This window comes from Desulfoluna sp. CYM3A, from assembly GCF_056829965.1.
Genome location: NZ_CP186556.1, coordinates 731085 through 788755, shown reverse-complemented (window position 1 = coordinate 788755; position 57671 = coordinate 731085). Strand labels below are relative to the sequence as shown.

General features: G+C 52.2%; 57 protein-coding genes, 4 tRNA genes and 8 pseudogenes (1 of these 69 only partly in view). 28 read left to right on the top strand and 41 right to left on the bottom strand.

The annotated features are described in order from the left end of the window. A protein-coding gene (locus ACOYW1_RS04270) for a rhodanese-like domain-containing protein (protein ID WP_482421781.1) crosses the window boundary here: on the bottom strand, positions 1-247 show its 5' portion. Its footprint begins 89 nt before the window's first position; 247 of the gene's 336 nt are visible here — the first part of the coding sequence; it begins with the start codon at positions 245-247; the stop codon falls past the left edge of the window. 231 nt (positions 248-478) lie between these two features. On the opposite strand from ACOYW1_RS04270, the gene ACOYW1_RS04265 reads away from it, so the two are divergent. Both ACOYW1_RS04265 and ACOYW1_RS04260 read left to right on the top strand, forming a co-directional pair. Continuing rightward, positions 479-1009: an HD domain-containing protein gene (locus tag ACOYW1_RS04265; RefSeq protein WP_482421780.1), complete on the top strand. Its 531-nt coding sequence runs from the start codon at positions 479-481 to the stop codon at positions 1007-1009. A 19-nt stretch (positions 1010-1028) separates the two neighbouring features. Beyond that, a complete protein-coding gene (locus tag ACOYW1_RS04260; protein ID WP_482421779.1) occupies positions 1029-1247 on the top strand; it encodes a hypothetical protein in 219 nt (72 codons plus the stop codon). Between the two features lie 227 nt (positions 1248-1474). Here the strand turns inward: ACOYW1_RS04260 and ACOYW1_RS04255 are convergent, their stop codons facing one another. From ACOYW1_RS04255 to ACOYW1_RS04240, 4 genes and pseudogenes are all read right to left on the bottom strand, one after another. Further along, positions 1475-1771, bottom strand: coding sequence for a cysteine hydrolase family protein (locus ACOYW1_RS04255; RefSeq protein WP_482423657.1), 297 nt, complete (start codon positions 1769-1771; stop codon positions 1475-1477). After that, positions 1741-1893, bottom strand: a complete 153-nt coding sequence (locus tag ACOYW1_RS04250) for a hypothetical protein (protein ID WP_482423890.1) — start codon at positions 1891-1893, stop codon at positions 1741-1743. The genes ACOYW1_RS04255 and ACOYW1_RS04250 overlap by 31 nt, the downstream gene beginning before the upstream one ends. 23 nt (positions 1894-1916) lie before the next feature. Then, positions 1917-2048: pseudogene (locus ACOYW1_RS04245) on the bottom strand (isochorismatase family protein); the annotation flags it as partial. A 243-nt stretch (positions 2049-2291) separates the two neighbouring features. Further along, positions 2292-3992 carry an acyl-CoA dehydrogenase family protein gene (locus tag ACOYW1_RS04240; RefSeq protein WP_482421778.1) on the bottom strand — a complete coding sequence of 567 codons (1701 nt, stop codon included), beginning with the start codon at positions 3990-3992 and terminating at the stop codon, positions 2292-2294. Between the two features lie 423 nt (positions 3993-4415). On the opposite strand from ACOYW1_RS04240, the gene ACOYW1_RS04235 reads away from it, so the two are divergent. Then, on the top strand, positions 4416-5474 hold the full coding sequence (locus tag ACOYW1_RS04235; RefSeq protein ID WP_482421777.1) for a TetR family transcriptional regulator: 1059 nt from the start codon (positions 4416-4418) through the stop codon (positions 5472-5474). A gap of 1096 nt (positions 5475-6570) precedes the next feature. Here the strand turns inward: ACOYW1_RS04235 and ACOYW1_RS04230 are convergent. The 21 genes and pseudogenes from ACOYW1_RS04230 to coaBC form a co-directional block, all read right to left on the bottom strand. Next, positions 6571-6645 (bottom strand) — tRNA-Cys (locus ACOYW1_RS04230). Between the two features lie 8 nt (positions 6646-6653). Then, positions 6654-6728, bottom strand: a tRNA-Gly gene (locus ACOYW1_RS04225). A 199-nt stretch (positions 6729-6927) separates the two neighbouring features. After that, a complete protein-coding gene (locus tag ACOYW1_RS04220; protein ID WP_482421776.1) occupies positions 6928-7539 on the bottom strand; it encodes a flavodoxin family protein in 612 nt (203 codons plus the stop codon). 1046 nt (positions 7540-8585) lie between these two features. Further along, positions 8586-8660: transfer RNA gene (locus ACOYW1_RS04215), tRNA-Cys, on the bottom strand. Between the two features lie 7 nt (positions 8661-8667). After that, a tRNA-Gly gene (locus tag ACOYW1_RS04210) sits at positions 8668-8742 on the bottom strand. 59 nt (positions 8743-8801) lie between these two features. Further along, positions 8802-9353 carry a CDP-diacylglycerol--glycerol-3-phosphate 3-phosphatidyltransferase gene (pgsA, locus tag ACOYW1_RS04205; RefSeq protein WP_482415309.1) on the bottom strand — a complete coding sequence of 184 codons (552 nt, stop codon included), beginning with the start codon at positions 9351-9353 and terminating at the stop codon, positions 8802-8804. Between the two features lie 160 nt (positions 9354-9513). Beyond that, positions 9514-10161, bottom strand: coding sequence for a fructose-6-phosphate aldolase (gene fsa, locus ACOYW1_RS04200; protein ID WP_482421775.1), 648 nt, complete (start codon positions 10159-10161; stop codon positions 9514-9516). Between the two features lie 43 nt (positions 10162-10204). Then, positions 10205-10462, bottom strand: a complete 258-nt coding sequence (locus ACOYW1_RS04195; RefSeq protein ID WP_180146875.1) for a hypothetical protein — start codon at positions 10460-10462, stop codon at positions 10205-10207. A 3-nt stretch (positions 10463-10465) separates the two neighbouring features. Beyond that, a complete protein-coding gene (gene folK, locus ACOYW1_RS04190; RefSeq protein ID WP_482423656.1) occupies positions 10466-10966 on the bottom strand; it encodes a 2-amino-4-hydroxy-6-hydroxymethyldihydropteridine diphosphokinase in 501 nt (166 codons plus the stop codon). A gap of 96 nt (positions 10967-11062) precedes the next feature. Then, positions 11063-11485, bottom strand: a complete 423-nt coding sequence (locus ACOYW1_RS04185) for a hypothetical protein (RefSeq protein ID WP_482421774.1) — start codon at positions 11483-11485, stop codon at positions 11063-11065. A 38-nt stretch (positions 11486-11523) separates the two neighbouring features. After that, positions 11524-12879 (bottom strand): argininosuccinate lyase, encoded by a 1356-nt coding sequence (gene argH, locus ACOYW1_RS04180; protein WP_482421773.1) that lies wholly within the window; start codon positions 12877-12879, stop codon positions 11524-11526. Further along, positions 12827-13588, bottom strand: a complete 762-nt coding sequence (locus ACOYW1_RS04175) for an adenine nucleotide alpha hydrolase family protein (RefSeq protein WP_482421772.1) — start codon at positions 13586-13588, stop codon at positions 12827-12829. The genes argH and ACOYW1_RS04175 overlap by 53 nt, the downstream gene beginning before the upstream one ends. A gap of 12 nt (positions 13589-13600) precedes the next feature. Beyond that, a complete protein-coding gene (locus ACOYW1_RS04170) occupies positions 13601-14026 on the bottom strand; it encodes an argininosuccinate synthase domain-containing protein (RefSeq protein ID WP_482421771.1) in 426 nt (141 codons plus the stop codon). Between the two features lie 2 nt (positions 14027-14028). Then, entirely contained in the window at positions 14029-14130 is a 102-nt protein-coding gene (locus ACOYW1_RS04165; RefSeq protein ID WP_482421770.1) for an argininosuccinate synthase domain-containing protein, read from the bottom strand. Between the two features lie 602 nt (positions 14131-14732). Then, complete coding sequence (gene argF, locus ACOYW1_RS04160; protein WP_482421769.1) at positions 14733-15419, bottom strand: ornithine carbamoyltransferase; 687 nt, start codon at positions 15417-15419, stop codon at positions 14733-14735. A 49-nt stretch (positions 15420-15468) separates the two neighbouring features. Continuing rightward, positions 15469-15639 (bottom strand): annotated as a pseudogene (locus tag ACOYW1_RS04155) (ornithine carbamoyltransferase); the annotation flags it as partial. Positions 15640-16020: 381 nt separating this feature from the next. Continuing rightward, positions 16021-17211, bottom strand: coding sequence for an acetylornithine transaminase (locus ACOYW1_RS04150; protein ID WP_482421768.1), 1191 nt, complete (start codon positions 17209-17211; stop codon positions 16021-16023). Continuing rightward, positions 17208-18080, bottom strand: coding sequence for an acetylglutamate kinase (gene argB / locus ACOYW1_RS04145; RefSeq protein ID WP_482423655.1), 873 nt, complete (start codon positions 18078-18080; stop codon positions 17208-17210). The genes ACOYW1_RS04150 and argB overlap by 4 nt, the downstream gene beginning before the upstream one ends. A 191-nt stretch (positions 18081-18271) precedes the next feature. After that, positions 18272-19204, bottom strand: a complete 933-nt coding sequence (locus ACOYW1_RS04140; protein ID WP_482421767.1) for a tyrosine recombinase XerC — start codon at positions 19202-19204, stop codon at positions 18272-18274. A 407-nt stretch (positions 19205-19611) separates the two neighbouring features. Then, complete coding sequence (locus tag ACOYW1_RS04135; protein WP_482421766.1) at positions 19612-20538, bottom strand: uracil-DNA glycosylase; 927 nt, start codon at positions 20536-20538, stop codon at positions 19612-19614. Positions 20539-20591: 53 nt separating this feature from the next. Continuing rightward, a complete protein-coding gene (gene coaBC, locus ACOYW1_RS04130) occupies positions 20592-21797 on the bottom strand; it encodes a bifunctional phosphopantothenoylcysteine decarboxylase/phosphopantothenate--cysteine ligase CoaBC (protein WP_482421765.1) in 1206 nt (401 codons plus the stop codon). A 931-nt stretch (positions 21798-22728) separates the two neighbouring features. Here coaBC and ACOYW1_RS04125 point away from each other — a divergent pair. The 25 genes and pseudogenes from ACOYW1_RS04125 (at position 22729) to ACOYW1_RS04005 (ending at position 43905) form a co-directional block, all read left to right on the top strand. Beyond that, positions 22729-22974, top strand: coding sequence for a hypothetical protein (locus ACOYW1_RS04125; protein WP_482421764.1), 246 nt, complete (start codon positions 22729-22731; stop codon positions 22972-22974). Between the two features lie 191 nt (positions 22975-23165). Beyond that, a pseudogene (locus ACOYW1_RS04120) lies at positions 23166-24094 on the top strand (GDP-mannose 4,6-dehydratase). A gap of 191 nt (positions 24095-24285) precedes the next feature. Then, complete coding sequence (locus tag ACOYW1_RS04115; protein ID WP_482421763.1) at positions 24286-25251, top strand: GDP-L-fucose synthase family protein; 966 nt, start codon at positions 24286-24288, stop codon at positions 25249-25251. Continuing rightward, a complete protein-coding gene (locus ACOYW1_RS04110) occupies positions 25248-25472 on the top strand; it encodes an ABC transporter permease (protein WP_482421762.1) in 225 nt (74 codons plus the stop codon). The genes ACOYW1_RS04115 and ACOYW1_RS04110 overlap by 4 nt, the downstream gene beginning before the upstream one ends. 171 nt (positions 25473-25643) lie before the next feature. Next, positions 25644-26075: an ABC transporter permease gene (locus ACOYW1_RS04105; RefSeq protein ID WP_482421761.1), complete on the top strand. Its 432-nt coding sequence runs from the start codon at positions 25644-25646 to the stop codon at positions 26073-26075. A 131-nt stretch (positions 26076-26206) separates the two neighbouring features. Further along, positions 26207-26971, top strand: a complete 765-nt coding sequence (locus ACOYW1_RS04100; RefSeq protein WP_482421760.1) for an ABC transporter ATP-binding protein — start codon at positions 26207-26209, stop codon at positions 26969-26971. Positions 26972-28081: 1110 nt separating this feature from the next. Then, the gene (locus tag ACOYW1_RS04095; protein ID WP_482421759.1) at positions 28082-29197 is read left to right on the top strand and encodes a hypothetical protein; all 1116 of its coding nucleotides are present in this window, start codon (positions 28082-28084) and stop codon (positions 29195-29197) included. Between the two features lie 930 nt (positions 29198-30127). Beyond that, positions 30128-30783: pseudogene (locus tag ACOYW1_RS04090) on the top strand (asparagine synthetase B family protein). 149 nt (positions 30784-30932) lie between these two features. After that, positions 30933-31540: pseudogene (locus ACOYW1_RS04085) on the top strand (asparagine synthase-related protein). A 147-nt stretch (positions 31541-31687) separates the two neighbouring features. After that, positions 31688-32149, top strand: a complete 462-nt coding sequence (locus ACOYW1_RS04080; protein ID WP_482423654.1) for an asparagine synthase-related protein — start codon at positions 31688-31690, stop codon at positions 32147-32149. Between the two features lie 146 nt (positions 32150-32295). After that, positions 32296-32889 (top strand): glycosyltransferase, encoded by a 594-nt coding sequence (locus ACOYW1_RS04075; RefSeq protein WP_482421758.1) that lies wholly within the window; start codon positions 32296-32298, stop codon positions 32887-32889. Between the two features lie 306 nt (positions 32890-33195). Then, positions 33196-33783, top strand: a complete 588-nt coding sequence (locus tag ACOYW1_RS04070; protein WP_482421757.1) for a class I SAM-dependent methyltransferase — start codon at positions 33196-33198, stop codon at positions 33781-33783. 356 nt (positions 33784-34139) lie between these two features. Then, the gene (locus ACOYW1_RS04065) at positions 34140-34544 is read left to right on the top strand and encodes a glycosyltransferase family 2 protein (RefSeq protein ID WP_482421756.1); all 405 of its coding nucleotides are present in this window, start codon (positions 34140-34142) and stop codon (positions 34542-34544) included. Between the two features lie 345 nt (positions 34545-34889). Further along, positions 34890-35546 carry a class I SAM-dependent methyltransferase gene (locus ACOYW1_RS04060; RefSeq protein ID WP_482421755.1) on the top strand — a complete coding sequence of 219 codons (657 nt, stop codon included), beginning with the start codon at positions 34890-34892 and terminating at the stop codon, positions 35544-35546. Positions 35547-35636: 90 nt separating this feature from the next. After that, positions 35637-35978 (top strand): glycosyltransferase, encoded by a 342-nt coding sequence (locus ACOYW1_RS04055; RefSeq protein ID WP_482421754.1) that lies wholly within the window; start codon positions 35637-35639, stop codon positions 35976-35978. 1447 nt (positions 35979-37425) lie between these two features. Then, the gene (locus ACOYW1_RS04050; protein ID WP_482421753.1) at positions 37426-37746 is read left to right on the top strand and encodes a GDP-mannose 4,6-dehydratase; all 321 of its coding nucleotides are present in this window, start codon (positions 37426-37428) and stop codon (positions 37744-37746) included. Next, positions 37746-37850: a hypothetical protein gene (locus ACOYW1_RS04045; protein WP_482421752.1), complete on the top strand. Its 105-nt coding sequence runs from the start codon at positions 37746-37748 to the stop codon at positions 37848-37850. Before ACOYW1_RS04050 ends, ACOYW1_RS04045 begins: the two co-directional genes overlap by 1 nt. A 656-nt stretch (positions 37851-38506) precedes the next feature. Continuing rightward, positions 38507-38767 (top strand): DegT/DnrJ/EryC1/StrS family aminotransferase, encoded by a 261-nt coding sequence (locus tag ACOYW1_RS04040; RefSeq protein ID WP_482421751.1) that lies wholly within the window; start codon positions 38507-38509, stop codon positions 38765-38767. A gap of 146 nt (positions 38768-38913) precedes the next feature. Next, positions 38914-39407, top strand: a pseudogene (locus ACOYW1_RS04035) (DegT/DnrJ/EryC1/StrS family aminotransferase); the annotation flags it as partial. Between the two features lie 191 nt (positions 39408-39598). Further along, positions 39599-39754: a hypothetical protein gene (locus tag ACOYW1_RS04030; protein WP_482423653.1), complete on the top strand. Its 156-nt coding sequence runs from the start codon at positions 39599-39601 to the stop codon at positions 39752-39754. Positions 39755-39815: 61 nt separating this feature from the next. Continuing rightward, positions 39816-40467 (top strand): annotated as a pseudogene (locus ACOYW1_RS04025) (NAD-dependent epimerase/dehydratase family protein). A 573-nt stretch (positions 40468-41040) separates the two neighbouring features. Continuing rightward, positions 41041-41544: a hypothetical protein gene (locus tag ACOYW1_RS04020; protein WP_482421750.1), complete on the top strand. Its 504-nt coding sequence runs from the start codon at positions 41041-41043 to the stop codon at positions 41542-41544. A gap of 24 nt (positions 41545-41568) precedes the next feature. Next, positions 41569-41958, top strand: a complete 390-nt coding sequence (locus tag ACOYW1_RS04015; RefSeq protein ID WP_482421749.1) for a hypothetical protein — start codon at positions 41569-41571, stop codon at positions 41956-41958. Between the two features lie 393 nt (positions 41959-42351). Next, positions 42352-42639, top strand: a complete 288-nt coding sequence (locus ACOYW1_RS04010) for a glycosyltransferase (RefSeq protein WP_482421748.1) — start codon at positions 42352-42354, stop codon at positions 42637-42639. A gap of 594 nt (positions 42640-43233) precedes the next feature. After that, the gene (locus ACOYW1_RS04005; RefSeq protein WP_482421747.1) at positions 43234-43905 is read left to right on the top strand and encodes a glycosyltransferase family 4 protein; all 672 of its coding nucleotides are present in this window, start codon (positions 43234-43236) and stop codon (positions 43903-43905) included. Positions 43906-44040: 135 nt separating this feature from the next. Here ACOYW1_RS04005 and ACOYW1_RS04000 read toward each other — a convergent pair whose 3' ends face one another. The 15 genes and pseudogenes from ACOYW1_RS04000 to ACOYW1_RS03930 all read right to left on the bottom strand — a co-directional run bounded on the left by ACOYW1_RS04000 (position 44041) and on the right by ACOYW1_RS03930 (position 57577). Next, positions 44041-44430, bottom strand: a complete 390-nt coding sequence (locus ACOYW1_RS04000) for a UDP-N-acetylglucosamine 2-epimerase (protein ID WP_482421746.1) — start codon at positions 44428-44430, stop codon at positions 44041-44043. Further along, positions 44420-44752, bottom strand: a pseudogene (locus ACOYW1_RS03995) (UDP-N-acetylglucosamine 2-epimerase); the annotation flags it as partial. The pseudogene ACOYW1_RS03995 and the gene ACOYW1_RS04000, both read right to left, overlap by 11 nt. A 1106-nt stretch (positions 44753-45858) precedes the next feature. Further along, positions 45859-46140 (bottom strand): glycosyltransferase family 2 protein, encoded by a 282-nt coding sequence (locus ACOYW1_RS03990; protein ID WP_482421745.1) that lies wholly within the window; start codon positions 46138-46140, stop codon positions 45859-45861. Between the two features lie 284 nt (positions 46141-46424). Further along, entirely contained in the window at positions 46425-46853 is a 429-nt protein-coding gene (locus tag ACOYW1_RS03985) for an ABC transporter permease subunit (protein ID WP_482421744.1), read from the bottom strand. 395 nt (positions 46854-47248) lie between these two features. Then, positions 47249-47944, bottom strand: a complete 696-nt coding sequence (locus tag ACOYW1_RS03980; protein ID WP_482421743.1) for an ABC transporter ATP-binding protein — start codon at positions 47942-47944, stop codon at positions 47249-47251. 157 nt (positions 47945-48101) lie between these two features. After that, a complete protein-coding gene (locus ACOYW1_RS03975) occupies positions 48102-48275 on the bottom strand; it encodes a hypothetical protein (protein WP_482421742.1) in 174 nt (57 codons plus the stop codon). Between the two features lie 692 nt (positions 48276-48967). Further along, complete coding sequence (locus ACOYW1_RS03970; RefSeq protein ID WP_482421741.1) at positions 48968-49315, bottom strand: type IV pilin protein; 348 nt, start codon at positions 49313-49315, stop codon at positions 48968-48970. Between the two features lie 265 nt (positions 49316-49580). Continuing rightward, positions 49581-51044 carry a sigma-54-dependent transcriptional regulator gene (locus ACOYW1_RS03965; RefSeq protein ID WP_482421740.1) on the bottom strand — a complete coding sequence of 488 codons (1464 nt, stop codon included), beginning with the start codon at positions 51042-51044 and terminating at the stop codon, positions 49581-49583. 261 nt (positions 51045-51305) lie between these two features. Beyond that, positions 51306-51968, bottom strand: coding sequence for a dihydroorotase (locus ACOYW1_RS03960; protein ID WP_482423652.1), 663 nt, complete (start codon positions 51966-51968; stop codon positions 51306-51308). Further along, entirely contained in the window at positions 51895-52611 is a 717-nt protein-coding gene (locus tag ACOYW1_RS03955; protein WP_482421739.1) for an amidohydrolase family protein, read from the bottom strand. Before ACOYW1_RS03955 ends, ACOYW1_RS03960 begins: the two co-directional genes overlap by 74 nt. Next, positions 52595-52735 (bottom strand): hypothetical protein, encoded by a 141-nt coding sequence (locus ACOYW1_RS03950; RefSeq protein WP_482421738.1) that lies wholly within the window; start codon positions 52733-52735, stop codon positions 52595-52597. The genes ACOYW1_RS03955 and ACOYW1_RS03950 overlap by 17 nt, the downstream gene beginning before the upstream one ends. Further along, a complete protein-coding gene (locus ACOYW1_RS03945; RefSeq protein ID WP_482421737.1) occupies positions 52707-53531 on the bottom strand; it encodes an aspartate carbamoyltransferase catalytic subunit in 825 nt (274 codons plus the stop codon). The genes ACOYW1_RS03950 and ACOYW1_RS03945 overlap by 29 nt, the downstream gene beginning before the upstream one ends. 275 nt (positions 53532-53806) lie before the next feature. After that, positions 53807-54448, bottom strand: coding sequence for a signal peptidase I (gene lepB / locus ACOYW1_RS03940; protein WP_482421736.1), 642 nt, complete (start codon positions 54446-54448; stop codon positions 53807-53809). A gap of 464 nt (positions 54449-54912) precedes the next feature. Then, positions 54913-56085 carry a homocysteine biosynthesis protein gene (locus ACOYW1_RS03935; protein WP_482415271.1) on the bottom strand — a complete coding sequence of 391 codons (1173 nt, stop codon included), beginning with the start codon at positions 56083-56085 and terminating at the stop codon, positions 54913-54915. 91 nt (positions 56086-56176) lie between these two features. Further along, positions 56177-57577, bottom strand: a complete 1401-nt coding sequence (locus tag ACOYW1_RS03930) for a M23 family metallopeptidase (protein ID WP_482421735.1) — start codon at positions 57575-57577, stop codon at positions 56177-56179. Positions 57578-57671 lie beyond the last annotated feature (94 nt).

Below are 57671 nucleotides of genomic sequence, written 5' to 3'. Positions count from 1 at the left end.
GCGAGGCCAGCCTGCTCCGGTTGCCGCACCGGCAATACACAAGCAGGGCGGTGCCCTTGTTCAGCTCTCCGGCCCGCTTCCTGACCTGAAACAGCGGAATATGGATGGAACCCTCAAGGTGCCCTCCGTCGTATTCCGCCTTCTGCCGTACATCCAGAAGTGTCCACCCGTCACTGTCTGCCATGATCTTCCTGGCCTGTTGCGGGCCAATGGAGGTCACCGGAAGAAAAAAACGAAACCACGTCATTCAAGAGCTCCTTTCATTCACTCGCCAATACTGGTATGCCTGTCGAAAAGAAATGCAACGGTTCAGTTGCCTCCGGCGGGTCGCTTTTTTGAACAAAAGCTCCGCAAAAAAACGTTCCGAGTACACCGTACCATACGGACACAGCAGGCCATACAAGCCCGTTCATCCAGAATGCTCCCCGTCTGTGTGCCCGCATGTTTATCATGACCATCACAGGACCCACACAGCCCAATGAATCATCTCAACCAATGGTTTGACAACTACACCGCATCCTTTCTCACCGGCTCCGAGAAAAACGACCGAAACATCAACCTCAAACGGGACCACACCCAGAGGGTCCGCGCCGAGAGCCGTTTCCTGGCAGACGCCCTGGGCCTCAACGAGCGGCAAACAGCCCTTGCCGACCTGGCCGCCCTTCTCCATGATGTCGGCCGTTTTGAACAGTTCCGACGCTTTCGCACCTTTGTAGACGACCGCTCCACCGATCATGCCCGACTCGGCCGTGACATATTGGAGGAACAGGAGTGCCTCGCACGGATGGCCCCTTCCGACGCCGACCTCATCAAACGGGTGGTCCTCTATCACAACCGGGCCTTTCTGCCGGAGGATGAATCTGAGGAGTGCCTGTTTCACACCCGCCTCCTGCGGGACGCCGATAAGCTTGATATCTGGTTTGTGGTCACCTCGTATTATAAAGAGATGAAGCACAAGCGAAACACCACCCTTCGAACTCGGACTGCCCAATACCCCCGGCATCTCTGACGAGGTCCATAAAAGCCTTATGAACCGAACCGTGGTGCTTAAAGAGCACCTGCAGAACTTAAATGACTTCAAGCTCCTGCAGGTAGGCTGGGTCTTTGACCTCAATTTTGTCCCTTCCATCCGTCGCCTGGAGGAAAAGGGCTATTTGCAGATGATCAAAGAGAACCTGCCGAAAGACCCGAGAATCGATGAAATCTACGACAACATAGCCCGATACATGGGGGAGAAGGGGGCTTAAGGGCTAAGGGCTAAGGGCTAAGGGCTAAGGGCTAAGGGCTAAGGGCTAAGGGCTAAGGGCTAAGGGCTGGGGCTGGGCTAGGGCTCGGCTCAGGCTACAGGCTAGGGCTAAGGGCTAAGGGCTAAGGGCTAAGTAGCCGATTTTCGCAGTATGTCAAGATGAAACGCAGTATACCAAGGGCAGTTTTACCCACAACGCCACGTGATGCGACACCCTGCTACCGTTGTTCAGCCCCTTTCCAGAAAGGCCTGCGTATCTACGCAATCGACCCCGATATTTGCAATATCAACCATATTGGCCGTGGCAATCTCGGGCGTACGGGCAGAAGCGGCGTCGGTGACCAGGGTCACATCGTAACCCAAAGCCACGGCATCGAAAATGGTGGCCCTGACGCAGTTGGGGTATTGGGTGCCGCACACCACCAGCCTGGTGACAGCGAGCCGCCGGAGCATCAGGTCCAATTCGGTCTGCATGAACCCGCTGTACCGTTTTTTCACCAGCCGATATTCCCCGGCAACGGGCACCCCGGCCCCCGCCACAATGTCGCAGCCCGGGTCCCGGGCACCACGAACCCACCCGCCTCTTCAAAGGCCGTCCTGCGGTTGGCCTCCACATCGCTCCCGTCTGCACGGTACTCCCGCGCCACCGTCGAACGCCAGGCGCCCCTTCACGCCTGAAACGCTCCAGGACCTTGGCGATATTGGGCACCGTATCCAAAGCCCCTTCCACGCACACCGGCGCTCCGGGAAGCACAAAATCGTTCTGCATATCGATGATCAGCAGGGCGGTTTCCTTCAACATAAAAGCTCCTTTGCTTAGTCGCTTTTCAAGCCGCTCACCGGCGGGTACCAGACAAACCAGCAGACATCAAACGCTAACAAAAACAGGAACAATCCACAACATCCCGGCGTCATCGGCACACAGGGACCGAAACCATACAGCGCCCAACCTGATTCTCGCAACGCCAACGAATCATATAAAAAAACGGACCGCCCTCTCTCGAAAGCGGTCCGCCTTTTATGTGTTCATCGACTCAAGCCGGTATCAGTCCTTCATCGTGTACTGATCCTTCATGGCGTACACCTGCTCGGTCCAGATCTTGTTGAACCGCTCAGGATTGGCCGCAGGGCTCTTAACCATCTTCAGGCAGTACTCTTTCTGGGCGTCACTGTTGCTGGGCTTGCCGTGGAGGGTGACTGCGTACTTGGCAAAATCCCGGATCATGAAATCGAAGATCTCTTCGATGAGGTCGTCTTCCACATCAAAGAGGGGCTTGGCTTCGAGGATCAGCTGGCCATAGGCAACCAGGGTAAAGATATCCCCCACGGAGAGAAGGTAGTCGATGTCCCGGGCCTGGTTTTTGTCGGGAGTCGCCTTCATGAGGAACTCCTTGAAGGTCGCCGAAATGTTGTCCTTGAAGACATTGACATTGGGAAGATCCACGCTGTCGTAGGCGATGGCGTAGTCGTGGAACTGCACCTTGCCCAGACCCTTGGTGGGGCCCTGATCGAAGAGGAAGTCGTCGTTGGCCGCGTCGGTCCGCATGGGCACCTCGGGGAACTCCCCGGGGTTGAAGAAGAAGTTCTGCATGAACTTAACGATGAGAGCCATGTTCACGTGAACCGTGCCTTCCAGCTTGGGCAGCATGCGGATCTCGTGAGCGGCGACCTCGAAGAAGGGCTCTTTTTCGAAGCCCTTGGCGGCGATGACATCCCAGAGGAGGTTTATCACCTCTTCGCCCTGACAGGTGACCTTCATCTTCACCATGGGGTTGTAGAGGAGGTAGCGGCGATCGGTCTCGGAGGCACAGCGCATGTAATCCCGGGCACGCTCGGAGAAGAGCTTCATGGCCACGAGGCGGGCGTAGGCGTCGGTGAAGAGGCGCTTGACGTGGGGGAAGTCCGTGACGTACTTGCCGTAGACATAGCGGTTGGCCGCGTGGTCGATGGCCTCGTAAAAGGCGTGGGTGCACATGCCGATGGAGCCCCAGCCCAGGTTGAACTTGCAGATGTTGATGGTGTTGAGCATGTTGTCCCAGGCTTTATCACCCTTCTCCAGGATGTCCCCTTCGGTGATGGGGTAATCGTGGAGGGCATACTCAGACACGTAGTTCTGCTCATTGACCGTGTTTTTCACGAGCTCGTAGTTCTTGTGCTTGGAATCCACACCAAACCAGACGTACTCGCCGGTGTCACTCATCTTGGCAAAGGTGGAAACGATGGAGGCCTCGTTGCCGTTACCGATGTAGTACTTGTCCCCGTTGGCCTTGTACGTTCCGTCCCCGTTGGGAGCGAGCATCATGTCCGAAGAGTAGATATCCGCACCGTGCTCACGCTCGGACAGACCGAAGGCAAACACCCCGCCTTCCTCAAGAAGCTTGGCGGTTTTGTGCTTCATTTCTTCGTTGGAACCGAGGAAGATGGGCCCCAGGCCGAGCATGCTCACCTGGAAGGTGTACCAGTACGTAATGCCGTAAAACGCAGAAATCTCGGCAAACTCAGCGTTTCGAAAGGTATCCCAGCGGGAGTCGTCCGCACCGTATCCCGTGGGGGTCATGAGGGTGGCCAGGACCTTTTCCTGCTTCATGAACTCGACAAACTCGTAGTTCCAGGCCTTGTCATGCCAGTCTTTCTTCAAGGACTTCAGGCCCTTGTTTTCGAGAAACTCAATGGTCTTGGCCATCATGTTCCGGGTTTTTTCGTCTGCGTATTTCCGATCGAATTTCTGGGGATTCAGAAGTAACATTGTCTCTCCTCCTTACATCACAGACCCACGCCTGCAACAACACCATGTTATGGGATCGCCCGACGGCTATCGGAACAGCCCCTTCTCTCCATAATTTCTGAACCATGAATCATATCTCTATAATTAATCCTGCGCTATAAAACAATGTGAGCTTCCGATAACTTTATACACATACAAGTATTACATTAGCCATAAACAACAATAATGGACCCATCAATCAGTTCCTACGGATTGTTTTGACCCTTCATCATCCTGTGCTATAGTCCCCAAAACCGGGACACATGTTTTCCATACCGTCACAATCCATGGGGCACCTTCACACCTGGGACCAGAAGGCGCCTTGCAACGACAGACCACCCTGCAGCGCCCAGAGAAACCATCACGGCAGGGAACCTCAGCACCTGACCCAGGGCGGAGCCTTTCATGAATGATGCCACCCAAACCGGAATGAAACTGCCCCAACTCGCCAAACAGAGCGGACTCAGCATATCCACCCTCTACGAATACCTAAGAAACGGAATCCTTCACCCCCCGGAACGCAAAGGGCCCACCAAGGCCATCTTCAATGAAAGCCACCTTGCGCGCCTCAAGACCATCCGGAGCCTGCGAGAAAAGGAAAAGCTCTCCCTTGCCGACATCAAGGAGAGGCTCCGCAGCGAAGGCGACAACACCGAAGAGGACGGGTCCAGCATCCGAAACCAGATCATCGACACCGCCCTTGTCCTTTTCTCCCGAAAGCACTACGACAAGACCAAAATAAGCGACATCACCGATGCCCTTCACATGGGCAACGGCACATTTTATCGCTACTTCACCTCCAAAGAGGAGCTCTTCCTCCACTGCCTGGAGCGACTCCCCAAGATCATGGTCTCACGGGAGACCTGGAACGACGTCAAACGGGAAACAGACTACATCACCCGGCTCAGAAAACGCGGCAACGCCATGCTGGGATCCTTTCACAGCTACATCGGCATGCTCAACCACACCAAGCTGGTCCTGGGCGGAGAAGACGCCCACCTCGCGGAAAAAGCATCGGAGTGCCTGAAGTCCCTGGCCACCCCCCTGCGCAAGGATCTGGACCAGGCCATCGCCAAGGGCCAGGTGCGCCCCCTGGACACAGACCTCACCGCCTACCTCTTACTTGGAATCAACGAAATCTTCGGCCACCGGCTCCTCATGGACACCAACTACACCATTGAAGAGGGCTTTGAGCTTCATCGAAGATTCCGACACGCCCTGGCCTCGTCATCTCCCCACCCGGAAAACGTTCATCCTCACCCTGCACCAGCAGACCATCACCATCTGCCCCGTCTCCTTCAACGGAACCCCCCGGTTCGTGGGATCCGTGGGCGCAGGAAATCTGGAAGTGGCCTTCGACACCCTCTCCGCCCTCACCTTCACACACGACAAAAAGAGTACAACCGCCCATATCCTCACCGACACAGGAAAAACAGGGGACCTCCTTGTCGAACCCGGCCATGAGCTCTCCGGAGCCACCGACCTGGGGGATTACACGGTCAGAGCGAAAGACATCCTTCGCATGGACAGAGAGAACAACCACGATCAAACAGAAAAATAACTATTCAAGGTCTGTGAAATGAAAAAGGGACGCAAGTGCCCCTTATGTGGAGGAGACGCGTGACCGACGGCGTTGGGGGTGTGAGGCAGGGTGCGCTTGCGCACGCAGTAAGATAGTAATGGACATAAAATCCAGTCCCGTCAGCCTCACACAGCACAGAAAGGCAAAAGGCGTTGGCCTTCGGAACGTATGGTGCGCAAGCGCACCCTACAGGCAGGCGGTCACAAGCGGGGGTCGGGAGTGAGTGGTCAGGCAAAATACAACCGGATGAAGTACCCGTATGGATTGGACCAAGCCATAGATGAGCTGGATTGCCAGAATAACCAAAGTTAGAAAACATCGGTAACCACGAGGCAGAGTTACAAGGTACAAGGATGCTGCCTGAAGGCTTGCTGCGCAAAGCCGCGCCAACTCATACAACCAAAGGCCAAAGCAATCGCCCCGGTGAAGATTGGATAAATCGAAAACTCGATCAACCGGAGGCGGGTTCCGGGCTGCGCCCGGTGCCGCCTGAAGGCTTGCGGGGCAAGCCTTGCATGGCTTCGCCATGCCCAAAAAGCAAAAAAGCGATTGACCCGAAGAATTAAGGATAGTGTGGGTACGGCTAACCGGAGGCGGGTTGCCCCTTCGGGGCTGCCAGAAAACCTAAGAGCAGAAATACTCGGTAACCTGAGGGCGGGTTCCAGGCTGCGCCTGGTGCCGCCTGGCATCTTGCTGCGCAAGCCGCGCCGGACTTCGTCCGGCCCAAAAAGCAAAAAACGATCGACCCAGTGAAGATTGGAAAAATAGAAAACTCGATCAACCGGGTGTGGGTTGGCCATCTTGATAGTTTGACTCTCTGCAACATATTAGAGTTGGATAATTCGATAACCTGAGGGCGGGTTCCGGGCTGCGCCCGGTGCCGCCTGAAGGCTTGCAGAGCAAGCCTTGCATGGCTTCGCCATGCCCAAAAAGCAAAAAAGCGATTGACCCGGGGGGGGCAATCGCTTTTTTGCTTTTTGGAGGCGGCTTCCAGATTCGAACTGGAGAATAACGGCTTTGCAGGCCGTCGCCTTACCACTTGGCCAAGCCGCCGAAATCGGTGGAGCGGGAAACGAGATTTGAACTCGCGACGTCAACCTTGGCAAGGTTGCACTCTACCACTGAGTTATTCCCGCTCAATGCCCGAAGGCGAGGATGTATTTAACCGGACAGAGGGGCGATGTCAACAGATAAAATACACGCCGTGACGCGTCACGGCCACACCGAAAAGAACGTACATTACCGAAATCGGGCGACAGAGCACGATGTGTTGCCCGTTTGACAGCCACATTGGGGCATTTTGAAAAAAAGAGCGTTCTACCCCCCAAGCCTTTGTCAGGCCCCTTGCCCGGCCTTCAATCGGTCAGCAATTTCACGGCCCAGCGCTTCGGCCGATTCAAAGGAAAGGGGCTGGGCTTCAAACTGCTTGATCCCCACGGAGTCCACCGTGGCCTCGGGCCCGTAGATCATGTTGATCCCGGACTTTTTGCACTCATCACCGAACCCGCAGCGCACACAGGGCACGTTGCCCGTAATCTTCACAGCCCCCACGCACTCTATGCCCTCCTCCTGCATATAATTGGTCACGGCCTGGATCCCCATATCGCACACAGGGGGCGCACCCGGTGCATCATGGGGCACCGCTGAGGTCATCACCACAGCCCCGAACTTACCTGCCATGAGGCTCTTCCGGTGCCGGAGGGGATACAGGCGCTCGATAAAGGCCTTGGTCCGTGAATCCAGCGTGCTGTAAGGGGTAAACCCTGCAATGACGATGGCGTCGCACTCCCGGGCTTTTTGGGCCAGAGGCACCCCGTCGTCCTTGACCACGCAGACGTTGGTCTTCACACACCCCAGACACGCTCGACAGGGCTCAACAGTATACTCCGAAAGCTTTATAAACTCCGTATCAAGACCGACGTTTACGGGCGAAAGCCTGGACAGCACGATCGGTGTTGCTGTTTTTGATGGGAGAACCGGAAACACCAAGCACTTTCATGAAAAACCTCCTTGGTTGGGATGACATGCGCCACATGAGAAAAGAAGAAAACGTTCCCATAATGGTTACACGTCATCATATCCCATTGTAAAGAGATATCATCCACACGCCTGTGGCTGCTCGATTTCACTGCAAGCCCAAAACAGAGCAAATGACAACGATATGCCTATAAGGATGATGCCCCCTTGGGACTGGCGGGGTACCGGACTTTGCCCAAGGCAAACAACAACAGTAGAAATAGTAAGAAAAAACTGGATAGAGAACTAGCGGTAATACGGAGGTGGGTTACACCCCGGGACTAAAGAAACCCAAGAACAGAAACCCTTGGTAACCTCGAGATAGATTGTCGGGTTGAGTTGGCAGCCAGAGGCATGCCGAACTCGCCCACGCTATGCATTGGCCCGTGGAAAATGGATAAATCGGAGGCGGGCTGCACACTCGTGGCTGCCGAAAAACCAAGAACAAAAAAACGGCAACCTGAGGGCGGGTTTCGGGCTGCGCCATGCCCAAAAAGCAAAAAGCAAAAAGCGATGATCCAGTGGAATTAGAATAGTGTGGCGAGGCCACCGGAGGCGGGTCGCCCCTCCGGGGCTGCCACCTGAGCCAATGGCCATAGCTTGGCATTGCGCAATACTTTAGAACGGGAGGATTCTATGACCTGGAGGCGGGTTCCGGGCTGCGCCATGCCCAAAAAGCAAAAAAGCGGATTACGCCGAAGAATAGAGGATAGTGCGGGGTCGGCACAACCGGAGGCGGGTTGCCCCTCCGGGGCTGCCGCCTGGCGTCTTGCTGCACAGACCGCGCCGGACTTCGTCCGGCCCCCGAAGGCAAGTCTCCCCAAAGAATCAGAGGGTGCATTCGGCCACTGGGGGCGGGTTCCGGGCTGCGCCCGGGGCCGCCTGAAGGCTTGCAGAGCAAGCCTTGCATGGCTTCGCCATGCCCAAAAAGCAAAAAAGCGATTGACCCGGGGGGTCAATCGCTGTTTTTTGCTTTTTGGAGGCGGCTTCCGGATTCGAACCGGAGAATAACGGCTTTGCAGGCCGTCGCCTTACCACTTGGCCAAGCCGCCGAAATTGTGGAGCGGGAAACGAGATTTGAACTCGCGACGTCAACCTTGGCAAGGTTGCACTCTACCACTGAGTTATTCCCGCTCAGTGCCCGAAGACCTGTGTGTTTTAACCGTTGAGCCGCTTGGTGTCAACGAAAAACTTTACATGGTCAGAAGTTTTCTAAAGCGGAAAAAATAGTCAGCGCCGGACCAGATGGTCAGGATGAGCGCACACCAGAGAAAAACCATTCCGATGCCGTGAAAATTGATTCCAAAATAGCTGAAATGAATCAGGAGCGGGATGATGGCGGCGATCTGAAAGCCTGTTTTGTACTTGCCCAGCTTGGAGGCGGATACATCCTCGCCCCCTTCGGCAATAATGCTTCGAAGCCCCGTAATGGCAAGCTCACGGCCGATGATGACACACACCACCCACCCGGGGATCCACCCCACTGAACTCATCATGATCAGGGAGCACCCCACAAGAAGCTTGTCGGCCAAAGGATCCATCACCTTGCCGAAGGTGGACTCCAGGCCCCACTTGCGTGCAAGGAATCCATCCAGATAATCGGTGATGGACGCGGCGGAAAAGATCAGAGCCGCCAGAATCGTTGCGATTCGGCTTCCGGAAAACAACAGAAGGATGACGATCAACGGCACGGAAGCCATCCGGAGAAGTGTCAGGTTGTTGGGGTGCTTGATTGTGTTTATCATAAAAATACTGCCCGAATCCCAATCTGACAGGTCGCCTGATCAGCGATCACCTGTCGGTTCATTCATCCTGCGGTCTGCGGACTGCAGCCCCGCTTCTCTCATCACTATGGGCCGATGCACCGGAGCTCATGAACCCCGGCCATCGGCACTGCTACATACATCAATTCCCGTGTACCCGCTTCCAGTCCGCCATGAACATCTCGATCCCCCTGTCCGTCATGGGATGGGAGGCCAGCTTGGCAAGGACTGCGTGGGGGATGGTGGCGATATGAGCCCCCACCAGGGCCGCATCCAGTACATGCATGGGGTTGCGGATGCTGGCCACGATAATCTCGACAGGAAATTCATAATTGACAAAAATTTGCCCGATCTGCTCCACCAGGGGCATGCCCTCCTGGGCCAGGTCATCGAGGCGCCCCACAAAGGGACTGACGTAATTGGCCCCGGCCTTGGCAGCCATGAGCGCCTGAAGGGGAGAAAAAACAAGGGTGACGTTGGTATGAATCCCCTCCGCCGACAAGATGCGAACGGCCCTCAAACCGTCCACGGTCATGGGAATCTTCACCACGATGTTGTCGGCAATCACCGCAAGGCTCCGGGCTTCCTGAACCATGCCGTCGGTGTCGAGGCTGATCACTTCAGCGCTCACCGGGCCTGCCACGATGGAGGTAATGTCCTTGAGAAGAGCCACGGGCTCTCCACCTTCGCGGGCCATGAGAGACGGGTTCGTGGTCACCCCGTCTGCCATACCCATACTGACTGCATCTCGAATCTCGTCCACATTCGCCGTATCGATGAAGAACTTCATGCTGCCTCCTTTCGAATCCCAATGGGACGTCAGAAATGGAACATCAGCTGTGCTTTTTCAGATAAGCGTCTCGGCACGTCGTCGAACAGAAATTGAAGGTTTCCCCGTTCACTCTCCCGGGCACCCCTTCGCGCAAAGGAAAATAGACCCCGCACTCCGGATCCTGAACCATCACGTCGTCGGCATGCCCCTGCCGACCTCCGCTCTGGCCGCCTCCTGCCCCCATGTCGTTCAGCATCTTGTTTTTCAGATGCCGGTAACCGAAATAGATAATGGCCAGGATAATCAGAACCTTTAACACGGTCTACTCCTTTGTGTATGGAACCACCTCCTGGGATGCGTCGTCGATCTCAGAGAGGAGTGTTTTCATTTTTTTGTTTGTATCCGGGTGAATAATCTCAGAATCTATATCACAAAGGGGAGTAAGGACAAAAGCCCTTTTATCCATGCGAGGATGGGGGATGGTGAGCTCATCATCGCTGTAGACAAGGTCGTCGTACAACAGAATATCGATATCCATGGGCCTCGGTCCGAACCGGATCCCCGATGCATCACGCCCCAGATCAGCCTCCACCGCCTTGAGCTGCGCAAGGAGGTCCCGCGGGGAAAGCGAGGTCTCAACGCGGGCGGCTCCGTTTAAAAACCACGCCTGGTCCGTGTAGTCCACCGGGGAGGTCTTGTAAAGCGGAGAGACCGCCACAAGGCGGGCGATACCCCGGGACTCGATTTCATGAAGCGCCCTGTCAAAATTGGCTTTGCGGTCGCCCATATTGGACCCGAGGCAAAGAAACACGTCGTGCATCATCACGCCATATCCTGGTTGGAGTTACCAAACGGCAACGCCGCCTTTGCAAAAACGCAAAGGCGGCACAGCCTGATTCAAACGGCCAGAGACCGGTGCTTAGCTTGTGGGGGAAAACGCCCTTCTCAGGTCCACCTTGACACGCTTGGACGGATCACTGACGTAGCCGCCCTCGGCCGTGGCCCTCACCTCAAGGAGGTAGCGCGTACCCGGCGAGACATCCAGGCGAAAACGCCTGTCAGCCGGACCTGCGTCCCCGATTTTTTCAAACCGCACAGGGCAGCCTTCGCACACCTCCTCCCCTTCGTCCAGGGTGGAGAGATAGATGCGATAGCCTGTCACCAGACGCCGCTCAGCCTTGGGCGGATCCGCCCAGGTCACAATAATCGCCTCGCCCTGGACATGGGCTGCCACGCCGGCAGGCGGTGTCAACCCGTCAAACCGGGGAGGCACCGGAGGCGCCTTGCGACCGCAGGCCACACACACCAGAAGCAACGCACACAGCAGACACAGCCTGCGCACCCATCCACCTGTCCACCTGTTTCCTCCCCGCATCATGGCTATGAAATCCTTCCGCCCAGATCGGCAATGGCCTGATCCATGGCTTTGCGCACGCGTGACGGCGCGGTGCCGCCGAAGGAGGTGCGTCTCTCCACCATGGCATCGGTGGTGAGAAAGTCAAAGATATCCGGCTCGATGAGCTCGGAAAAACCCTTCATCTCGTCGGCAGACAGATCGCCCAGCTCAACACCCTTTTCCAGGGCAAAGGCCACGGCCTTACCGGCCACGCTGTGGGCCTCCCGGAAGGGCATGCCCTTGGTGGCAAGGTAGTCGGCCAGGTCGGTGGCGTTCAGGAAACCCGTTTCCGTGGAAAGACGGGTCACATCCGCCATCACCTTGATGTTGGGCAGCATGCGGACGTAGATGTCGATGACCGCCTTGAGGGTGTCCACACCGTCGAAGAGGGGGGGCTTGTCTTCCTGCAGGTCCCTGTTGTAGGCCATGGGAAGCCCCTTCACCTGGGTGATGATGGCCATGAGGCTGCCGATGACCCGCCCGGCCTTGCCGCGCACCAGCTCGGGGATATCCGGGTTCTTCTTCTGAGGCATGATGCTGCTGCCCGTGGTGAAGGCATCGGAGATCTCGATGAAGTGGTACTCGGAAGCGGACCAGAGGATCAGCTCTTCGGAGAACCTTGAAAAGTGCACCATGGCAATGGAGGCCGCCGAGAGGAACTCCATGATGAAGTCGCGGTCGGCAACGGTGTCCATGCTGTTGGCAGAGACCTTGGGAAAATCAAGGAGCTCGGCCACGTAATGGCGATCGATGGGATAGGTGGTCCCTGCAAGAGCCGCCGCCCCAAGGGGCATCACGTTGATGCGGGTCAAGGCGTCTTCGAAGCGCTCCTGGTCCCGGGTGAACATCTCATAGTAGGCCATCATGTGATGGGAGAACAGCACGGGCTGGGCGCGCTGGAGATGGGTGTACCCCGGCATCACCACACCGAACTGCTTCTCAGCAAGCGCCACGATAACGCCCCGAAGGGTCTTGAGGCCGTCGATAACCACCCGGGTCTCATCCCGGAGGTAGAGCCGGGTATCCAGGGCCACCTGGTCGTTGCGGCTTCGTCCGGTGTGGAGTTTCCTGGCCACGTCCCCGATCTTTTCGGTGAGGGCGGACTCGATGTGCATGTGGATATCTTCCAGGGCGTCGTCGTAGACGAAGCTCCCGTTTTCAATATCCGCCTTCACCTCGAGGAGCCCCTTTTCCATGAGCTCTGCCTCATCTTCCTCGATGATACCCTGCTTGGCCATCATCTTGGCGTGGGCGATGCTGCCTTGAATATCATGGGCGTAGAGGCGCTTATCCACGAGGATGGAGGAGGTAAAAGCCTCCACCGCCTTGTCGGTCCCCATGGAAAAACGGCCTGCCCAGAGTTCGCTGGTCGGGTACTACTCTTCCTCCCAGCTTTCTGCCCGCCATTTTCTGGATACGCAGCCTCAGGGCGTTCAGTCGAATGAACCCTTCGGCGTCCTTCTGGGTGTAGACCTCATCCCCTTCGAAGGTGGCGAAGGCCTCGCTGTAAAGGGTGTCGTCGGACTTGCGGCCCAGCACGTAGGTGTTGCCTTTGTAGAGCTTCAGGCGAACCACGCCGTTAACGAACTCCTGGCTCTGATCGATGGTGTTCTGGAGCATGCGCATCTCAGGGGAGAACCAGAAGCCGTTGTAAATCAGCTCGGAGTATTTGGGGATCAGGGAGTCGCGCAGGTGGGCCACCTCACGGTCCAGGGTGATGGATTCCATGGTCAGGTGAGCGTGGCGCAGGATGGTTCCGCCCGGGGTTTCGTACACGCCGCGGGACTTCATGCCCACGAAACGGTTCTCCACCAGGTCGATGCGGCCGATGCCGTGGCGACCACCCAGGGTGTTGAGCTCCTTGAAGAGCACTGCAGGGCTCATCTCCACACCGTTGATGGCAACGGGGTTGCCCTTGCGGAAGGTGATCTCGATCTCTTCCGGGGTGTCCGGGGCGTCCTCAGGGCGCACGCTCATGGTGTACATCTCGTCGGTGGCAAAGGCCCAGGGATCTTCCAGGATGCCGCCTTCGTAGCTGATGTGCAGCATGTTGCGGTCTGTCTATCGCAGCTTGGGGGTCTGGGGCACTTCGATGCCGTGCTTTTTGGCAAACTCCATGAGCACGGTGCGGGAGTTCAGGTCCCAGTCGCGCCAGGGCGCAACGATCTTGATGCCGGGATCGATGGCAAGGTAACTCAGCTCAAAGCGCACCTGGTCGTTGCCCTTGCCGGTGGCACCGTGGCTGACGGCGTCAGCCCCTTCCATGCGGGCGATCTCCATCTGGCGCTTGGCGATAAGGGGCCGCGCAATGGAGGTACCCAGGAGGTACTGGCCTTCGTAAATGGCGTTGGCGCGGAAAGCGGGAAAGATGTAATCACGGACGAACTCTTCACGAAGGTCGTCGATGTAGGCCTTCACCGCACCGGTTTTCAGAGCTTTTTGATCGAGACCGTCCAGCTCCTCTTCCTGGCCGAGGTCGGCCGTCATGGTCACCACTGGCGATGCGACGTTCTTCGGCGTCGCCACTTGAGAATAACAGATGTATCGAGTCCGCCGGAGTAGGCAAGGACCACTTTTTTGATATCAGACACAATAACCCCCTGGGCATTTTTTTGGCTTCGCAAGACATCAGCACACCGCACTGCAGAACACTTAAGCGGTGACTGGATTCACCGCCTCGCCTGAGGCTCAGGAACGAAGGCGGAATTTCATGATCTTTTGCTCTTACGAACGCATCTTAAATTTTTATCAGAGTGAACAACAAACGCCCTTGATACAGAAAACGATACCAGGGCATTCAATATGGATGGTACATCAAGGCAAGACCCCAGAGGGCCATTACGTCAACGTCAACCTCGGCAGTGACAGCTCGTTCCCTGCCATCCCCCACGCTCCTTATTAACACCACGTTATAAAAGGACGCAACAGACAAATAGTGAGGATGGTGAAGCCAGCAGAAACAAACAGTAGCTGGGCCGTGGCGTCGCTCCCTTACACTTGGTCACAAGTGGAACCCAAACAGCCCCAAACACCGTCTCTGGGACACTACGCTCCAGCAGCAAGCGTGGCCCTGCGGGTGAGGCGTGCATATTTTGCAGTGCATACACGCCTGCTTAATGCCCACGGGCGACCCGAGGTACGAGGATGAAAGATTAGCGAGCCTCCCTGTCCGCCGGAGGCGCGCTTTTTCCCCTTACAACGTCTGGTTGATCAACATATCAAGGATGGCTTTATGCATGTGGAGCTTGTTTTCCGCCTCGTCCCAGATAATGGACTGGGGGCCTTCCATGACAGACTCGGAGACCTCTTCCCCGCGGTGGGCGGGAAGGCAGTGCATGAAGGAGGCGTCGGGCTTGGCAAGGGCCATGAGGGCGTCGTCCACAATGTACCCTTCAAAGGCTTTCTCACGGGCCTTCTGCTCGGCTTCCTGGCCCATGCTGGCCCAGACGTCGGTGTAGACAATGTCCGCTGCGGCCACCGCCTCTTTGGGATCGCGTACCACCTTGATTTTCGCACCACGGGCCAGGGCTTCCTTGAGGATGTCCGCATCCGGGTCAAAGCCTTCGGGACAGGCAAGGGAGAGCTCAAACCCGAGGGTGGAGGCCGCCCACATCCAGGAGTGGGCCACGTTGTTGCCGTCTCCCACCCAGGCCACCTTGGCATCGTAGCTGCCCTTGGCCTCGATGACGGTCATGAGGTCCGAAAGGATCTGGCAGGGGTGGTACATATCGGTCAGGGCGTTGACCACGGGCACGTCTGAGTAGCTGGCGTACTCTTCCACCAGGTCCTGGGAGAAGGTACGGATCACCAGACAATCGATATAGCGGGCCAGAACGCGGGCCGTGTCCTTCACGGGCTCGCTGCGCCAATCTGGTCTCATTCATGAAGATGGACACGCCCCCAAGCTGGATGGTGGCTGTTTCAAAGGAGATTCGGGTTCGGGTGGAGGGCTTGTTGAACAGGAGCCCCACGCTTTTCCCTTCCAGAGGGCGATCCATGATCCCCTCTTTTTTTCTCTTCTTAAGCTCCAGCGCGCGGGCGAACAGAGCGTCAAATTCGTCTTTGGTCAGGTCCTTGAGTGTCAGCAGGTCTTTTTTCATCGTTCTCTCCTTGATCGGTTCCTTTGACGCACAAAAAAAATAATGGCTGTTCAGCTTGGCCTCCGGCGGCAAGGTGTGCCACCTTGAAAGCTTATTACCGCTACGCTTTCCCCCTCGCTTGTCGCGCCGTAGCCCATTGACGCTGATCGAATGGGAACTCACTGACATGGGCGTAGGCGAGTACCTCGGGTGAGTGGGGCCTTCACGTATGACGTGTAGTTTTTTTAACTGAGGCCCAAAACCAATCGAAATACAGACAAATTCGATTGATTAAACACCCACCCCTTCAAAACCTGTTTATCAAACTTTTTAAAAGTTTGGCCCCCGGCAGGGCCGCCGGAGGCCTTTTCCAGGCTACAGAAGCTGAACAGTATCAAATAATCAGGCGGCACCCATGTCGGTAAAAATCTCGTCCAGTACGCCCATGAGGGCATCGATCTCAGGCCGCGTGATGATCAGGGGCGGCACAAAGCGCAGGGTCTTGCCCTGCACCGCGTTGATCACCTGACCTTTTGCAAGGGCCTTTTCAACCACAGCAGCACCGTCGCCATCGATCTCCATGCCGAGGAGCAGGCCCTGGCCCCGCACATCCTTGACCAGGGCGTGCTTTGCCTTGAGGGTTTCAAGGCAGGCCTTGAAGTAAGCGCCGGTGTCGGCGGCTTTCTCCACCACCTTCTCCTCGTCAAAGGCCCGTACCACGGCAAGGGCTGCCGCGGTCACCAGAGGGGTCCCGCCAAAGGTGGACCCGTGGGCGCCTTTGGAAAACGAGGCCATCACCTTGTCGGTGGCCAGCATGGCGCCGATGGGAAGCCCGTTGCCCAGGGCCTTGGCCAGGGTCATGATGTCCGGCGTGACGGAGGTGTGCTGGTGAGCAAAGAGCTTGCCCGTTCGGCCCATGCCCGTCTGGATCTCGTCAAAGATCAGCAGGGCGCCGCTGCGATCGCACAGATCCCGCACCGCTTCGAGATAGCCGTCGTCGGGCACGCACACACCGCCCTCTCCCTGGATGGGCTCCACCAGAACGGCACAGACGGTCTCGTCCATGGCCTCTTCAAGGGCCTTGACGTTGTTGTAGTCCACGTACTCAAAGCCGGGCAGGAGCGGAGTGAACCCCTCCTTGACCTTGTCCTGCCCCGTGGCGGACAGGGTCGCCATGGTACGGCCATGGAAGGACCGGGCCATGGTAATGATGCGATGCCGTGATTCGCCCTTGTCATGAAAATATTTCCGCGCCAGCTTAATGGCCGCCTCGTTGGCTTCGGCGCCGCTGTTGCACAGGAAAAGCCGGTCGGCAAAACACCGCTCGGTCAACCATTCAGCCAGCTCCACCATGGGCCGCGTGTAAAAGAGGTTGGAAACATGACACAGGGTCGATGCCTGCTCTGAAAGGGCTTCGGCCACTTTGGGGTGGGCGTGTCCAAGGTTGCAGACAGCGATGCCGGAAAGAAAATCCGTGTAGGTTTTTCCCGCATCGTCAATGAGTGTGGTCCCTTCGCCTTTGACGAAGACCACGGGGCAGCGGGCATACGTCTGCGCCACCACCTCTGCTTCACGAGCTATCCATTCATTCATAGTACCACTTCCGTCCCGATCCCTTGATCGGTAAAGAGTTCAAGAATCAGCGAATGTCTTCGCTTCCCGTTGATGATATGTGTTTTTTCAACGCCCTGTTTCAAGGCGGCCAGGGCGTATTCAATTTTGGGGATCATGCCGCCGGTGACGGTGCCGTCCTGGATCAGGCCGGGCACGCTGTCCGCCTCGATGGTGGAGACCAGATTCTTCTCCTTGTCGAGGACCCCGTCCACGTCCGTGAGAAGAAGCAGGCGGGTTGCCTTGAGGGCCGCCGCCACCTCCGAGGCCACCAGGTCGGCGTTGATGTTGTACGTCTCGCCGGTCTCCCCGACGCCCACCGGCGCGATGACCGGGATAAAGCCCTGGGCGGTGAGGGTGTCGATGATCTCAGGGTTGACGCGAGTCACCTTCCCCACATGCCCGGCGTCGATGATTTCGGGGGGCTTGCCCTCCTCCTCACTGACGATCTTCAGCTTTTCTGCCTCGATGAGGCCGCCGTCCTTGCCGCTGAGCCCCACGGCCCGACCGCCTTCCCGGTTCACCTGGGCCACGATGGACTTGTTTACCTTGCCGCCAAGGACCATCTCCACCACGTCCATGGTTTCGTCATCGGTCATGCGCATGCCCCGGACAAAGGTGGAGTCGATGCCCATCTTGTCCAACACCAGGTTGATCTGAGGGCCGCCGCCGTGGACCACCACCGGGTTCAACCCGATGTACTTCATCAGGGTAATATCCCGGGCAAAGTCTTCCTTGAGCTGCTCATCCACCATGGCATGGCCGCCGTATTTCACCACAATGGTCTTGCCGGCAAACATCCGTATGTAGGGCAGAGATTCAATAAGAATATCTGCGACACTCTTCTCCATCATCGTCTTCATCTCCACAATTAGGCTAAAACCAAAAAAAAATGCCTCCGGGGCCAAAGGCTTGGCCGAAGCATAATGGCACAATCAAACTCTGCCGGCCGATTCACCCCTGACGCGTATCCACGTGTCGGTAAATGGTGCCCCCGCTAGCATTCGGGACATGTATCGTTTATTTTTGGCTGAGCCCCAATTCACTTCCTGGGATGGGCCTTGTCATAGGCTTGCGTCAACCGCTCAATGGACACATGGGTGTATTTCTGCGTGGTGGACAGACTCACGTGGCCCAACATCTCCTGAACACCCCGCAAATCCGCCCCCCCGTCGAGCATGTGGGTGGCAAAGGAGTGCCGCAAGGCATGGGGAGAGACCGGCACGGTGAGCCCGCTCTCTTTGGCTGTCTTCTCCAGGATCCGGGCCACGGATCGCGTGGAGAGACGGCCGAGGTTCTTATTCAAAAACAACGGTCCCTTGTCGGCAGGCACCTTTTTTTCCTCTTCAAGGGTCTCCCGATAAAACCGGATGGCACGCAGCGCACGCGCCCCCACAGGGACAACGCGCTCCTTGTTGCCTTTGCCGAGCACACGAACACTGTGTGCGCAAAAATCGATATGGGGACAGTCAAGGCCCGAAAGTTCGGATACACGGAGCCCGCTTGAATACAGCAACTCAAACATGGCAATATTTCGCCTGGCAAGAAGAGTACCGTCATCCATGGCATCGAGCAGCCGAAACATGTCGTCCACCGTCAGATAAGCGGGAAGGGTCTTGTCCAGCTTCGGGGATCGGATGGTGTCCAGAGGACTCGCCTCCACCACCCCCCTCTTTTTCAAAAATTTGTACAGGGACCGAAGAGAAGAAAGTCGCCGCGCCACGGAGCGTTTTGAAAGCCCCTCTTTATGCAGCCTGTTAAGGTACCCCCTTATACAGATGACGTCAACAGCATCCGGGCTCAGGCGGGCATTTCTCTGCGTAGAATCGTCCGCGCAGCCGGAAAACTCCGCATAAAACCCGTAAAAGCCCTTGAGGTCGGTACGGTAGGCCCGCACGGTATGGTCCGAGTACCCTTTCTGGGCCGAAAGGTACTCCAGAAAATCGAGGATATGCTGATGAAATGTTTTATCCAATGTGGCCTGAAAGGGCTTCTGGTTCGTCATGGCGATAACTGAGGGGCTAAGGGCTAAGGGCTAAGGGCTAAGGGCTAAGGGCTAAGGGCTAAGGGCTAAGGGCTAAGGGCTAAGGGCTAAGGGCTAAGGGCTAAGGGGCGTTTAGCCCAACAACGTCGGGGGATCAACCTAAAACCAAAACAAATTGTTGTTTTTCAAAGGAGATACAATAGATATCTTTGAGTTTACACGCCCGTAGGGTGCGGCTCCCGCACCGACAAGCGCACCGCAAGCCCCATGCCGACCCCAAAAAGACCGGTTACGTTCCTTGCCTTTATCGCATACAGATCGAAATAAACACATCGATATTCAACAGTCATTGTCAAAGGGCATGTACCGAATCTCCTATTACCGGCTTTTCCTATGATCTATCGCCTATCCCCTGCTTTCAACACCGCCATCACCTGCTGAAGATCCTGCCAGGCCTGCCGCTTGCGCTCCGGGTGGCGAAGCAGAAAGGTCGGATGAAAGGTCGGCATCAATCGAATGCCTTTGTAATTCTGAAACTGCCCCCTGATCTCGGCAACCCCGGAAGTAATGCCGAGCAGGGCCTGGGCAGCCACAGCCCCAAGGGCGCAAATCACGTCGGGTCGGACCACCGCGATCTGCCGTTCCAGAAACGAAAGGCAGAAACTCGCGTCAGGGCGCCCTTGCCCCGGTGCAGGACAGCATTTGAGCAGGTTGGAGAGGTAGACGTCTTCCCGACGCAGCCCCATGGCCTTGATCATGTTGTTGATCAGCTCTCCGGAAGCGCCAAGAAAAGGAGTGCCTTCACGGTCCTCTTCAGCAAGGGGCATATCGCCGATGAACATCAATCTGGCCTGCGGGTTGCCCGCACCGAAAACAATATTCGTCCGCCCACGGAACAGACCGCATCGGGTGCACTCGCCCATGTCCCGCCGGATGGTTTCCAGAGTATCCACCACGGGCTCGGCAACAGACCGGTGTACCGCAGTACCAGAGCCTCCTGGTAAAACCGGATCCGTCCCGTTGGAAGGCGGGCTCCCCGCCCGGGAGACGCCGGGAACAGGCTGCGGGGCTGCAGGCGAGGATTCTCTCCGCTGTTGCACCACCTGCGCCCGGTTGACAGAAGCCTGACCGCGCCCCGGAGAGACCGGAGCCCCAACCCGCTTGACAGGTCCTGCGGCAGGACGCCCCATGGTCCGAAGCAGCTTGGACGCATCCTCGGTGCACTCCACCCCCTTGAGCCCCAGACTCTTTAAATAAAGAAGGGTGGCTTTGATCTCCTCCAGGGGAGCTCTGTGTTGATGTGTCCGGGGATTGTTTTCCATCATGGCGTCTATCTATCCTGAATCTTCATTGTGTTGTGTTTCGTACTACCTAAAGTCTAAAGGCGCTCTTTCAGAAGCCCCGACACCCTGTTGAGGAGTTCATGGGCCACCACATCTTTGCCCATGGACTCAAAGGGCTCTTTCCGACCGTCGGGATGAAAAAAGGTAACGATATTCGTGTCGGTCCCAAAACCGGAAGCAGGGTCTCCCACCAGATTGCCCACAATCATGTCAAGATTCTTGGCTTCGATCTTTTTTCGGGCATTTTCAGCCAAAGACTGTGTCTCGGCGGCAAACCCCACAAGCACCTGACGGGTCTTTCGCTTTCCGAGCTCTTTTAAGATGTCGATGTTCTTGTCGAGCTCCAGGGTCATGTCGTCGCTTTTTTTCTTGATCTTGTGCTCGGCCCGTGTGCGGGGTCTGTAGTCCGCCACAGCCGCCACCTTAATCACAGCATCGACCTCGTCAAGGCGGGAAAAAATGGTTTCGGCCATCTCGCCCACGGAGGTTACCGAAAGCCGATCCACGCCAAGGGGCGAGGCAAGGCTCACAGGCCCTGAGACAAGGGTCACCTCTGCACCGCGGTACTCCGCCGCCCGTGCGATCTCATAGCCCATCTTCCCGGACGACCGGTTGGAGATATAACGGACCGGGTCAATGGCCTCCCGGGTGGGCCCGGCCGAAACCATAATTTTCTTGCCGACCAAATCCTTGGGGTGCAACGCGGCCTTCACACGGTCCACAATGGTGGGGGGCTCGGCAAGGCGCCCGGGACCTGTGGTGCCACAGGCCATCTCGCCCACACCGGGCTCCACAAGGATATACCCATCCCCTTCCAGAATATCGATATTCCTTTGAACGGCCCGGTTTTCGTACATGTGGGAATTCATGGCCGGGCAGATCAATTTGGGCGCTGTCACGGCAAGCATGGTCGTGGTCACGGCGTCATCGGCAATGCCATGGGCCAGCTTCCCGATGACATCAGCCGTTGCAGGGGCCACCACCACCACATCGGCCCTCTCGGCGAGCTCGATATGACCGATGGAGGCACCTTTACCCTCATCAAACAAATTCGACAAAACAGGATGACCTGAAATCGCCGCAAAGGTCGTCTCCCCCACAAACTCTTTGGCTCCCCGGGTCATGGTAACCCAGACGTCGGCCCCCTCTTTCTGAAGCAGCCGCACCACCTCCACAGCCTTGTAAGCGGCAATCCCCGCCGTCACACAGACCAGAACGTTCTTATTTTCAAGCACAGCCATGACTTATCTCCTCCCTCTCCGCGCAGCGTTGTATGGCTCTCTTATTGATTTACAATGGACACCACTGTATATGGATAAGGTTAATACCACAACCCGGTTGTATCACGAAGCAGGGCTCAGAGAACCCGAAAGTAGCCTCGCACGAAATCAAAATAACGTTCTTACAGATTCCCACTACGTAAACCGCCACTGACACCAAAATATGAGTCTAGGGGGGGCTGCCCCCACAAACATTGCCGTTTCAGCGACACACGAAAATACATAGAGACTATTGATTCACACCGTCCCTGATACGCCGACATCAATCGTAACGAAAAATCATCCACGACGCAAACAGCGCCGGAAACGTCCGCCCCAACGGACTCCCACCCCACCCGAAAAACGCCAGGAGAGACAGGCCATGAACAATCAAGGAATACAGTCCCGAGCGCCATCCAACAATTAAATGGCACCCGATAAACCGCTCAGCACCTGAAAACACAGATCCCCACAGTCGCCCAAGAGCACAAACCACTCACCGCACCCCACCACCCCGCCAACCGACACATGTATATCAAGGAGTATCTATTAAGGGTTGACAATCCGATCATCTATGGATTACGTTCAATTATACTACTCAATAAAGGGTCAATCATGAGCAACCTACTTTCCGGCATCATCGATCCAAAACACGCATCAAACTCCTTGTCGCTTTCTCAACCCGGACACCCACTCATACCTGCGTGAACTGGCATCCGAATTCGGCTTATCAACCAACGCCGTCCGAGAAGAGCTCAACCAGCTCAGCCAAGCCGACCGGCTCCACATCATCCAAAAACGGCCGACAGATCCACTACGCAGCCAACCGCAACCACCCCCTCTTCCCCGAACTCCGCTCCATGGTCCGAAAGCGATCGGCGTCGATCAGATCATCGACAGCGTTGTCACCCGTTTGGGCGACCTCGAAGCCGCGTATCTCATCGACGACTATGCGGAAGGAAAGGACACGGGGATTATTGACCTGGTGCTGGTTGGCGACATCGACCCGTATCATTTGAATGATTTGAGCAGGAAAACAGAGCGATATATCAACCGGAAACTCAGGTCGCTGGTGCTGAGCCGGGAAGAGTTCGAGGACTTTCACGAGAACCTTGAAAAAGACCCATGGTGTTGGTGTGGAATCGGCACCCCAAATTAACTTGAAAAACCACGATATCTGAAAATCATCCCCGGCAATTGCCCGACCAGAATTCCGAGATATGATTCAGCCTCTGCTCAACCAAGGGAGATAGCAAATAAAACATGGGTTGCCGATAACCATAAGTGACGAGTAAATTGTATACAAAATTCAAACTTGGTGTAACCGAGAGGCGGAGCTGTGTAACCAGAATGCCCCCCTCTAACGACAACTTCTTCACCAAAAGCCACATACTCATGAAAAAAGCTCTTATTACCGGTATCACCGGCAGGACGGCGCCGATTTGGCTGAACTGTTGCTCAAAAAGGGATATGAAATCCATGGCCTCAAAAGGCGTAGTTCCCCTTTTTAATACAGACAGGATAGATCACCTATACCAGGACCCACATACTGAAAATAGACGATTCATCCTCCATTACGGGGACCTCACGGATTCCACCAACCTCATACGTATCATCCAGGCAGCAACTTCAGCCGACGAAATATACAACCTCGCTGCCCAGAGCCATGTGGCCGTCTCCTTTGATTCTCCAGAGTATACGGCCGATGCCGATGCGTTAGGCACCCTGCGTATCTTAGAAGGCATACGACTCCTCGGGCTCGAGAACAAAACCCGATTCTACCAAGCCTCTACATCGAAGCTCTTCGGGAAACCGAGGAAACCCCCCAAAACTGAAAAAACACCATTTTATCCCCGCAGTCCATATGGCGTTGCCAAACTTTATGGATATCGGATTACAGTAAACTATCGTGAGGCTTATGGGATCTATGCATGCAACGGCATTCTTTTTAACCATGAATCCCCTCTACGCGGTGAAACATTCGTTACACGAAAATAACTCGCGCACTCTCGCGCATCAAGTTAGGACTTCAGGACTGCCTTTACCTCGGCAACATGGATGCCAAACGTGATTGGGGCCATGCCAGTGACTATGTAAAAATGCAGTGGCTTATGCTCCAACAGGAAAAACCCGAAGATTATGTTATTGCAACGGGTCATTTCGTGAGAGAGTTTGTCGAAATTGCAGCTCAAACCCTTAACATGAAAATATCCTGGCAAGGCTCCGGCATCGCCAAAAGGGGGTTAACAGTGAATCGGGCGATACAATCATCGCAATAGACCCACAGACTATTTCAGACCTACGGAGGTGGACTCCCTCCTTGGCGATCCATCCAAGGCAAAAGCACAACTTAGCTGAGCCCCGGAAATAAAGTTCAAGGAACTCGTTTCTGAAATGGTAGACCGAGATTACGAAGAGGCAAAAAAGGATCTTCTGTGCAGAAATAACGGTTTTGAGATAGCGAGCAGACATGAATAAAAACGCACGCATTTATGTTGCAGGGCATCAAGATATCGTTGGGTCTGCTATTGCACGCAAACTAAAAACAGAAGGATACAGCCATCTTATCACGCGCACCCACGCAGAGCTCGATCTCACGAATCAGAAAGCCGTCGAGCAATTCTTTAATAATGAAAAACCGGAGTATGTTTTTTTAGCAGCAGCCAAGGTTGGTGGTATCATGGCCAATCAGACCTATCCCGCAGAATTCATCCATCAGAACCTGATGATCCAAACCAACGTCATCCACTCCAGCTATGTGCACGGCGTTAAGAAACTCCTGTTCCTCGGCTCTTCTTGTATCTATCCGAAAATGGCATCGCAGCCCATCAAAGAAGAGTACCTGATGACAGGCCCTTTAGAACCCACAAATTCAGCCTACGCCGTGGCTAAAATCGCAGGTATTGAGATGTGCTGGGCCTATAACAAACAATACGGCACCCGTTATATCCCTATCATGCCGACAAATCTTTACGGGCCCAATGACAATTTTGACCTGGAAACATCCCATGTGTTGCCCGCGTTAATCAGAAAATTCCATGAAGCAAAAGAAACAAAAGCAAAGTCAGTGACAATCTGGGGAACAGGAACGCCCAAGCGTGAATTTTTATATGTGGATGACATGGCAGACGCTTGCATTCACCTGCTCACCAGCACCATGAATACGAATACAGAAATATTGTTCAACATTGGTACCGGGACAGACATAAGCATCGGAGAGCTGGCTCAAATTGTCGGGAGTATTGTGGGTTATAGCGGCACCATCGTCTATGATCACTCCAAACCCGACGGCACCCCGCTAAAACGCCTTGATGTGAGCAAAACAGAAAAGATCGGGTGGAAACCCAAGACACCACTCGCAGAGGGCATCAGACGGACTTACACATGGTTCAAAACCAACCGCCACCCATGGGAACCACAGGATAAGCAGTCATGACTCAGTTTGAACTGATCATTGAACCCGACAAATCGATAAAGAATTTCTGGCGAGAACTTTGGCAATACCGGGACCTCTTCTATTTTCTCGCATGGAGGGACGTGCTGGTCCGTTACAAACAGACAGTTATCGGTGTTGCCTGGAGTGTTTTACGTCCACTTCTGACAATGGTCGTCTTTACCATAATATTCGGTAAAATTGCAAAGCTCCCGGTCTGGTGACATCCCCTATCCAATACTGGTCTTTTCAGCCATGCTTCCATGGCAATTTTTCAGCAACACCTTTTTCCGAGGCCAGCAACTCGCTTATAGCAAACACGCAGCTGATATCGAAAGTCTACTTTCCTAGAATCATGATCCCCACAACAGCAATGGTTGTCAGTCTGATCGATTTTGCGATCTCCTTCATCATTTTATTGGCTCTCATGCTATTCATATCGACTCATTCCGGATATTAAATTATGCCTATTACCGTTACTAATGCTCATGGCCATATTAACCTCATTAGGCGCAGGGTATATCATGTCTGCCCTGAATGTAAAATATCGTGAACTTAGGCATATCGTTCCCTACATTGTTCAGTTTGGGCTCTATATATCACCTGTGGGATTCAGCAGCGGCATAGTCCCAGAAAAATGGCGACTCCTCTATTCAGTTAATCCGATGGTAGGCGTCATCGATGGATTCAGATGGATTCTACTCGGTAACGATACGACCATTTATTGGCCGGGGTTTACTATTTCAATTGCGCTTTCGATACTCATCTTTTTTACCGGGGGGAAATATTTCAACATAACTGAACGCAGTTTTGCGGATATTATTTAGATCACTATGAGCAATATAATCACCATCAATAACCCTTGGGGAAAAAATATACGCTCGGCCATCATAAACAGAGAGAGTATCAAACGTTACGAGACTCTCTTTCGCATGGTGTAAGAAGATTTTACCAGCGGATGCGCAATCCGTTATCGCAACACGCGAACGCAACAACGCAAAATGAATTCTGGGCATTGCAAGGCATTAATTTCGAAATGAAGCAGGGAGATCGGCTCGGTATCATTGGACGAAATGGTGCCGGAAAATCGACACTGCTCAAAATCCTGAGCAGAATCACACATCCGACTACTGGCAAAATTCATATCAAAGGGAGGGTTGCAAGCCTTCTTGAAGTCGGTACCGGCTTCCACCCTGAGCTCACCGGACGAGAAAATATTTTTCTAAACGGCGCAATCCTCGGAATGACTAAAAATGATATCAAAAAGCGTTTTGATGAAATTGTTGCCTTTGCAGAAATTGAAAAATTGCTTGATACCCCGGTTAAACGATATTCCAGTGGAATGTATGTACGACTCGCATTTGCCGTTGCAGCCCACCTGGAACCTGAGATTTTGATTGTTGATGAAGTCTTAGCTGTTGGCGACATCCAATTTCAAGAAAAATGTATCGGTAAAATGAAAGAAACGACAGCCGCTGATAGGACCGTCATATTTGTCAGTCATAATCTCGGAGCAATAGAATCTCTCTGTTCTAGGGTTTGTGTCCTCGATGGTGGGACATCTCTTTATGACGGCGACGTTGATGCCGGCAATCAGACTTATACTTCCGCACTGATGGAGCAGCACGCCAGTTGGTCATTTGAAAACCGTAAAGACCGACAGGGATCTGGAGTCCTTCGAATACTCTCTTCCAAATTCTGGATCATTCTGGAACCCCTGTAGATATTGCTATGACAGGAAAGGATTATACGTTTCGATTTAAATATGCTTCATCCATTTCGTATGTCCGTGATCTGGACTTCGGTTTTTACCCCATTAGAGATATGAAAAATATAAACCTGTTCAGAAACAACACGAGGGAACGGGGACTATTTATACCGGAGGCATTGCCCCCCACAGGTTTTATAGACTCCAAGATATCCCGTCTGCCACTTACAGCTGGGCGATATGGCTTCGGCTTTAGGCTTCTGGTGAACAGTATTAAAATCAGTTTATATAACGGGGCCTTTTGCGGCATATTTCGATGTTGTAGGAGGAGATTATTATGGGACTGGCCAAATTCCAGGACACACCCCTCTTGTTATTGATCATGATTGGGAGTTAGCATCGGAGTTGTAAAGGCAAAAGATCCCTGCCTATAACATTCAAAATTCATGAGGCAGCCATGAAAAAGTCTCAGAGCGCCAAACATATATCGAATATTTTCGAAATAAATCAACCACATAAAGCCATTCCTCAAAAATTGATTCGATATATCAAGTCTTTACCGGTAGGGGGACGAGAATCCAACATTTTAAGGAATTTGTTTTATCATCTCCCCATAACAATTCAAAATATAATCCTCGGATATTTAAGAAATTCACATAAATCGGGGCCCAAAAGTTCCTGCCCTCGTGTCCGAAAAGGGTCCTTGGACACAAACTTTATTTCCACTGACTTCGACATGGGAAGAATTGGTCCCCCTCCCACAACCCCCACCATCGCCAAGGACCTACCCGTATCATTTTCTTCAATAAACGCACAACGATGCTCCTTGCAGCATTTCTGGTGTTGGACGAACCTTTTATGGGAAAGCTGTCCTTCGGTGGGAGACGCTGCCAGTCTTCGCCTTGAAACAGATTTGTCTTATCCGCAATATGACAAAATGCTGTTTTGCCTCATTATGATACCTGAAACTTCTATCCGGTTTGAGTTTGAAGTTGACGGGAAAATTTATAAACATGACGAGGTGTTCTGGGGAACAGGGTCACGATTGGAAATTTGCATTCCAGCCCCAAAAGGTCACATTTGTGCGATATATATGATTATCGGTGCAAATATGAATTTGAACAAATGCTGTCGTTGAGTTGGTTCGGATTGCAGAATAGTTCTTTAGTTAAACAGTTGCAAACATCCATACAAAAATACGATTCGAGCTGGACAGGCTTAATAAAATCCCTCGATAACTGGGAAGATATTCATTTTCAAGTAGGCTTATTATTTAACGAAACTGATTTAGAAAAATTAAGAGAAAAACGCCTATATCCAGGGTGGAGTGATCATTATCGATATTTGGAAGAAAAGGCAACGATATATATGAACCGCCACCCCGAAGCGGACCTGACTGCATTTTTACCCACAGACGATCGGCGCTATATTCGGGAAAGCGAAAATGACAGGACCCCCTATCATTTTGAAGCACTTGTCCTAGGATTTGTTGGAATAATCAACGATGACAAGCAGATGATGCAACATGCACTTAGATATTTAATGAGCATGCTTCATACCGAAAATTGGGTTCGATCTGCAGAACAGAAACTTACAGGATCAACATGGAGCACTCGCTGCTTCATGGAAGAGATGACCACGACCAGCGTCGTCCTTTTGGCCGACTGGTACGCATTTGCTCTTACAGACAGGGCCAAGGATCTCGTCCGACAATGTATATGGGACAAAGGGCTCGCCATAATTGATAGGGATATGATGAAACACGATTATATGCACCAATCAATGGGGGGCATGGTTTTGCCGAGCTGGAATTCTCGGGTGCAGATCTACCTTGAGAACGCATGGCCTCACATGGGAAGATATGTGAATGCTAAATTTGGTACCATGAACAAGATCCTTAAACGTTATATTATGCGTGATGGAGGCGTGGATGAGGGAATCGGTTATTTTTGTATGACCGCTCAAGCCGTGCTCCCGGCCCTGGTCGCTTATGCCAGGAGCAGAGGGAAAAGCACTCACAGAGTAGTAAACCAATACTTTAAAAAAGCAGACAATTACCTTTCGACACTATCCAGTTTGGGACCGAAAAAGGTTCGGTTGACGGAGACTGCAGAACTGAAAATTTCTGTGGCGATATCGTTCCCGTACTGGCTGGCTTGTTTCCCGGGTCTATTTGTAACGACATCCTGCATCAATGCATCCAAAACAGAAGCATTTACAATGTTACAGGTAGTCTCATAAACAGCGGCGGCCTCATTGGGTTCGTGTACGGACCAGACAAGATAAAGGTTTCCAAGCCGATCGTTTCGACATTCAACATCATGCCAAAGAGTGGGTTTGCCGTCAGCGCCAGGAAATCTGGAACACGTTTCTCTCCGGATTCTATTTTCAGGTTCGAAACCAAACCCAAGCAGCCACGCCCATTATGATAAAGGAGCGTTGCACAGTCGAAGCCGATGGAACAGACGTTTTCGTAGACAGAGGTATGCTGCAATATGACGACCCAGAGCATTGCTGGCAAAATGCTCCAAGATGCATAATGTTATTACGCCATATCTTCCAAATGGTAGTTATCCCGATCAAAATCTACCGAAAAAAGGGTCTGCCCCAAAGGCTCTGGAAACGAACAGCAAGTTGAGCTAACTCTCGACCTCGCAGAGGTCTGGAAAGAATACATGAGTTCATACCAAAGGCATATCATATCGGACTCCGTAGAAAAAATCATTATTACCGATCATGGCACACTCAAAAAAAGGGGGCGTGTCGCATTTCATTCTCATTCAGGAGTAAATTCAGCCTGAATGCCTATAAAGCCGTTGGAACTGTAAACAGCATGACGTTCGAGGTAACAGCAAAGTGGGCTGATGAGATTTTGCACTTTGAGAATTACGTTGAGTTTCGACGGCAGAGCCCTCCATCACTTGGTTTTCCACAGTAAGGAATTGGAAACGTTTTCACTCGAAACAACAATTTCCGTAAAGAGAGACTCTCAACCAACCATCCAGATGATTTGAAGTCATGATTCTCTAAGTTACCACTGTCAATATTGTCCCTTCAAGGAAAGAAAATATTTTTTCTTACATACGAACAACCAGTAAAAATATCGACATATACGTCGCCAATCAGAAGCCTTTATTGGTGCCGCCTCAAGTATGGCAAGAGTTTCGACCGATGCGGATAATGGCAGAAAGCGTTACTTTCTCACAAAAATATAATTTAGTGAGTTACGATGTTAAGGACTTAGCCATGTGCGGTATAATCGGAGCATTGTCGTATCCTCCCGTCGGAGGCCAGTCACTGGAAACAGCACTGGACAGCCTTCATCACCGGGGGCCCGATGACCGTGGGATATACAGTGATGAACAGATTCAACTAGGACACGTCCGTCTGTCCATAATTGACCTGAGCAGCAAAGGGCATCAACCGATGCCTTCCCACTGCGGCAGGTACTGGATCTCATGCAATGGAGAAATATATAATTTCATTGAACTGAAACGGGAACTGGTTCAGTTGGCTGCGTCTTTAAAAGCCAAAGTGACACCGAAGTCCTCCTGGAAGCCTATGCCCAGTGGGGAAGCTCCTGCCTCAATAAATTGGTAGGGATGTTTTCTTTCGCTATCTGGGATAAAAATAAAAAAGAACTGTTTCTGGCCCGTGACCGGACCGGTGAGAAACCACTTTATTACTGGTCAGACAACAAACAGTTCGTTTTTTCGTCCGAATTAAAATCACTGCTCCATCTGCTCCCATCTACGCCCCGTATTTCCCCTGCGGCTATGGACGCGTATCTCCACAACCAATATGTCCCGAACCTGAAACTGCCTTAGAAGGAATACATAAACTGCCCGCCGCCCATTTTCTCGTGATTCGATGTGATCAATGGGCCATCAATCCGGAGCGATATTGGTGCCTTACTGACGCCAGGCCAGTATATGGAAACCCTGCGCAGCTGGTTCGCCAGCAGCTTGAACGTTCCATGGAGCTGACCTTACGTTCAGACGTACCCGTGGGGGTTGCGCTTAGTGGCGGTATCGATTCCGGAATTATTGAGCCCCTTGCGGCCTCGATGAGCAACGCCCCCTGAGCGCTTTCAGTGTTGGGTATCCGGGCAGGCCGCCCTACGATGAGAGGAGCGACGCAGCCAAACTGGCAATAGAAAACGGGATTCCTTTCTTTGATATAGAACTTAAGACGAGTCATTTTGTAGATCGTTTCCCTGAACTGGTAACGATTATGGATGATCCAATCGGAGATATTGCTGCCTATGGCCACTATGCAGTCATGGAACTTGCTTCGGACCACGGAATCAAAGTGATGTTGTCCGGTATTGGAGGAGATGAGCTTTTCTGGGGCTATGAATGGATGATAAGGGCAGCGGATATGACGAGAAAAAAAATGCCCGCCGCAGAGTATGATTCACAATTTTTAAAAGCAATTTCCCCGATACTTGAACGCATTGCCTTTACCCGTTTTTATCGGCGGTTAAATTCTCTCAAACAGCTCCGAAACCATTTCGGGACCTCGTTTCCAAGGGAAAAAGGCTGGCCGAAATTGCGGTTCACAGGCCGGATCAATTGGTCCTGAGCAACCTCGTTCCGGATTTTCAGCATGCCATAGGGGCGCTTGCCAATTTCTATACCCCTGATTTTGCGAGACAGATCCCCCATCGAAATCCTTTCCCGCCAGTTTTCAGATAAGTTGAAGGGGTTAAAAGAACCACACGAAATCAATATGGCGGTATGCAAGGCGCTATTTCAACTTTGGCTCGTTTCAAACTGTCTTTCCCTGGGGGACAGAGTCAGCATGGACTCTTCGGTGGAAGCGCGTTGCCCGTTTCTCAATCATCGCTTGATTGAGACGGTGATCGGCATCATGAACACACACGAAGAGGTCGAATACCGGCATAAAGCTCTCTTAAAAACCGCTGTAAAAGATATTCTTCCGACCGAGGTGCTTCACAGACCGAAACAGGGATTTCAACCACCTGTTAATGAATGGATGACACAAATTGTAAAAACTTATTATGATTATGTAAAAAGCGGTTACCTTATCTCCAACCATGTAACGTCTACATGTACACTGGATAGACTTCTCAAGAGAGCCGACACATTCGGACCCGATTTGTTTCTTTTATATAAAATAACTGTTTTGGAACTGTGGTATGCCAGTGTCGTCCAAAACAAAACGTTCTGAGATTTTAAAGTAGGAACCACACTTGTTTGATAACATAATATCGGTAAATTTATCATTCTCGGGAAATAACGTATCGGCTTACCGAACTTGGAATAAAGCATTTTTTTTCCGAGAACGATCCGGATATCAAAAAAGCGAGTGCAGCTGTGAAATTCAGCATCGTAACACCCTCATACAACAGTCAGAAATATATCGGTGAAACCATAGAAAGTGTCATCAGCCAGAAAGGTGACTTCGAGATAGAGTATATTGTGGTTGATGCTTGTTCAACGGACCGCACCCCAGATATTGTAAAAGCATACCAGCATTCACTTTTGACGTGTGACAGGCCTATTTTTTGCCGACAAGTGACTATCAAATTCTTATCTGGGAAAGATTCGGGCATGTATGAAGCCATCAATAAAGGCTTCGCTAAGGCAACAGGCGATATTTATGCATGGATTAATTCAGACGATGTTTATCGGAACGGGGCTTTTGATACAGTCTCCAAAACCTTTTCAAAATTTTCTCAAATTCGCTGGCTCAAGGGCATAACCTCTTATTTAGATGAAGCGTCCACTTTATATGCATCCGGCAAGTGCAATCTTTATAGCCGCCAACTAATTTCTAAAGGACTGTATGGGCCCGTTCTTCATTTCATCCAACAAGACAGTGTGTTCTGGTTGTCGAATCTCTGGCATGAATCCGGAGGAGTAGATGAAAGCCTTTCCCTTGCAGGTGACTATTTCTTATCGATTTAGAATTTCCAAGCTCACGCACCTTTACTCATTAAACGCACACATCAGCTGTTTTAGAAAGGTTGCTGGTCAGAAGAGTGAAAACATCCAGGCGTATTTTAATGAGATAAGTGAACAAGGATATCCGAGCCTCGAAGAAGACCGCCTCCTTCGCTCCTATTTCAAACACCGAAAACGACTCCCCTCTTTTCTACACCCTTTGGCTTGCAAACTGTTCCAGTTTAATCGTAATTATCGCGTGGTTATGATGGGCCGTCACAATACGCTAACACTTGTCAAAGGTCCCCACCACACCCTGAGAAACGCCTTATGAAATGCCCGATATGCAAATCCTCACATTCTGTCCCATCCTTTAATTTATGGGACGATCGATACGGTTATCCCGGCAAATTCAAACTAAGGCGCTGCCGCATTTGCGGACACGCTTTCCTAGAAAACTCCTTCTCCCCGGATCAACTGGCACGCCTGTACACCGACTATTATCCCCGATCGGCGTTAGACGCCGATGAGTATTGCCCCCATATTGAGAAAAAAAAGAGGGATTGCTGGCTCAACGGTGAGTATGCTTCGGCCTTTCGCTGGGTTCCCAAGGATGTTCGCATTCTCGACATCGGGTGTGGTTTTGGAGAATCCCTGGGGTATCACGCCTCAAGGGGATGTGGTGTATACGGGGTTGAGGCTGATGAAAACATTCGCCGCGTGGCAGAGAAACAAGGTTTCCGGGTTCATGTCGGTGTGTTTGACCCGACCATTTATGAGCCTAACTTTTTCGACTATATCACCATGGATCAGGTGATGGAGCATATGACGGATCCCATCGAGACGTTGAGGAGGGCCGCGAGGATATTGAAACCCAAGGGGCAAATCATTATCACCGTTCCAAACAGTCAGGGTTGAGAAGGGCTACGAGAATCTTCTCACAGCGATGGATCAACTGGCATACACCTTACCATCAGCAATTCTTTTCCAAAGAATCCATGGGGATGACCGCGGGCCTTGAAATTCTGAAGGTGAAATCAATAACAAATTCCCATTGGCTGAGCTTTCAATGGCATCATCTTTTATTTTATCCGAAATACACTGTTGCCTCCGCTTTCTGGTCTCCGAACTGCGGTCCCATCCCAAAGAAAAGATATTGGCGTGCCCTTCTCGCTCTCACCCACATAACGAAAATTAACCATACGATAACTCGCCTTTTCGATGCCTTTGGTTATGGCGACAACCATTTGTTTATTTTGGAGAAACCTTAAATAATGGTTTATATAATCCTTCCGGTTCACAATCGCAGGAAGATCACCATGGGATTTGTAGAATCTTTGCTTGACCAAAGCTGTAATGATTTTCACTTAATATTGGTGGATGATGGCTCCACCGATGGCACGAAAGAAATGGTTAGCGAACGAATCAAAAAGTTGACTGTAATCACCGGTATTGGAAGTTGGTGGTGGGCCGGATGCCTGCAAAAGGGGTTTGAATGGCTTAAAAAAAAGAATATCCCAGGGGATGACACCGTCCTGATCATCAATGACGATGTCCACATTGAACCGGACTTTCTTGAAAAGGGAATATCCCTTCTGCACGGTAATGAACGAAGCATCCTTTTAGCACAATCCCAATCAACCACGGAGCCCCCTCCTTTGAAACCGGTATCCATGTGAACACCAAAAAATTCACCTTTGATATCGCTTCCGCACCGGAAAAAATAAACTGCCTGTCTACCAGGGGGCTTTCCTGCGGTGGAAGGGTTAAGAGAAGTAGAAATCTCACCCGATCATTCTCCCATTATTGGTCGGATTATGAATTCACCATGAGGGCACATAGAAAAGGATACGCCCTACATCACATTCCCCTCGGTATCTTTGGTCCCCATGCTCCACGACACCGGGCGACAGGGCCTTGATTATTCAGGCAACTATTTTGTTGCTTGAGATCAGTATTTTCGATAAAGACGATAATGCATCCTCTATATACAGCATCGTTTGTCCTGTAACCTCTGCATTGAAATGGCTTCCTCTAAATTTGATGAGGGTTGCCTGCAAAACGGTTTTAATCAATTTGAGATATCCTGTTACCAAATTGAGGGCGATGTTATTATCCATGCGGATAAAAAAAATTTCAAAAAAAGCATCTTGCGGCTAGGGGTCATTATGGGACCAACACAACGCGGTATCCCGGTTGGATCGCAACGGATTATCCGGAGTGATATCACTAATCCAAAACAAATCAACAACTATTTTCCAAAGGATTCTGTGGAGGTTTTTCTGGCTGAGCATGTGTTCGAACATTTAAACATAAAACAGTTGACGATGGCATTAAATAACTGCAAGGCCCACTTGTCAAAAGGTGGGCACATCAATGCGGTTCCTGACGGGTTTCACCCTGACGAAGAGTATATAAACCAGGTCAGGCCAGGCGGATGGGGAGTAGGATCATCCGATCACAAAGCACTTTACAATTATAAAACCTTGACGGGGATCCTCGAAAAGGTCGGTTTTCAGGTGCAGCTTCTTGAATGGTTTGATGAGAAAGCCAAATTTCATTTTGTTGATTGGAAGCGTGAATCCGGTTTTGTAAAAAGATCCTCCAGGTATGACGAAAGAAATCGGAACAGGACTCTTGCGTATACCTCCCTTATGCATTTTGATGCAGTCAAACCTTGAACGCCAGAGTGAATTGTTGCGGTGTGCCATGGCGGCAGCCTACCGTCATTGGGGGACACCTTTCTGAAGTAATGAGGATATTAACCGATCATGAAAGCAGCACCGGTTGCCCTGTTTACATACAACAGGCCTGAACACACGCGCCGAACGGTGGAGGCACTTCGCAATAACGAACTGGCCGGGGCCACACCCCTGATTATTTTTTCCGATGGGCCCAGGGATCATTCCATGGACAAAAGTGTCCAGGAGGTACGGAATTATATTTCAACCGTTGACGGCTTTGAAAGTATTGTCATTCACCATAGGGAAAAAAACATGGGGTTGGCCTCTTCGATCATCCAGGGAGTCACCGAAGTCGCAAGAGAATCCGGCCGGGTGATCGTTCTGGAAGACGACCTTGTGACCGCGCCTTCGTTTTTCTTTCATATATGAATGAAGCCCTCTCTTTTTACCGTGACACCCCCGGAAGTATTTTCGGTTTCCGGGTACAATCTGCCCCACAGACCATGAAAATAGCTGCCGATTATCCATATGACGTCTACTTCAACCCCCGTGCGCATTCATGGGGCTGGGGAACCTGGGCCGACAGATGGGCAAAAGCGGACTGGCAGGTGAATGATTTCAAAACCTTTATTGCGGACAGGGAACAGATTAAGCAATTTCACTCAGGGGGGGAGGATTTGACCCATATGTTGCAACTGCAGATGGAAGGGCGCATTGATTCATGGGCCATCCGGTGGTGCTACACCCATTTTCGGGAACATGCCTTATCTGTTTTATTCCACCCGTTCCCTGGTGGAGAATATCGGTTTCGACGGAAGCGGCGTTCACTGCGGGGCCTCCGGCAATGAGCAAATACTATGCACCACTGCCTGAGGGGAAACAAAGCTTCAATTTTACGAAGGTCATCGAAACAAATGAAACACTGATGAATGATTTTCGCGCGGCTTATCGGCCCGCCCGGGGGCCCGGAAACCATCCGTATGCTGGACGAAACGATTTAACGGTATTTTTAAAAGATTAAGTGGATGATATTGATGATGTCACACACAGGCCATCAGATACAGACGACACTTTAGACGAAATAAAGGGATGCACGGAATGAAAGCCGTCATACTTGCAGGTGGTTACGGTACCAGGCTAAGCGAAGAGACGAAGTCAAACCCAAACCCATGGTGAAAATCGGCGGACGGCCGATTCTCTGGCACATCATGAAAATCTACTCGGCCCACGGGATCAATGATTTTATCATTTGCTTAGGATACAAGGGATATGTCATCAAGGAATATTTTGCCAATTATTTTCTCCACATGTCCGATGTCACATTCAACATGGCGAACAACGAAATGGAAGTCATACAGAAAAACGTAGAGCCATGGCGTGTGCGACCCTTGTCAATACGGAAATGGAACCCATGACCGGGGGCCGCCTGCTGAAAAGGGTGGCCAAATACCTTGGAGACGAAACATTCTGTCTAACATACGGGGACGGGGTGGGTAACATCGACATCAGGAGACCCTCGCATTTCACCGGAACCATGGGCGTAAGGCCACCATGACCGCTGTCATGCCCCCTGCCCGGTTCGGTGCATTGGAAGTTGCCGGAAACCGGATCACCAATTTTTCAGAAAAGCCCAGAAGACGATGAATCCCGGATTAACGGTGGCTTCTTTCGTTTGGAGCCCGCGGTGATTGATTACATTCAGGGAGACAGTACATCATGGGAAAAAGAGCCGGCTCGAACGACTCGCCCGGGCCGGACAACTGGAAGCCTATTTCCATAACGATTTCTGGCAGCCCATGGATACCCTGCGGGATAAAAAGAGACTGATGGATCTCTGGGATGCTGGCAACGCGCCCTGGAAGGTGTGGTGATACCTATGCTCCAAGAAACATTGGCGGGAAAGAGATTGTTAATCACGCACACCGGCTTCAAGGGGTCCTGGCTATGTATCTGGCTGCATACTCTGGGTGCCAGGGTTACAGGGGTATGCACTGGCTCCCCCCAGCCAGCCCAACCTCTCGAAAGCTGCGGTATTCACCGTCTGGTTGAGTCTGTCACGGCGGATGTTCGTGATCTGCACCGGCTGTCAGATGTCGTGGCACAGACAAGGCCGGAAATCGTGGTTAAGATGGCCGCGCAATCCCTGGTAAGAGAGTCTTATGACGCTCCCGTCGAAACCTATCTGATACCAATGTGATGGGCACGGTTAACCTGCTCGAAGCCGTCAGAAAAACCCCAGGTGTAAAAGCGGTCATCAATGTCACCTCCGATAAGTGCTATGAAAGGTTTAGAAACGCTTAAAGGCTATCATGAAAATAAGACACTCGGGGGGCATGACCCCTACTCCAACCAGCCGCAAGGCCTGTTCCGAACTGGTGACAAGAGCATTTCGATCCTCCTTTTTTCATCCCGACCGATACAATACCCACGGAGTGGCTCTGGCAACCGCAAGAGCAGGCAATGTAATCGGCGGTGGAGATTGGGCGACAGACCGTCTCGTTCCCGACTGCATAAGGGCCATGTTAAAAAAAGAGACCATTTTATTGCGATTCCCCCAGGCGGTCCGCCCGTGGCAACATGTGCTGGAACCCCTGAGGGGTTATCTGATGCTGGCAGAAAAACTTTACCTGTCGGGTCCACAATTTTCAGGGGCCTGGAACTTCGGCCCTGCAGAGGAGGACACAAGACGGTCTTAAGTGTGGTAAAAAAACTTTGCATAACCTGGGGGGCTCCCAGAGGGATATGCCCTGATGGATGGCAACCATCCCCATGAGGCCGGCCTTCTGAAACTGGATCCTTAAAAGCCAGAGAACGGTTGGGATTCAATCCGTACTGGCATATTGATATCGCCCTTGAAAAGGTTGTCGCATGGGCAAAGGCCCGCGAACGGGGCGAGGACATGCTGGCCTTCAGCCAAAGACAGATAGCACAATATCAGGAAGAGGGACACTAAGGTCATGAGTGAGGAGCATGTGTTGCGCCAGGGAGCCCTGGATGCGGTTAGCGAATATTTTCAAAGGGTCTCTGACACGAAAAGGGAATTTACGCCGGGAGACCGAATCCCCTACGGCGGAAGAGTTTTCGATGAAGAGGAGATCCGGTCTCTCACCGAATCCTGTCTCGATTTCTGGCTCACCTCGCGTTTCGTAAAACGGTTCGAAAAGGAATTTACTGAATTTATCGGTGTGCGGCATTGTGCGCTGGTAAATTCAGGGTGATCAGCCAACCTCTTGGCCTTCATGGCCCTGACCTCACCGACCCTGGGTAAAAAGTGTATTCGCCCGGGGGATGAAGTGATCACCCTGGCTGCTGGATTTCCCACCACGGTTTCCCCGATACTGCAGTTCAGGGGCTGTTCCTGTCTTTGTGGACATCGGATTGCCAGTACAATATTGATTGCGCTCTGCTGGGAGGGGCGCTGTCGGAAAAAACAAAAGCCGTTATCGCTGATACCCTGGGAACCCCTTCGATGCAGAACGTGTCAGACAATTCTGAGAAAAACGAACTTTGGCTGATTGAGGACAATTGCGCGACGCGCTGGGTTCAAAGATTCTATCCGAAGGCGCCTGGAGATACACGGGAACATTCGGCCATCTCGCGAACGTCGAGTTTCTATCCCCCCCATCATATGACCATGGGCGAGGAGGAGCAGTTTATACCAATGATACAAAACTGTTCAAACTGATAAAGTCGTTCCGGGACTGGGGCCGGGATTGCTGGTGCGACTCAGGCCAGGATAATACATGCAAACATCGGTTCGACCGACAGTTCGGCCTGCTGCCCAGGGGATATGATCATAAATATGTCTATTCCCACTTCGGTTACAACCTCAAGGTTACGGAAATGCAAGCTGCTATCGGTTGCGGGCAGTTGAAAAAGCTTCCTGGATTTATCAGGGCCAGAAAAAAGAATTGGGAGGAAAAACTGTTCAATGGCCTGGATAAACAGAAAAATTTTCTCCATTTACCGGAAAAAGCACCAAATACTGATCCAAGTGGTTCGGATTTCTCCTACAAACACGTGAGGAGGCGCCCTTTAACAGAGATGCCATTGTCCAGCACCTGGAAGAGTGCGGCGTTCAGACTCGAATGCTGTTTGCGGGGAACCTGCTCCGTCATCCCTGCTTCGATGAATTGCGCAGCAAAAGAGAAGGGTTCAGGGTTTCCGGCACCTTACACAATTCTGAGTTCCTGATTACGGAGTGAACATTCTGGGTCGGAGTTTATCCTGGCCTGGATGATACGCAGATCGAATTCATGATAAACTGTGTGGACGATTTTTGCGGACGGTACTGATTTGAACGATTTCACCGCTGAAAGCAGGTGCAAAAAAAAGGCGTTTGTGACCGGGGGAACCGGTTTTGTCGGTTCCCACCTTGAAGCACTTTTTTCCAGAGGATGGGAAGTGCATCTCCTGATCAGGGAAACGTCCTTGCTTCCGGGTTCCATCAAGCTGGAGGAAAATGTATCCACCCATCTTTATGACGGAACCACAGATTGCCTTATCCGAATCCTGGGTATAGTAAAACCCCATGTGGTTTTCCACCTTGCCGCCTGCTCCATTGCAATACACACACACCCATATCATTCCCTTGATACATTCAAACATTTTGTGGGGTACCCAGTTAATCGAAGCAATGGTTAAAAACCGAGTGTATTGCCTGGTTAACACCGGAACCTACTGGCAGCATTATGGCAACGAGGAGTATAATCCCGTCTGCCTTTATGCGGCAACAAAACAGGCCTTTGAAATGATCGTCCGGCATGCCGTGGAAACATCTTACCTCAAGGCTGTTACCCTTGTACTGTACGACACCTATGGCCCCGGAGATACAAGAGGAAAGCTCTTTGACCAGCTTTCCGTCGCATCCAAGGGGCAAAAGCCCCTGCCTTTGTCTCCGGGAGGGGCAGAAGATTGATTTTGTTTTTGTCGGGATTGCGTCGAGGCCTATGTCATCGCATCAGAACAGTTGATGCACCGCCGCTTTCCCTGCAATGAGCGTTATCGGATTTCATCAGGCAGGGCGCTGACACTTAAAGAAGCCGATCCGTTTATGAATCGATTTCCAGAACAAAAATTCCGGTAATATGGGGCGGGAAGACCGTATCGAGCGAGGGAAATCACGCACCCTTGGGATGGCGGAACACCTCTCCCCGCATGCACCCGAAAGTATCGCTGGAAGATGGACTACGAATTATGCTGCACGAAAAAACTTCACGTGGGAATTCGATTTGATATGAGACATAGACTCACAATTATTGGTGGCTTAATGCCCGGCCCCACCGGTGTAGGCAGAGTCATGACACAACTTGCCTCGGAAATTAGTCAAAAAACAAGACCGGAGGACATTCGGCAAGACTGCTTTATCGTGGACAGGGCAGGCCCGTCAGAAAATTGTTTTCACAAAAACAGCTTGTGCTTGCCCTGAAGACGATCATAACAGCTTTCTGGAGCGAGGCACGGTTCCGCAACCGTCACGGCAAAACTACCCATGAAGGATACGTCTTTACTTATTCACCCGCAGACGCTGGGATATGAATGGTCCATCGAGTTTATCAAAAATTCTAAAAAGCCCGTGTGGTTGTACCTGATGGATTCATCTTTTTTTTGCGTCCGTTCCTATAACTACATGGCCCATATGGAGAGCGCCTGCACAAAGTGTATCGGAGGTGATCTCACCCATGCCCTGAATAATCGCTGCTCAACAGATTTCGGGAGCACAGAGGGGGCGATGGAATTTATCAGCTCTCTCAAAGAGCTTAGCACAAGGGTAAAAGTTCTATTTATCGCTCAAAACAAGCAACAGGCAGAGCTTGCAAAAAAACATTTCGGTGAAAAAGCCACAGTTAAAATCGGCGGCATCTGGGGCTGCGGACTGGTGTCTCTGAGGCCCCTGCCCCAGCGGCAACGCCCCACAAATACCACATCGTTTTTCACGCCCCACCTCTTGATGCAAAGGGGTTTTCCTGGGCGTTGGAATTGGCTGAGGTTTTGACGGAAAGACGTTTTCTTTTTCCTTTTGAAACCGGAATGGGTCACCGACGCTCTCCCCAATTGCACTTTCAAAGACTTTCGCTGGGAATCCGGATTACGGGAAGCCGTCACCGGTTGTCCCCTTGTGCTGGTTCCCTCTCTTTGGTCTGCCCCCATAGAGGGGGCGCTGATCAAATCCATCCGCCTGGCGCAAAAAACGGCTGTTATAAGAAACGAAACAGCGTATTCCACAGAAATTCCAGAAGATGTCCTGCTTCAATTAACCTTCGATGTGAAGCGTGCCGCAGAGGAAATTGAAGTGTATTTTGCCAACCGCCAAAAAGCATCTCCCCAAGCAGGTAAAAATTTTTACGACGACTTCATGCAATCCAACACCCGCCTGTTGGAACGGCTGCTACGATTAACGTTTGATTAACCCATTGCAAGATTGGGAATCTCGTAAGCGTTTACGGCCAACCAAACAGCCGTGAAAGGAACGTATCCATCTTTAATACTTATCGAAACAACACCATTTTCAGAACAATTTCAAAATAGACATGCAACCACTAGTATAACCTGTCTTTATGAAAACGATACCTAAGCCATCATGAGACACCCGCAAACCATGACCCATAAACCATTTTTTTCAATCATCACAGCTTCGTACAACGCCGACAGGACAATTGATAAAACGATCCGTTCAATCAAAAAGCAGACCTTCAAATGATTAACACATTGTCGTCGACGGGAGGTTCCAAGGATCAAACGCGATCCATCCTCACCCATCACTCGGGGTCATACCCATTGCGTTATGTATCGGAAGATGACCATGGAGTTGCCGACGACGAACAAGGGGGTTCACATCTCCACGGGGGAGTATATTGTCTTTATCCACGCAGATGAGGACTTTGCCGATGCCAATACCCTTCAAGGCGTTTTTAACGACATGACCCGCGAAACCAGCAAAGTCTATGCTTACGCCATCAATTTCGTTTCAAGGAACGGGAGCCATATTGCTCGCCCCATACGCATTCCCTTCTGGTATAAACTTCGCAACACGATCCCCCATCAGGGGGCCTTCGTACACCGAACAGAGATATCTTCTGGAATATGGTAACTTTTGATACCTCATTTTCAATTTCCATGGACTATAACAACTGTTGACGCCGTATTACTGGCCAAAGAGCCCGTCGTCTACAGCAATACCATCGTTTCGAATATGGGGTCACAAGGCATCAGCTCGGACCGTAACCAGTGCCACGAACGCCTCAAAACAGGATTTCAGAATCCAAAAGACGCCGGAAATATTCACTGTTGAAGAAAGCAGTTAATTTTCCATACCCATTATTGCTAAAAACCAAATTGTACCGCGCATTAAACAATCAGGAAACCAGGCAGGAAAAGAGTGAACATTATCTCGCCAATGGCAGATGGAAACGGGCATACATTCTCCATAAACACATTGAACGCCACCTTCCCAGATACAAGGTCAAGGGGTAATTCGTATATTTGACCCTTTTTCCTTTTTTACTGAAAACGATTCACATACCTCAAAAAACAAACCTCATTCACACAACACCTGACTATGCTCCCTTTTTCGTGTCCAAAGACAAGCCCCTTGTCATCACATTTCACGGGTACTCCCTACAGTGCCACCGCGCACTACAACTCCGTATTGCAAAACGTACACTACTCTACCACGTCGTAAAAGTTGTTCACACATCTTGCGATAAAACAGGCCCGGACCATTACGGCAGTAAGCAAGCACACGGCCTCACTTATCCTAAAAAACCACAAGCTTTCCAAGCCTGTTCATGTCATTTACAACGGCATTGATGAGACAACATTCAGGCCCATTTCAAAAAATAACACAACAAATAAAATAAATATCCTTTTCTCCGGCAACCTCAAACGCCAAAAAGGGGCCCACTGGCTGCCTGAAATACGGAACAAATGCACCGGAAACCTGGCCTTCCATGCAACGTCCGGCCTGATGGATATCCCAAGGAACCTCGAAGGCATCACCTCCGTTGGCAGATTCAGGCACGACGATATGCCACACCTGTACAACGTCATGGATATCCTTTTGATGCCGACGGTACGCGAGGGCTTTGGCTTAGCAGTCGCAGAAGCCATGGCGTGCGGACTTCCCGTTGTTGCGACCAACTGCTCGGCACTTCCTGAGCTGGTCGATCACGGGAAAGGCGGTTTCCTGTGCACCCCGGGGGACACGGATGATTTTGCGGAAAAGCTCGGCATTCTGGCAGATTCGCCACAATTAAGGAAAGAAATGGGAGAGTACAATCGCAGCAAAATTGAATCACATTTTACACTCCGCCGCATGCTGACTGGGTATCGAGATCTTTTTGAAAGCATCCTGTAGGTAACCGTAAGGCCTCACGGCAGACGGATTGGAAAGTCTGACCGGGACAGTCCCCCATGCGGGTTCACCAAGCCCGGGCCTTCACACCGCTTTGTCGGTATACATTCCTACATCCATCGCCCAAGGCCCACTGAATCAGATCCGGCTTTCACAGGATATGATAAAATCGGCAATTCGCCGGGACGTGCCGTGGACCGGCCCCATGGAACGTGGTTCGGATTTTTTTCCACATTTTTTATTCAACTGATCTTGAATCCGCTGGATGTCATACTTGGCCAAGAACGCATTCTTTCCAAGGCCATCGTCACGCTCGGTGGATGACCGGAGAATGATGCAGGGAATATTGAAATACGAGCACTCCTCCTGTATGCTTCCGCCATCTGTCATGACGCAATCCGCGTTGACCATCAATTCAATAAATTTATCATAAGGTTGCAAAGGCAAGCACGTGATATTCTCATGATTCGATATCGCCTCCAGCATGCCATACTTCTTCAATTGAATGACGGTGGGATCATGAAGCACAAAGAGGCCCCTTGTCGGCAGCTGCCAGAACGGCTTGATATAAAGCCTTCAAGCGTCGCTGATGGGGTATATTCTCTGCACGATGTATGGTAACAAGAGTGTATCTATTTTGCAGCTTCGATACCGGTTGAGGGGCTCTCGATACCTGCCTCAGCATCTCCAGTGCAGCATCTTTTCCTGTATTCCCTGCGATCAAGACAGACTTCGAGCGGTACCCCAGATCACATAAATTCCCATATGCTTTGGCAGAGGGTGCGATCAGGTAATCCGACAATTTCATGGACAGAAGGCGAATCATCTCCTCGGGAAACGGGTTGAGCCAATCATAGCTCCTAGGCCGGACTCAATATGGACGACCTTGAGGCCACAGCGTTTCGCGCACAAAATGGATAAAGAGCTGGTCAGGGTATCGCCGTGAACTACATAGATGCCCCCCTTGCCGTTGAAGAGGTGATTGAACAGTCTCCCGGGTTGGCAGACCAGTTTCAGGGTGTCCTTTGCAAACCAAGCCATTGCATCCCGAACCCTGTCGATATTCTCTGACCTTGAATTCATGACCGCGTCGGGCTGTCGCAAATGGAACAGAGCCATCAAGTCGGCCGTTGTCTTGGAATGCTGCCCTGAATCTATCAAGCGGTATGCCATGCTTTTTTGACTGACCGCCCTGATAACCGGTGCCACCTTGATAAATTGCGCCTTCGTTCCTATGAAATGTATCATCGCATATGACCACGCTCGAGGGATAAGGTTCCGGATGTCATCAACGACAAGAATCAGCACATCAGATCGCGTCATCTGTAAATAAAACAAGCCACGAGACTCAAAGAATTACTGAATTAGAATTTATCGCCGCTCGTTGTGTCGGGCCGATCATATCGCAACTGACAGATCTGCTCAGAAATGATGCCCATCATAAAAATGATGACCCCCGACATAAAAAAAACAGCACTCATATTTGTAAACCGCCCATGGGTCATGTAGGTATATGCATAATTGAAACACCCAAGAAGAAACATCACAGCACTCACGGGTAAAAAGACACGAAGGGGAGAGTAGAGCGTACACACCTTAATGATAATCATCAAAAACCGCGTTCCGTCTTTTACCAGGTGAATCCCGCTTTTTCCGCCAACGCGTGCCTTCGCTTTTATCGGAACATACGTGCACTGTAACCGCTCCGAAGAACAGCCAATGTAAGCGTGGTCGGATAGGAATACGTATTCGGGAAAGGGGCAAGTGCTCAAGGGCCACGCCACGGCGGACCGCCCTGAAGCCGGATGTCAAATCCTGAAGACCTTGAACTTTGCGACATAAGATGCAAGGGCGTTGTAAATCATATTTCCAACGGCCCTTTGAGGCGTGGCCTGCCCAAGGAAGGAACGCGAACCGACAGCCATGTCGTCGTCGTCCGTCGGGCCACAAGGGATCTTAAGTCCCCAGGATCATGCTGTCCATCGGCATCCATCGTAACAAAGATATCCCTGAGGCCTGACGCATTCCTGACTTTACCGCAGCCCCGTTCCCCATATTGTAGGGATGACGAACCAACGTCACGCCGAATGGCTGGCAGATGTCTTCAGTCGCGTCGTTGGACCCATCATTGACAACAACAATCTCATAATCGGGATAGTTCGAAGTCAGCTCCGACAACAACCCAGGCAGAGACTCCTCCTCGTTAAAAACCGGCAAAATGACGCTGACGCGTCCCATACAGAACTCCTTTTCATCGTTCCCCCATGAGAAGCCAGGTCCACACATGGTTCCAATTGGGAAAAATGCAGTCACGTGCAACAAGTGGCTCATGGGTTTGCCGATGCCTCAACCGGGCCCAAAAACTCAAAGTAGATCCTTCCTTTCAAAGCATTTGGTAGAAATCACGAGCAACGTTAGTGCATACACGATTCCATATGTCCAAGACGCCAAAACAGCCTTTGGATCTATATCCAACATGTGAACATACTGATAAGAAAAATCGAGATTTTTAAAATTCGGTATCAACGAATAGACAACACGCTGCAATACGGAGCTATCTGCGACGTGATAGATGTGTTTAATCTGATAAGAAACGCTCCGATAACATAGAAAAACAGTGTAAACATACCGCTCACAAGAGGTGAACTCACAACGGAGAACAACACAGCGCAACTCAGAATCATGATGATTTTCGAGAAGAATAGAACCAAAAACCACAAGGGATCCAGGGGACACATCGATGTTTTTATAAATAAAAAAAATACGATACATACAAACATTATTGTTTCGACAAGCAAAAGAGCAAAAAAAAGTCCGGTGAATTTTCCCACAATAAACTCGGATCGTCTCACCGGCTTCGAGAGAATATTAAAAACGGTCTTCTGTTCAATCTCGCGATAGACAAGTGTTATACCGACAAAAATGGAGATGAGAACACCGGTGATCTCCATTGCAAAAAAGGAGAAATCCATTATAAAAACCCGTGTTTCTCCGATTGAAAGACACCAACAGACTGGAAAAAAGCATCACAAACAGTGAAAAAAAGAAAAAGACATAATACACTTTATCCCTAATCACTTCCTTATAGGTATTCTTTCCAACGCACAGTACATGATGGATATTCATATGTTCGGCCCTTTGGTTGCCCTTCTATCAATCCACTCTTCCAACGGAGGGATAACCCGTTCAATATTCGTTAGTGTCCCTCCTGATTGAATGACGGACGTGACCCTGAGATGTAACTCTTTTTTTGTATGGACGACCTCACGGTGTTCAGCGGTATCATCGGCGGTCTGGTGAGTCAAAGAATAATCAATGCACCAGCTTGATTTTCCAAGGATGTCGTTCATCTGTATCTTGTTGACCAAACGTCCGCCGTCAAGCAAATAAACCGTATCGCAGACTCCACATCGTCTAAAATGTGTGATGAAAAAACGATGGTCTTTCCGTTCCACTTGAGCCCCTCAATAAGCGATCTGATCTCTTTCCTGCCCACAGGATCCAGCCCCGACATGGGTTCATCAAGAATAATGAGCAGCGGATCATTCACAAGGGCCTGGGCGAATCCGAAGCGCTGAAGCATTCCCTTGGAAAAAGTGTTGAGCCGTTGGGCATGAACATCCTTGGGCAACCCGACTTGGATCAAAGCATGTTCGAGCTCTGAAGGGGATACGTTTACCCCATCAAACAGGGCAACATAGAAGGACAATGCTTCAATCGCTGTCAAATATTTATAAAAATAAGGATTTTCCGGCAAAAAGCCGAGACGCTGCCTCGGGTTGTCCCCCATCTTTTCGCCAAATGAGACACGGCCTTTGTCCGGAAAAGCCAAGCCCGTTAAAATCTTAAAAAGGGAGGTCTTCCCGGCACCGTTGTGGCCGATGATCCCCGCAACCGTCCCTTCGCCGAGTTCCAATGTCACACCAGATAAAGATGCGTTTCTCTTTGACCAAAAATGCCCCTTGAAGGTTTTCGTTACGTCCTTCAACGACACAAGGGTGGGGGACGCCTCATCCATTCTATCACTTTCTTTTTTCGTCATATGCATCTGCATACTCAAAATAGCCCCATTGCCTCAAGCAGTGTCGATTCGTTTTATTTAATTCCTCGACCTCAAAAGATACTGGCTTGTTTCTTTCTCCACTTGCCCCTTGAGGGCACGTTTTTTTTTTCCTTAAAAGAGAAAGAATATGGGATCATCATACACCTTTCAAAAAGCGTTCGACAGCTTCCAGACCGGCATGGGTGTCACCACCTTTTGCATACAGCGTTGCCGCAGAACAGAGGGAAATAAGCGGGTGCTGCCTCAAAGGTTGAAGCTTCTTCAATAAAACGACCTGCACGAGAAGAATGGTTTGACCAAAAATAGGCATTGATCCCCAGATAAAAGGGAATATACCAGTACCGCTCGCTTCTTGGAGACATGAACCCGTCCCATTTCAAGAATACGATTCGAATAGTCGACATCACCCGTCAGGCGCGGCACAAGGGCCCCTGTAAATTAGTATGCGCCGAATGCCGGTGACAAGCGTGTGATGCTATCAATATAGGTTTTAAGAAAATGCGCATCAGTACCGGTCTTTGATTCATCCCCGCCGGAAGACTAAATCCAACCACAAGCAGTCCGCCGCAAGGCTCTCATGGCCTAACGAGAGTATTGATAAATATGGAGGAGGAGGAATATCTATCAAGCGGTAGTTGTCATCGTGATCCGGACTATTGCCGTCATGCATCCAAAAAAAATCCAATGCAACAATCATGCTGAGGCACACAACGACCACCAGAAAAAATTTAGCGCGATTCATTGCAGTCTCTCAGTACTATTTTATCAATAAAACCCCAATTACACCAAAAGACAGGCTGAATTCAATCAGCCTGTTCTTTTGGTGTTCCACTATCATGCTGGTGGTTTCAAAGATATCCACCTACCTAAGACAGCCATGGCAGCAGCCTTTTCCTGGCAGGTGAACAGCCAAAACCAACAAAAAATGATTTACTGACTGCTTAAAACGTATCCTTTGCAGACGTTTTGGAGACACTGCTGGTGTTGGATACTGACCAAACATTATCTCCACTTCCGCTGCCGTCGTTGCCGTTGCTGTGGCTGTAAATGCAATTGCGGTAGCAGCAGTGGTTTGATAGGTAAAGTAGACGTTTGAATCTTTAGGCGCAAAGCCGATTGCAGCATATCCAGCTGCCGTGGGACTCCAGTTCGCTTGGCGCCACTCGCTGTACCTGCCGGATTTGCTGCCACCGTAACATACCCATCATACTCGGCAAAATAAGCTTCTTGAGCAACAGCAATGGCAGCCAGGTTCACCTTGGCCTCGGACTCCTTGGACTTGAGCTGGTAGTTGCGGAAATTGGGAATGGCCACCGCGGCCAGAATCCCGATGATTGCCACGACGATCATACAATTCGATGAGGGTAAAGCCTTTGTTGTTCTTCATCATGAGTCATTCCTCCTGGTTTTTTGGGTAAATTGCACCTAAGACAAGGCACGCTTCTCATTCGTTCAACATGAGGGGTTTGGATAAACCGCCATCGTCAACAGCCAATGCCACAGTTCATTCGGAGAACCCCGTGGCAGTGGTAGAAGATGACTGTGCACAATTCATTCCATACCACTACATATATTTTATAATAAACATATATTACACGGGATATCAGCAGAGATCTTACTTATTACGCCTCTCCTCGCTATCGCCACGACCCATATAGGGCACCAACCTGACAAAAAACGTCACATCACAAAATATTGAGCTTGTCGCACAAATTTTATTGAACGACCGAAACGACACCCCCAGCAGCTCTGCTGCCTTGCTTTTGTTCCCCTTGGTGTATTCCAGGGCTTTTTCCATGTAGGCTTTTTCGATGGATTCGAGAATCTCGAAGTGCAAGACCGGTTGCCACGTCGTCGAGGTCAAAGCGGCGCCTGGGGACGCCTTCAATCCAGCGTCTACGCTTGGAAGACATAGAGAGGCTCTCGGGGAGGATGATGTTGGTGGCCGAGAGGGCGACGCTTCGCTCGATGGATTCTTGTTTTCAAGTTCTCTTACGTTACCCGGAAAATCGTAATTTTTCAACAAATCAATGGCATAGGATGAAATCTTGGTAATATCTTTGCCGATTTCCCGTGCGTACTTTTCGAGAAAAAACTGCGCCAGGGGTTTGAGGTCGGCCTTGCGCTCGCGCAGTGACGGGACGCGGATTTCTATGACGTTGAGGCGGTAGAACAGGTCCTTGCGGAACCGCTGCTCCATCACCTCCTCTTCGAGGTTTTTGTTAGTGGCGCAGATGATGCGGGTATCCACACTTACCTCGCGGGTACCGCCCACGGGCTTGATCTTGCGCTCCTGAACCACACGGAGAAGCTTGACCTGAAGGGGCATGGAGAGCTCACCGATCTCATCCAGAAAGACCGTGCCGCCCTCGGCCTCTTCAAAGAGGCCTTTCTTGTCGTGGGTGGCACCGGTAAAGGAGCCCTTGAGATGACCGAAAAGCTCGCTTTCCATGAGGGTCTCAGGGATCCCGCCGCAGTTTACCGCCACAAAGGGATGTGCCGCACGGTCGCTCAGGGTGTGGATGGACCGGGCGATGAGCTCTTTTCCTGTGCCGCTTTCCCCCGTGATAAGAACATTGGTCCGTGTGCCGGCCACCTGCTCTACCAGGGTGTAGATGCGCCGCATGGGACCGCTGCTGCCGATCATGGTGCCGAAGTGGAGGACCTCCTGGGTCTCTTCGGATAGTTTTTCTTTTTCAGCGGCGATGCTCTGGAGTTCCAAGGCGCGCTTGAGGGTATCTTTCAGCTCCTCGTTATCGAAGGGCTTAGGAACATAGTCGTAGGCGCCCTCGTTCATGGCTTCCACCGCGGTCTCGGTGGTGGCAAATGCAGAGATCATGACCACGGCGGTTTCCTGCTTGACCTCCTTGGCGGCCCTCAGGACATCAAGGCCGGTCAGATCTCCTAAGCGGATATCCGTGAGCACCAGGTCAAAGGTTGTTTTCCTGATTCGTTTAACCGCGTCTTTACCGCAATCCGAAAGGGTCACCCCGTACCCTTCCCTGGTCAGCATCAGTTCGAGGAACTCACGCATTCCGAGGTCATCATCCACAACAAGAATTTGGGGTTTTTTAGACATGTATCGATTCCGTCACGTTTCAATCTGAGTCACCCGGCCTGGTCAGCTCGGGAACATTTCATTTTCAAGATCGGTCATGCTGTGTTGCAGCACGTGTGTCAAGGAAGGGCTATTGTGCGTGTGTACAGGCAGGATGGGTTGGCAGTGACATTTTTTGTCACCCCATGACATAATTCGGCAGGCTATTTGGGCACACGCACCTGAGGGGGCGGCTCGTCCCATGAGATGAAAGCCGCCCCGTTACCAGCCGGAGTGTATTTTTTATTTCGTTTGCTGTGAAGCACTTACCAGATCAGATTGCGTCCGCATCTTCCCATCCACAAGGGTCCGTACGGCCCGTCCCTTCATGGTCCACCCCTCAAAAGGCGTGTTTGCACTCTTGGTTTGCAATTGGGATGCCACAACGGTCCATTCGGTTTGATCATCGATGAGGGCAAGGTCGGCCGGGTGGCCCTCCACCAGAGAATTGTCAAGCCCCAGGATCTCTGCCGGGCGTTTGGACATGCGGATCACCATCTCCTCAAGGGTCAAGACGCCGTCCCTGACGAGCTGCAGACTCAAGGGCAAGGAGGTCTCCAGGCCGATGATGCCGTTCATGGCCCGGTTGAACTCCAGGTCCTTCTCCAGAATGGAATGGGGAGCGTGGTCTGTGGCAATGACATCCAGGGTGCCGTCGGCAAGGGCTTCGCGGACAGCCTGGCGATCCTCTTCCGTTCTCAAGGGGGGATTCATCTTGGCGTTGGTGTTGTACCCCTTCACCGCCTCGTCCGTCAGGGTGAAATAATGGGGAGCGGTTTCAGCCGTTACGGCCACCCCGCGTTTTTTGGCATCCCGGATGGCCTCAATGGACTCATGGGTGCTCACATGGGCCACGTGGAGCCGGGCACCGGTGAGTTCTGCCAGGCCGATGTCCCGGATGACCATCATGGACTCCGAGATATTGGGAATCCCGGCAAGGCCCATGCGGGTGGCGGTGAGCTCTTCGTTGATCCGGCCGCCCACCAGCAAGGGAGAGTTCTTCGCAGTGTGAGACCACCAGCATATCAAAACCCTTTGCATACTCCATGGCCCGGCGCATGATCTGGCCGTCCTCCACGGGACGACCGTCGTCGCTCACGGCAATGGCCCCGGCGTTTTTCAACTCGCCGAACTCACACAAAGAACCCCCTGAGAGCCCGGAGGTGATGGCCGCCACAGGATACACTTTGGCGTAACCGGCTTCCTTGGCCTGCTTCACGATAAAGGAGGTGATCTCCGGCGTGTCGTTCACCGGCTTGGTGTTGGGCATGGCACACACTGCGGTAAACCCACCGGCAGCAGCGGCCCTGGCACCGGTTTCAATGGTCTCTTTGTACTCTTCCCCGGGTTCCCTCAGGTGAACGTGCACGTCGATGAGTCCCGGCACCACCAGGAGCCCCTGGGCGTCGATCACCTCGGCGCCTTCGGGGATCTCTTTTTCACCCCGGGCAACCAGCGCTTCAATGCATCCGTCCTTGATCCAGACATCGTAATCACCCACCGCGTTGCCGGGATCCACCACCCTGCCGTTTTTAATCACTGTCTGCATCACGACCTCCTGCCAGAAGATAAAAAAGTGCCATACGCGCTGCCACACCGTTGGAGACCTGATCCAGGATCACGGACCACGGTCCGTCGGCGATTTCACTGGTAAGCTCCACCCCGCGGTTCATGGGTCCGGGATACCGTCCACGATAGCCCTTGGTTCGCCCGCATGAGCCGCTCTCGGGTCAGCCCGTAGTTTTTGGAGTACTCCCTCACCGATGAGAACAGAAAGTTTTCCTGTCGCTCTTTTTGGATCCGGAGCATCATCACCACATCGGCGCCTTCCACGGCTTCGTCCACGGATGTGGCCACCTCACAGCCTAGCTCTGCCACCCCGTAGGGAAGCATGGTAAACGGCCCTGCCACCACCACCGAGGCACCCATCTTGGTGAGCCCGTTGATGTTGGAGCGGGCCACCCGGCTGTGGGCGATGTCCCCGATAATGGCCACCCGTTTCCCGGCAATGGAGCCGAGCTTCTCACGGATGGTGAGCATGTCCAGAAGGGCCTGGGTGGGATGGGCGTGCATGCCGTCTCCCCCGTTGATCACCGACGCATTGACGCGCTGTGCCATCATGTGGGGGGCTCCGGCCGATGAGTGACGCATCACAATGATATCCGGATTCATCGCCTCAAGGGTGAGGGCCGTGTCAGCCAGGGTTTCCCCCTTGACAAGGCTGCTTGAACTGGCCGCCATGGAGATACTGTCGGCGCTCATGCGCTTGGCCGCGATGTCAAAGGAGGTCTTGGTGCGTGTGCTGGGCTCGTGGAAAAAAAGAATGATGGTCTTCCCGCGCAGGGTGGGGACCTTTTTCACAGGGCGCCGGGAAACCTCCCGCATCCTCTCCGCCGTATCAAGGATCAACCCGATCTCCTCGGCCGAAAGGGACTCAATATCCAGAATATCCTTGTTCTTTAGTTTCATGGCACCTCAGATCTGGAATTTTTTTATGTAGTGTGACCTTTAAAACAAGCCCCCGGCGGCCCTGCCGGGGGCCAAACTTTTGATCCGCCTTCGCCCAGGGGCTACGGCGCGACAAGAAAGTTGGATAAACAAATTTTTACAATGGATTCCGTTTCATCTCAATCAAAGGCGAATGTGCTTTTATGTAAACGCAGACGCCTTTATAACAGACAAGCCGGACAGAGATCGACAACCTCTCACCTAAATATCCTATAACCTATGCCCTATGACCAAACTTACCTGAGTATATCCCCCATCCGGCCCCATCGTACCGAATGATCCCGTCCGTTCCAGGAGAAGTAGATCATAAAGGCTTTGCCCTTGACGGCCTTTAAGGGAACAAATCCCCAGAACCGGCTGTCATGGCTGTTGTCCCGGTTGTCCCCCATGACAAACAGAGAATCCTTGGGAACCGTGATGGGCCCGAAGTTATCCCGCGTGGTGAGCTGGCCGGGAAGCACCCGGCGGTCGGTATGGATGGTATAGTCCCTCTCCACCCGCTTTCCGTTGACGTAGAGCTTCTTGGCCCGCATCTCCACCTCATCCCCTTCGACGCCCACAACCCGCTTGATAAAGTCCTTCTTAGGGTCTTCCGGATAGATAAACACCACGATGTCGTCGCGTTTCGGGTCCTTGACGGGGATAATGGTCTTCTGGATAAAGGGAAGCTTCACCCCGTAGATAAACTTGTTCACCAGAATATGGTCGCCTATCTGAAGAGTGTTGAGCATGGAGCCAGAGGGGATCTTGAACGCCTGGACCACGAAGGTTCGAATGAAAAGGGCCAGGATAAGGGCAATGACAATTGCCTCGATATTTTCGCGAAGGGGGCCTTTGGCCGGAGAGGAGTCAGCAGGGGGATTCTTTTTCGATGCCAATGTGGATTCGCCTTTTGATTTCAGCCCTGCAGAGCCTGGCTGCCCCTTGGGCGCACCTCAAACCCATGGAGTGAGCGCATGTCAGGGCAGCCGGAATGACCGGCACAGGCCGTTTCATCGTAAAATACAGTAAACGTCGGAATAGAGACTGATGACCACGAGTCGTGGTCCATGCGGATACATTGAAAGGCTCGTTGCCGGAACAGCCGTGGCTGAAAGGCACACCACGCCGCCAGCCGGACGCCTGTCGCGTTGACGGGCCATCCGTAACGATGCCGTCGCATTGCCCGTGATCATATACCGGTCCCCGGGCATCGGCAATATAAAAATAGGCTATGCCACCCGACGTGCAAAGGGCAACGAGCCTTCACAAAACGCCGGGCACAAACCATGTTCTTGAACGCCGGGAGCTCCCCGACAGGGTCGCCGGAGGCATTTTAAGCGGAGCAACGTTGCAAACGCCCTTATTCTACGGGCAGAAGCTCCTGGGGCACCCCAAGGAGAAACTCCCCGCGCTGGATCCACCCTTTCAGGGTCTCGGCCACGGCACGGGCCTTGACCATGCTGGAGAGGGGCACCGTGGAGATCGTCTCGCCATTGACGGTAATGCTGCCGCTCTTGAGTTCCTTGTAGCTCACCTGCCCCAGGCTGCGGGACACCCCGTTGGGATAATCATCGCTGTAATCCACCACCTGGGTAAAGATCTCTTCGTCCCGGACGGCGGTGTACCTTGCCATCTCCTCGTTGAGGATGGGAATGGGAATCCCCAGCCCCACGGACAGCGAACAGCCGTACCCCCTCATGCTCACCCCGCGAAGCCATTCCGGGGACATCTTCTTCAAATCCCCCATGGCCCAGATGGTCCCGGCGGGCGAAAGAGGCACATCGTTCTCGCCCCTGGGGTTCCCCGGCCTGTGTTGGGTCCCCGGACCGGCCACGTAGCCCTGGGCCCCGCCTAGAAAAATCCGGGTGCCGAAGCCGATGGTCTTGTACAGGGGATCGTTCAACAGGGGAGAAAGTTCACCGGCAGAACAATAGTTGGCGTTGCCCATCTTGGGCTTCAGGGTCCCCATGTAGGTGTAGATGGTCTTGTCCGAAGGGTTCACCGCGCAGTTGTAGTTCTGATAGGCGTTTCTCGGATTGCAGAGCACGGCGGACGGAAGCTCGTCAAGGGTCATCTCCTTTTCGACGTGGAGATTGGGGTAGCAGGCGGTGCCGTAGCTGTCGGCGCGGATGTAAACCGTTTTTCCGGCCACCAGGTCTTCGATGACATGGCCGCCGCCGTATCGGAACTCACCGGGGTAGACCTTGTTCAGGGGGTCATCGTCACACACAGCCGTGGCACCCAGGTAGCAGTCCACCGCCGCCACCCCGGAATAGGCCGGAACGTTGTTGAACCAGGTGGAGGTGGTGCGCACGGACGGCGTGGACTGGCCGATGTTCAGAAAGGCCCCGGACGAGCACATGGGGGCAAAGGTCCCGGTGGTGACCACATCCACCTGTCGGGCAGCCTCCTCAGGGCCTTTTTCGTCCACAATGCCGATCATCTCTTCAGCCGTGACAACCACAACGTCACCGCTCTTGATCCTGGCATTAATCTCTTCGTAAGTTTTTTCTACCTTGAATGTGTTGCCCACCTGATTTCAGCTCCAAAAATTGAATTGGTTGTGTGATCTGCAGAGGGGCACGCCCGGCGGCCCGAGCCACCGCACCCGCCCCACGGCTTTATCACCCGCTCACCCCGGCGCTTCCGAGCTCCCGCTTCACCCGGTCAAGCTTTGAGGTGATGTTGTTTTTGATCCAGTGGCCGTCCAGCCATTCGATGGGATTGACAAACACATGACCCACAATCATCCCGAAGTGGAGATGGTCGCCACCCACAAGACCCGTGACGCCCGTTCGCCCCACCACATCGCCTTTTTTCAGCACGTCGCCCTCTTTCACCCGCACCGAACTCATGTGGGAGTAGCTGGAGAGAAGACCGAAGCCGTGGTCGATGATAACGGTTCGCCCGTAAATCCCCACCTCCTGAACAAAAACCACCTTGCCCGCGTTGGCCGCAGGGATCTTGGCGTGCTTGATGGAGGCAAAATCCATCCCGAGGTGGTACTTCTGATCCACCCGCTGACCTTTGTAATAGTAGCTTCGATGATCGGCAAAGGTGGCCGGGGTGGCGGAACCCGGCAGCTGCTTGAAGGTGCCCTTCCACCGCATCTTGGCCTCGGTCTTGGTTCCGTTGGACAAGATCGTGCGGTTGTTGTCCGCCCGCATCTTGCTGTTGATCACCAGATACTTTTCGAGGTTGTTGGACGGCTTTGCCCCAAATTGCTCCACGCTCATGGCTGGAATCTTGGCGTTGAGGAACCCGTCGCCGATATTGATGCGGTCGCTTTTGAACTGCTTGCCGATGATGTAGTGGTAAAAGCCTGCCTTGGTGCGGTTCCCGGCCTCATCCTCGGCCTCCACCAGAATTTCGGTCCCCTTCTTCTGGAGGTGGGTCAGGGCAAAAAACGCCACATAGACGTTGTCATGGCCTTCAAAATAACCGGCATACCCGGGGAAAAAGTTGTCGCCGACCCTTACCCCGCTTTCAGCAACTTTCTCAGAAACCCGATAGGCCACCACCCCGGTGCCGCCCTGGGCTACGTTATGGCTTCGCGTCAGGATATCCACCACCGGGGGCTGGGTATCGATGGTGATCTCTTTTTCAATGTAGGTCGTGTTCCCTTTGAGCAGGTTGCGAAGGGAGTGGTCGGTGGCACGGATGCGCAACAGCGCCTTGCCGTCGGTGAGCCCAAGTTTACCGGGGTCTGCGTCCACGTCGATGGTATCGGAAAAGGTGCTCCCTTTTCCGGGAAACCCATCGCTCGACCAGGTCTTGCTGTAAATCACCTTATCCACGCCGCCGCGGGACAGGGCGACCCACACCTCCCGCAGGCCGCTTGTTTCATCGTTCACGGTTCCGGTCAACCGAGCCTGGCTCCCCAAGGTCTCAAAGGAGAGATCCAGCCCCACCTCAGGGGGGGTTCCTTCCAGTCGACTGAACCCGAACCAACCGGCCACAATAAGCATTACCAGAAAAAGCAGGACCACCAGCCGCCCTTTTTTGCTTTCTTTTTTTTGTCTCAAACTACATCTCCAGACACCCGCACCAAAAATAGAAATTGAGGGGCAATGATAGAAAACCTGAACTGAAAAACCGCCCAGGATGCGTTCACACAAG

What these genes read in the sequence shown, in the direction of transcription:
- ACOYW1_RS04265 (WP_482421780.1), top strand. Translation starts at nt 479, where the DNA reads ATGAATCATCTCAACCAATGGTTTGACAACTACACCGCATCCTTTCTC.
- ACOYW1_RS04260 (WP_482421779.1), top strand. Translation starts at nt 1,029, where the DNA reads ATGAACCGAACCGTGGTGCTTAAAGAGCACCTGCAGAACTTAAATGAC.
- ACOYW1_RS04240 (WP_482421778.1), bottom strand. Translation starts at nt 3,992, where the DNA reads ATGTTACTTCTGAATCCCCAGAAATTCGATCGGAAATACGCAGACGAA.
- ACOYW1_RS04235 (WP_482421777.1), top strand. Translation starts at nt 4,416, where the DNA reads ATGAATGATGCCACCCAAACCGGAATGAAACTGCCCCAACTCGCCAAA.
- pgsA (WP_482415309.1), bottom strand. Translation starts at nt 9,353, where the DNA reads ATGATAAACACAATCAAGCACCCCAACAACCTGACACTTCTCCGGATG.
- fsa (WP_482421775.1), bottom strand. Translation starts at nt 10,161, where the DNA reads ATGAAGTTCTTCATCGATACGGCGAATGTGGACGAGATTCGAGATGCA.
- folK (WP_482423656.1), bottom strand. Translation starts at nt 10,966, where the DNA reads ATGATGCACGACGTGTTTCTTTGCCTCGGGTCCAATATGGGCGACCGC.
- argH (WP_482421773.1), bottom strand. Translation starts at nt 12,879, where the DNA reads ATGGGGACCGACAAGGCGGTGGAGGCTTTTACCTCCTCCATCCTCGTG.
- ACOYW1_RS04175 (WP_482421772.1), bottom strand. Translation starts at nt 13,588, where the DNA reads ATGCTGCACATCAGCTACGAAGGCGGCATCCTGGAAGATCCCTGGGCC.
- ACOYW1_RS04170 (WP_482421771.1), bottom strand. Translation starts at nt 14,026, where the DNA reads ATGACGGCCGACCTCGGCCAGGAAGAGGAGCTGGACGGTCTCGATCAA.
- argF (WP_482421769.1), bottom strand. Translation starts at nt 15,419, where the DNA reads ATGAGACCAGATTGGCGCAGCGAGCCCGTGAAGGACACGGCCCGCGTT.
- ACOYW1_RS04150 (WP_482421768.1), bottom strand. Translation starts at nt 17,211, where the DNA reads ATGAATGAATGGATAGCTCGTGAAGCAGAGGTGGTGGCGCAGACGTAT.
- argB (WP_482423655.1), bottom strand. Translation starts at nt 18,080, where the DNA reads ATGGAGAAGAGTGTCGCAGATATTCTTATTGAATCTCTGCCCTACATA.
- ACOYW1_RS04135 (WP_482421766.1), bottom strand. Translation starts at nt 20,538, where the DNA reads ATGATGGAAAACAATCCCCGGACACATCAACACAGAGCTCCCCTGGAG.
- coaBC (WP_482421765.1), bottom strand. Translation starts at nt 21,797, where the DNA reads ATGGCTGTGCTTGAAAATAAGAACGTTCTGGTCTGTGTGACGGCGGGG.
- ACOYW1_RS04115 (WP_482421763.1), top strand. Translation starts at nt 24,286, where the DNA reads ATGAATAAAAACGCACGCATTTATGTTGCAGGGCATCAAGATATCGTT.
- ACOYW1_RS04110 (WP_482421762.1), top strand. Translation starts at nt 25,248, where the DNA reads ATGACTCAGTTTGAACTGATCATTGAACCCGACAAATCGATAAAGAAT.
- ACOYW1_RS04100 (WP_482421760.1), top strand. Translation starts at nt 26,207, where the DNA reads ATGCGCAATCCGTTATCGCAACACGCGAACGCAACAACGCAAAATGAA.
- ACOYW1_RS04095 (WP_482421759.1), top strand. Translation starts at nt 28,082, where the DNA reads ATGCTGTCGTTGAGTTGGTTCGGATTGCAGAATAGTTCTTTAGTTAAA.
- ACOYW1_RS04080 (WP_482423654.1), top strand. Translation starts at nt 31,688, where the DNA reads ATGGCGGTATGCAAGGCGCTATTTCAACTTTGGCTCGTTTCAAACTGT.
- ACOYW1_RS04070 (WP_482421757.1), top strand. Translation starts at nt 33,196, where the DNA reads ATGAAATGCCCGATATGCAAATCCTCACATTCTGTCCCATCCTTTAAT.
- ACOYW1_RS04065 (WP_482421756.1), top strand. Translation starts at nt 34,140, where the DNA reads ATGGTTTATATAATCCTTCCGGTTCACAATCGCAGGAAGATCACCATG.
- ACOYW1_RS04060 (WP_482421755.1), top strand. Translation starts at nt 34,890, where the DNA reads ATGGCTTCCTCTAAATTTGATGAGGGTTGCCTGCAAAACGGTTTTAAT.
- ACOYW1_RS04055 (WP_482421754.1), top strand. Translation starts at nt 35,637, where the DNA reads ATGAAAGCAGCACCGGTTGCCCTGTTTACATACAACAGGCCTGAACAC.
- ACOYW1_RS04050 (WP_482421753.1), top strand. Translation starts at nt 37,426, where the DNA reads ATGCTCCAAGAAACATTGGCGGGAAAGAGATTGTTAATCACGCACACC.
- ACOYW1_RS04045 (WP_482421752.1), top strand. Translation starts at nt 37,746, where the DNA reads ATGGGCACGGTTAACCTGCTCGAAGCCGTCAGAAAAACCCCAGGTGTA.
- ACOYW1_RS04040 (WP_482421751.1), top strand. Translation starts at nt 38,507, where the DNA reads ATGAGTGAGGAGCATGTGTTGCGCCAGGGAGCCCTGGATGCGGTTAGC.
- ACOYW1_RS04020 (WP_482421750.1), top strand. Translation starts at nt 41,041, where the DNA reads ATGAAGGATACGTCTTTACTTATTCACCCGCAGACGCTGGGATATGAA.
- ACOYW1_RS04010 (WP_482421748.1), top strand. Translation starts at nt 42,352, where the DNA reads ATGGAGTTGCCGACGACGAACAAGGGGGTTCACATCTCCACGGGGGAG.
- ACOYW1_RS03990 (WP_482421745.1), bottom strand. Translation starts at nt 46,140, where the DNA reads ATGGGACGCGTCAGCGTCATTTTGCCGGTTTTTAACGAGGAGGAGTCT.
- ACOYW1_RS03985 (WP_482421744.1), bottom strand. Translation starts at nt 46,853, where the DNA reads ATGGAGATCACCGGTGTTCTCATCTCCATTTTTGTCGGTATAACACTT.
- ACOYW1_RS03980 (WP_482421743.1), bottom strand. Translation starts at nt 47,944, where the DNA reads ATGACGAAAAAAGAAAGTGATAGAATGGATGAGGCGTCCCCCACCCTT.
- ACOYW1_RS03975 (WP_482421742.1), bottom strand. Translation starts at nt 48,275, where the DNA reads ATGCCTATTTTTGGTCAAACCATTCTTCTCGTGCAGGTCGTTTTATTG.
- ACOYW1_RS03970 (WP_482421741.1), bottom strand. Translation starts at nt 49,315, where the DNA reads ATGATCGTCGTGGCAATCATCGGGATTCTGGCCGCGGTGGCCATTCCC.
- ACOYW1_RS03965 (WP_482421740.1), bottom strand. Translation starts at nt 51,044, where the DNA reads ATGTCTAAAAAACCCCAAATTCTTGTTGTGGATGATGACCTCGGAATG.
- ACOYW1_RS03960 (WP_482423652.1), bottom strand. Translation starts at nt 51,968, where the DNA reads ATGGTCATCCGGGACATCGGCCTGGCAGAACTCACCGGTGCCCGGCTC.
- ACOYW1_RS03955 (WP_482421739.1), bottom strand. Translation starts at nt 52,611, where the DNA reads ATGCAGACAGTGATTAAAAACGGCAGGGTGGTGGATCCCGGCAACGCG.
- ACOYW1_RS03950 (WP_482421738.1), bottom strand. Translation starts at nt 52,735, where the DNA reads ATGAACCGCGGGGTGGAGCTTACCAGTGAAATCGCCGACGGACCGTGG.
- ACOYW1_RS03945 (WP_482421737.1), bottom strand. Translation starts at nt 53,531, where the DNA reads ATGAAACTAAAGAACAAGGATATTCTGGATATTGAGTCCCTTTCGGCC.